We start from the raw sequence: 41,122 nt of genomic DNA, 5'->3' as shown, positions 1-41,122 counted from the left end.
AGCGGCAGGATATCCAGCCAACGGCGCGCGGCAAATGCGATTGCGATCAGCACCGCCGCGACGATGACTTCCACTTGGGCCGTAGTGCCATTGACCAGATAAGTCGAACCGCTCATCCAGCGCATGAGCAGGACGGCTCTCGGATCTCCGGTTGAACTGAGAACGCCGACGGCCGCGTCAACCATGGCGCTCAGTGCGATGCCGGCCAGCAGCACCCGTTCCGGGGCGAAGGTAGAACGACGTGCAGTCAGAAGTATGACGCCGAGAACCGCAACAGCGCCAGCGACGGCGAAGACAAACTGCCCTGAAAGACCGGGGCTGACGGCAAAAAGCGCGATCGCAACGCCAAAAGTTGCGCCAGCGCTGATACCCAAGACCTCGGGGCTCGCCATCTCGTTGCCGGTCAGTTTTTGGAGAATGAGGCCAGCAACGCCAAGCATTGCCCCGGATGCAAAAGCCGCAAATACCTTCGGCGCCCGGATGGCGAGAATGTCGCCGAGGAACTCTCCGGAGACAACAACCCAGGCGCTGCCGGGACCGCGACCCACAAAGAGGCTGATGGCGAGAATCATCAGGATACCGACGACAGCAACGATGACGGGGACTTTCGAATTCCACCGGCGCAACCTTTGACGCGCCGCTGCCTGATCAACCCTGTGGCGGATCTTCAATCGCGGCAGAAGCGCCAGAAGCAATGGCGAGCCGAAGATGGCGGTGACAGCACCCGTTGGCAGGAAGTCTCCTAGACTGCCTGCAACGTTTTGCAGCACGGAGTCGGCGAGAAAGAGAAGTCCAGCACCAATCACCGGGGACCAGACGATTAGTTGCACCGGCCGGCGGGCCCCGCAAAGGCGCGCAAGCGTCGGTGCGACCAGCCCGATGAAGCCGATGACGCCAACCGCGCTGGTGACGAAGGCGGCCAGTGCGACCGCGCAGGCGACGACCACGATGCGAAGCCGAGCAAGCTTGACGCCGAGCGCTACCGAACTGCTCTCACCAAGATCCAGCAGTGAGAGTGGCCTGATCACCAGCGCCGAGATGACGGCAACGCATCCCAGCTTCCAGAGAAGCGAAAGGGGAATGACCCAGCTCTGCTGCGCCAGAGAGCCAGCACCCCAGATGAACAAGCTCGCCAGGTATCGCTGGTTCAGATAGGTCAGAATGGCAGCCAGACCGCCGCACCAGAGGCTCAATACAAGGCCCGAGAGAACCAAGGCGAATGGGGAAAACCCACGCCTGGCCCCGAGACCAATGACGATTGCAGCAGCAACGGTGCTCCCCAGCAAGGCGACCATGTCGCGCCCGACGCCAAGAAGGCCGGGCAAGAAAAGCGACACTATGACCAGTGCGAGATTGGCGCCCGCCGAAACACCGAGCGTCGTCGGATCGGCCAGCGGGTTTCGCAGAACCTGCTGGAACAGGGCACCCGACAGGGCAAGTGCTGCCCCGGCGATGAGCGCGGTGGCGAGCCGGGGTAATGTCGAATGGTAGAGCACCATACGCCCGATGTCGTAGCCCGGTGTGATCGCTTGCGAAAGCGCCGGCTCCACGAGAAACCAGGACGCGAGGCATCCGCCGCAAAGCAGCAGAAGAGAGAGCAGCGCGGGCCCGAGATTATCACGGCTAAGGACACTCATGCGTCTTGTTCCAGAAGGTCGGTCACCAGGCCTGCGAACCGCACGGCCTCGTTGACCATGCCAAACATCAGCGCCGGCGGGATAACGGACACATGGCCGGGCCGGGAGAATGGCAATGATTGCCATAACCGGCTTTCGACCAGTTTCGGCAGAACATCCGAAGGCACGGGCTCAAGCGCGATCAGCCGCGCGTCCGGGTCACTCACGGTGGAGAGATCCTCGATCCCAATCGTCTCAAAGCCCCAATAATTCGATTGCCGTGTCCAGGCGTTCCGCAGCCCAATGCGCTCGAGCGCGTTGTGAAACAGACCAGGGGCCGAGTAGATGCGCGCATGGCGGGCATCCATGAAGCTCACCAGGGCCAGTGAAGGAATGGACCGGCCGGCGAGCCGCGCGCGGCATCCGTCGAAAAATGCGTCTGACCGCTCAAGGAAAAGCTCCGCCTCGCGTTCGCGGCCAAGCTCTGCTGCCAGCTTGCGCGTGGCTGCGATCGATGACGGCAGGATGGGGCCTCCGTCGGGCGTGAAGATTTCAAGCCGCAAAACTTTCGCGATCGGTTCGAGCCTGGGCAGCAGTTCGTCCAGGTAAGGCGTCGTCAGAATGATGTCCGGCTTCAATTGGAGAAGGACCTCGAAATCGACCTCATATGAGCTGCCGATGTCGACAACCGAGTCTGGCATGCGCGGCTCGACCACCCATCGCCCCCAGTCTGCAAGATCGGATATTCCAACCGGAGGCAGGCCGATCGACAGGAGTGTCGATGCCAGCCCGTAGTCGAGGCTGACGATCCGTTTCCCGTCAACACCCGCAAATAGCGGTGTCGGAATCGTTGCGGCTGTAGCTGCAGCTGCGGCACAGTTCAGGAATGAGCGTCGTGAAATCCCCATCACGTGTTCGACCTCAGCAGGCATAGGCAAGCGGATGAGGGAGATGCGGAACGGAAATCACATCCATGTCGATCCCGTAAATGGCATTGAGTGTGTCCGGACGCAGGATTTCGCCCGGCTTGCCGCTGGCAACCACGCGCCCGCCTTTCAGGGCATGGATCCGATCGCAGAAGCGTGCGGCCATGTTGATGTCGTGGAGGACGATGACGACACTCCGGCCGGCTTCATGCGCTAGTCTCCGCACCAGAGACAGCACTTCGATCTGATGCGCGATATCCAATGCCGCGGTCGGTTCATCGAGCAGCAGACAGCGGGCATCCTGTGCAATCAGCATTGCAATCCAAGCGCGCTGGCGCTCGCCGCCGGATAGCGTTCCGACCACACGATCGGCATATCTTTCGATATGAGTTGCTGATATCGCGGCGTCGACCATACTCCTGTCGGTATCGGAGAAACGTCCGAGGGCGCCATGCCAGGGATAGCGGCCACATGCGACGAGTTCACGGATCGTCATCTCAGCACCCGTTCCCAGATCCTGGGGCAGATAGGCGACCGAACGTGCGAATTCACGGCTGTGATATAGATCCAGATCGCGACCGCCGTAATTGACCGATCCGACAGTCGGCATGAGCTGCCGCGCCAAGATTTTCAAAAGGCTGGATTTCCCCGAGCCATTGTGGCCTACAAGAGCCACCACTTCGCCGGCTGGAAAATCGAGGCTGACGTCCGAGAGAATGGCATTGCCTTCGATAGAGAGCCCGATGTTCTCGACCACGAATGTTTGCGTCAATTTGGGGGTTCCACCGGTGTTTTGCGCCGAGGTCATGCCGCCTCCTTTTCTTGCCGTGGCGGGGAAAGGGCGAGCCCGGGACCTGTTACGCCTTGCGCCTCACTGAGCATTTGCATGCGATTCTTCGATCTCCTGCGCAACGGCGAAGGCGATGCTCACGGCCCGATTGACCGCCGGCCCGAGCACGGACATGTGGGTCTGTCCGGTAAACAGCTCGAACTGGGTTCGAATTCCGTCATCGGAACCATCAAGGCGCTCTGCCATCTCTAACGCCAATGCAACCGTCCGTTCGATCTTCTTCTTTTCGAGGCGAGCGGCGGCATCTTCATTGCTATGCTGGAAGGGGGCCAGATGATCGCCTTCGAACTCGCCGGCTGACAAATGCAGGAATGCCGTGTTGCCCGGGACACGTTGGCGAGCCGTCTCATTGTTCAGGATTTCACTGCCCTCCCAGTAGATGGTCGGGCTTGCAGCAATCCAGTTGGCAAACAGTCCAGGCCGCTCAAAAAGGGCGTACAGCGTGAAGAGACCACCGAACGAGTGCCCGAAAAGCGACCGCCGCCTGATGTCGAGCTTCACCATTTGGGCAAGCCGCGGCAAGAGTTGCATCTCTATGAATGCAAGCAGTTCTCCCGTCCCGCCAATGCGGACCGGAGGGCCACCTTCGAAATAGGGGGGATAGGACTTGATCGGCGGGGGGCCCAGGTCCCATGCCCGTCGTTGGGCATTGTAGGGCTCATCACCAGGATATCCGATAGCGGCGACGACACCCCAGTCGATCCCGGTTCCGCTCGGGTAGGGCGCTTGCGTCACAAGGCTGGACACGGCGAAGGGAAAGGTCGCGTTGCCATCTGTCGTCAGCAGCAGCGGCCAACCTTCGGCAGGTGGTTCTCCTTTTGGCACAAACAGGAGGATCCGGTAAGGCTCGCCGCCCGAAACTGGTGCCAGATCGAATTGGACAGTTCCGGGCAGAACGAAGGCGTTTTCAGTCATGGTCGCTCCACAGAAATGTTCAGGCGACGACGTCGTTCATTTCTTCATCCTCAGCTGCGCCTCTGTAAGCGCGGCGGGACGATTGCGAGGAGACGACCGCCCAGGCCGATGATTACCACTGGTACTTCAGCGAGCCGAGAACTGTGCGGTTCCTGCCGGTATAGCAATAACCGTCAGTGCAGACCTGTTCGAGCCGGTTGGCAAGGTTGCTGGCGCTGATGGACAGCGACAAGCCTTTGAGTTCCGGTGACGTGACGCCGAAATCATAGGATAGGGCCGCATCGAAATAGGCGGAGCCAGAGTTCTTGCTGGTATTTGCGTCGCTGGTGAAGGAATCGCTCATGGCGCGTATGCCGGCGCCGATGCTGAGACCGGCCAGGGCCGTATCATCCGGAAGCGCGTAGTTCACCCACAGGGACGCGACATGGCGCGGAACCGTGGACGGCGTGTTGCCGATAAGTGTTTGGTCGATGTTGCTGGTGATTTCGGCATGCGCGTAGGTGTAGGCGGCGATTAGGCTGATGCCGTTCTCGAACTCGGTGCGGCCTTCGAGTTCAAATCCGGTGTAAGTGTTTTCGCCCGAGTTGTGGGAGAACAAGTAGCTAGAATCGTACTGCGGTTTGCCGGTTTCGACCAGCCGATAGACGGCGCCGCTCAACGAGTAGCTTTCGCCCTCGGGCTGGTACTTCACGCCCGCTTCGATCTGGCGGCCTTCGGTTGGATCGAGAACTGAGCCGTCTGCTGAAAGCGCGGTCGAAGGCACGAAGGATGTGCCGTAGCTGAGATAGGGGGCAAGACCGTTGTCGAAGAGGTAGAGGAGACCGAGTTGACCGGAGAGGACGCCATCGTCTTTCTCGCTTGTCGAGCCACCGGGGCCCTTTACGACGGATTCCTGATGCGCCCAGTCATAGCGCAAACCGGCCACGGCACGCCAGTTTCCGAGTTCCATTTGGTCCTGGGCGTATATTCCGGTTTGGCTGAGGTCGCTGCCGGTGAAGTAGTTGAGCGCAGGGACCGGGATAGCAGAGGCGGCCGTACCGGGAGCTACGCTGTCGCTGCCCATGGCAAAGTCCGATGTGACATAGGTGTAGTCGAGGCCTGCGAGCAGCGTGTGTGAGATGCTGCCGGTATCGAACTGACCTTCAACCTGGTTGTCGATCTGGTAGGTGCGCATGTCGTCCGTCACCGCGGTCGTCGGCCAGTCGCCATTGGTGTCGAGGTTTACACGATCGAGATAATGCGCCTTCAGCTCGACATCCCCAGCTCTGGCGTTCTGGCGGAAGGTCAGGCCGTTTTCGAATTCATGCTCCAGCTGGTAGCCGAGCTGGTATTGGTCGACCTTCTGGCTGTTGAATTCCGGGTCGGTATAGAGGAAGACGTCATCCCCCTGCAGATAGCTCCAAGCGCTGGCGCCTGTCTCGCCCTTCTGTGCCAAACCGTAGACGGTGAACGTCGTACTGTCGCTCGGCTTCCAGGTGAACGACGGCTGCAGGAGATAGCGATCATCTGCGATATCGTAGCTTCCTTCACCCTCGCGGGTGAGGCCAACCACACGGTAGAACATCTCGTCATTGATGGGACCGCCAAAGTCGAAGGCGGCCTGCTTACGGCCGACGGTGCCATATTGCAGCTCGACCTCGTGATGGGCTTCCTCGAGCGGCAGCTTGGAAATACGGTTGACAATGCCGGCTGCACTCGCGGCGCCGTACATAACAGAGACCGGCCCCTTCAACACCTCGATGCGATCCAGTGTATAGACCTCGGTCGCGAAAGAGCCATAGGTCATGATCGGCTGGCGCAGTCCGTCTCGGAAGTCACCCGCAGTCGTGGTTTCTATTCCGCGGATGTAGATCTGGTCGAAACGCGGGTCGTAGCCAAAGGCACCGGTGGTAACGCCGGAACTGTAGCGGGTCGCCTGGATCATGTCGGTTGCTGCGCGTTGCTCCAGTTCCTCACGGGTAACGACAGAAATCGCACGGGGTGTCTCGACGAGTGGCGTGTCAGTCTTCAGGGCAGAAACCGAGCGTTCTGGGACGAGGGTGTCATTGTCCTCGCTGATTTTCTCGGCACCGGCTCCATTGACTATGATCGGCGCCAGCTCTGTGACGCCACTGGTGGCATCCTGCGCAAATACCGTGGTCGGCATCAATGAAACAATTATCACACCAATAAGTGCGGTAGATCCGAGCAAATGGTAGCGCAAGCTCAACTCGCGATTTGAAAAAATCATTGCCCGGTCCTTTTTGGCAAGCAGAAAACTTTGGTGAAACATCCGCGAAATCACGGATCTGGAGCAGCGAGGGAGGGGCGCTGGGCGACAAGTCTCGCCGGGCCCATCTATAGAAACTGAATTTCTGGTGATCAATATAATATGAATGACATTATCAACTTTTTTCGCGGATGCGCCCTTAAGGTTGATCTGCTTCGCCAACCATCTTCAGTCGCCGCTTCTCTTGGCTCTCTACACACGCGATTGCCAAAGGAGTGCGTATGTGGCTTGTGCCGTAGATAACTGATGGTGACGTTCAGAAATGAAATTCGATCTTTGCTGCGCTGAGCCTTCAGCTTCACGTATGTTCCATAATATATGTTACGCGACATTCAGTAAATTATTGCAAAACAAAGATAAAAGGTCGTATGTATGATCGTGCTCAGCGGCTCAGTTCACTGAGCTGTCCGGATGTGCCGGTACCGAATGCTTAGGCTTCCACTTCGCTAAAGGGAAGCTCGATATCCTTGGCGAACCCTCCTGGTCCCCGCTCCTATTGATGCCCGTAGAACGCTTTCCCAAGGCCGCAAGCGGTGCGGAAACACCGGTCTCAAACACTATCGTTTCGTCTGACCAAGACGGTGCTCTGCGACTGCTTTGGCGAGACGTTTACGGATTTCGAGGAAGAATTCCTCAGGTATCATTCCGTAGTCCACTCGTGATGGATCATCAGGGCGGGGGCGTATTTCTGGGCTAGGCCATTCGAATTCATTCACTTCTGAAACGCGCACCCAGTTCCTGTCTTTATCCAAGCCGATCGCGGCACAAATTTCCGCAGGAATTTCAAGTGAATCATTTTCTTCTCCTACCTCTGGGTAGGAGTGTGAAATGGGCACCACCAAAGTCTTGTTGGTTTTCTTTGTGTATAGAACGATAGCACAAGGCCTCTCTTTGTTGCTGCTAAAGAGGCCTTTTTGATTGTCAACGTCCCAGAGATAATCGAAGCGGATCACCAGACCCGGTATCGGCTCGGGATAATTCACTCTGATGCTTTACCGTATTCTGCGCTCATGATTGCTGCCAGCATCTCGTCATCCATGTCTCTGGCATGGATCGCTCGCCGCTCCTTACTTTTCAGCCGCTCGTAGTTTTCGAGTTCCTTCAAGCTGATATATGCGCCAATCGGACGGCCATGAGATGTGACCTCGACGCCACCCGAAGCCGTCGCCTCGTGGCTGTATTTGCCAAACTCTTTAGCGAAGGTCGTTGCTGCAACCTGAATTGCGTAACCCATGGGCTAACTCCTCATTTCGCCCTAAAATACGGAAATTCCGTATTTTGTCAATTCGAAGACCAACCGTTTGGTTCCCAAGCCCTCCTGAGCAGACGTTTGAGCGCCTGAGCTTGCTGTCGTTACAGAAGTCAGTGCCATAGCACCTGCCGCTGACGCCTTCCAGTTCGACGGATGCGCATGTGGTTTTGCTACATATCCGGGTTTACGTCGCCACGATGCGCTGGCGTGCTCATTGCCTGGCCCTGGACACATAGCCCAACCGCCGACCATGGCGCCCTCCCCGAAGCGTCGGCACAGTCGAATCCAGCAAGGCCGGTGAGAATGCCTGGTTACTCTCCGTGATCCGGCAGAGGATTCTGATCACCTGGCTCTCACACAAGTCACGTTAATCCCTCCAACCGCTCATACGCGCAGTGGCCAGCGCACCAGAAATCCGTGCATCAGGCATAGGCGACCTGTTCCGACCGAGTGGCACATCTGGGCACCAGCCGGAAGCAGATCAATCCCGCTCTCATTCGATGGCTTCCTGGCCCGGTTCCGGATCTTCCACGATCAACCCGCAAGGGGTCCGCTAGCAAGCTGCGGCCGCTTTCGGCTGCGCCTTCACGGTGATCGCGCCCGTTCCCGGGCCTTTGAGGGAGCCATCGAGCGGGAATTGACCCGCTCCCGGATGGAGCCTCTGAAATGTCACACGATCTCGCTCTCGCACAATCCCATGCCTTCCAGCTTTCCCGCGACCTGATGGTCCCGGTGACCGTCTTCGAAGTCGACGGCGAATACGGCGTGCTTCCTTCTGACGAGATCGACTGCGACGATGACCTGGAGATCCTCCATGAGTTCTTCCCGTGGCCGGCCCATTGAGCCGGCCTGCGCCGCTTTGGCGGCGAGCGTTCCTGCCACTTGCGAGGCAAGGGCCGCAAGGGAGGCTCTGCCGCGGCTGTGCTTTGACACCTACCACTTCTGGCAGTTGTCAGCCGCGCCCTTGCGGCCTTTGCTCTTCGTGGCTGGCCGGAACTGACCCGCAAACTGCGGGAGATTAGATGTGAGAGGACCGATCGGAAGGCGCTCGGCTGAATGAGGAATAGAAGAGAAATAGAAGAACTGCGAAACCGGGTTCCATGCTCAACGGTGCTCGAGGCATCCGGCTTTGCAATCGACGTCAAGGAAAGCACGCGCCGGGCGGTCAAATTCCGGCGAGCTGCCGAAATCATCATCGTGACCCATGAAGGTCGGGGATGGTTCGATCCGTTGAGCGACGCAAAAGGCGATGTATTCTCGCTTGTGACGGCTCTTGAGAGTGTTGGATTCGTTGAAGGAGTGAGCCGTGTCGCTGCTCTCTCCGGATATTCTCCGTCCTCCCCTGCGTGGCGCGATACTGAAGGAAAAACGCCGCAAGCGTCCGTGCTCGATAGGTGGGAGCAGCGCAAGCGCCCGAAGCCTGGGTCCGATACCTGGTGCTATATCTGCTGGACCCGTGCCCTTCCGGATGCCGTCGTTCGCCAGGCGGTCCAGGCGGGCGTCCTTCGCGAGGGACCATTCGGAAGCATGTGGGCTGCGCATACGGACAAGGATGGCGTTGTCTCCGGTTGGGAGGAACGAGGCCCGGATTGGCGTGGTTTCGCGTCCGGAGGGATGAAAATCCTGTTCCGGTTCGGCGCGGTCGCTCCCATCCGGCTCTGCGTCACCGAGGCTGCCATTGATGCGATGAGCCTTGCGGCGATCGAGGGCGTTCGGGATGGCACGCTCTACGTCAGCACCGGCGGAGGCTGGTCGCCGGCAACTGAAGCCGCCTTAAGACTGCTCCTATCCGACACTGGCGCACAACTCGTTGCCGCCACCGACGCCAACCCTCAAGGGGAAAGCTTTGCCGACCGTCTCCGGGCCTTAAGCGATGAGATGTCGAGCGACTGGTTACGCCTGCGGCCGCCGGCGGACGACTGGAATGCGGTCCTGCAGGAAAGAAAGAAGGAGAATGCGAATATGGAGAGTGGAAAACGACGTGCCGCATCTCCATCGACCGCATCAAGGGAGGCTGCGCCCGGCTGACGCCGGCCCTTGACCCGGCCAAGCGGAATGGCGGCGGCCCGGAAGGTATCACGAGGGACAGAAGAGGAAGATGATCAAGTGGTCATCGCTTCGGTCCGGATATCTTGAAGGAGCCGACAATGAATGCTGCAAACTCAGTCCGGAAAGTCTTCGAAGGGGTCGCCACTCGATCGCAGATGTTCAAGTTGTTTGACCGACACTACCAGAGGCCTGACAGATGGGAGGCAGACCCTACTCCCCTTTACAGCGGTGAGTGGTTCGAGATCGACGAGACGCTCTATGACTACATGCTCGAAATCCTGCCTCCGCTCTGGATGCGCGGACCGATTTTCGCCCTGCGCGAATTCTTGACCGGCTCGATCACCAGCGTCTTTTTCGGGCTGCGTATCGATGACAGAACCCGCTATTTCCACGGCTACTGCGATTTGTCCGATGGGACTACCGTCGAGACGATGCGCAAGGCAATCGTTGAGCGAGAGACCCGGCCTGTTCGCGCCATGACGCGCCAGGAGCGGCTTGAGCATATCTGGAGCAGTACAGCCGACGCCTATCGCGGCTATGCCGGCGATGGATTTCCGCAGGCGGTGCGAGGAAGGCGAACCGTGATGTTCTGGAGTGCCGGACAAGGCACCCTCCTGAAACTGCTCGACCATCTGACAGACGAAGAGATCGCCGCGAAGCTGCCGGTTCACATGCGGCACTTGCCTGCGATCGCCGCCTAAGCCCCCACCAATCGAACACTTCCCGCGCCCGTGAACCGCCAATTCCAGACGGGCGATGGATGGCGCTCGCCCATGAAGGAGAATAACGATGAGCAACGATCCCTTTTCGATTGGTCAGCCTGGCACTTTCGACATGTTTGGCAGTTCGGCCCTTTCATCCGGGCTCGGGCTTGGCCTCAACGGTCTTGGGGGCTTCGGTCCCATCGCTGCCAATGACGACGATCCGGATCCCACCCCACCCTCGCCTGCACCATCAAGTGTGCTTCCAGATGAACGACGACCCATGGTCCGCAAGCAGAGCGCGCGCGCCAATTTCTACCTTGATGACGGGGATCGTTCTCTCGCCTCAAGCTGGAAGGAGCGAGGGCGGATCAACATTGCAGCCATCCTCACGGCGAACGAGATCGAGCGGCACCATGTGCCGGTCACGCGCGAGCATCAGGAACGGCTGATCCGCTTCACCGGCTTCGGTGCGTCAGATCTGGCGAACGGAATGTTTCGGCGCCCGGGCGAGGCCGAATTTCGCGATGGTTGGGAGGATCTTGGTGCTTCGCTTGAAACCGCGGTCAGTGAGGCGGACTACGCGTCGCTTGCTCGTTGCACCCAATATGCGCATTTCACGCCGGAGTTCATCATCAGGGCGATCTGGACAGGTCTTCAGCGCCTTGGCTGGCGGGGTGGTCGGGTTCTCGAACCGGGTATCGGCACGGGACTGTTTCCTGCGCTGATGCCGACCGAGTACCGCGACTGCGCCTATGTCACCGGTATCGAGCTCGATCCCGTCACGGCCAGGATTGCAAGGCTCCTGCAGCCCCGAGCGCGGATCATCAACGGCGATTTCGCCCGCGCCGATCTGACCGCGATCTATGATCTTGCTGTCGGCAATCCACCCTTTTCCGATCGTACGGTCCGTTCGGACCGATCTTATCGTTCGCTTGGCCTGCGGCTGCACGACTACTTCATTGCACGGTCGATCGATCTCCTGAAGCCGGGCGCGCTGGCGGCCTTCGTCACCAGTGCCGGCACGATGGACAAGGCGGATACGACCGCGCGGGAGCATATCGCCAGGTCCGCTGACATGATTGCAGCGGTCCGCCTACCCGAGGGCAGTTTTCGTCGCGATGCCGGCACTGACACAGTGGTCGATCTCCTTTTCTTCCGAAAGCGCAAGATCGGTGAGCCTGAGGGCGATGCTCTGTGGCTCGACGTCGAAGAAATAAGGTCAGCATCTGATGATGAAGCTGTGATCCGCGTGAATCGCTGGTTTTCCCGTCATCCTGAATTTGTGCTCGGAACCCACGCGCTGACCTCAGGTCCCTTCGGCGAAACCTACACCTGCCGGCCGCGTGCCGGTGGTGATCTTGTAACGCATCTGCACGCCGCAATCGCGCTTCTTCCCGAGGGGATCTATGACGGCGAGCCGACGCCAATCGATCTCGACCTTGAGGATGAGTTGGGCGCTATCGTCGATTTCCGGCCCGCGACCTCCCAGGTTCGCGAGGGTAGCTATATGGTCGATCAGCGGCATGGCCTGATGCAGATCGTCGACGGTGCGCCTGTGGCGGTCACCGTTCGCACTAGCCGCACCGGCGACGGCATCCCGGAAAAGCACATCCGTATCATCAAGAAGCTGATCCCGATCCGGGATGCCGTGCGCGACCTTCTCAAGGCACAGGAAACTGATCATCCCTGGCGTCACGCACAGGTGCGGTTGCGGATTGCCTGGTCGAGCTTTGTGCGCGAGTTCGGCCCCATCAACCACACAACTGTCTCGATCCAGGAGAACCCCGAGACAGACGAGGTTCGAGAATCCCACCGTCAGCCCAACCTGCATCCGTTCCGGGACGATCCCGATTGTTGGCTGGTGGCCTCGATCGAGGACTATGATATCGACACTGATACAGCCAAGCCGGGTCCGATCTTCTCCGACCGGGTCATCGCTCCCCCTGCCCCACCCGTCGTCACCAGCGCCACAGATGCACTGGCCGTCGTGCTCAATGAAGCAGGCCGGGTCGATCTCGATCACATCGCCGAGCTTTTGCACTGCGATCGCGATACCGTGCTCGATCAACTGGGTGAGGCGATCTTCCAGGATCCGGCTGACGGCGTCTGGCAGACAGCCGATGCTTATCTTGCGGGCCAGGTCCGCACAAAGCTTGCAGTCGCTGAGGCCGCCGCCGCACTCAACCCCGCCTTCCAGCGGAATGTCCGAGCGCTGCAGGACGTGCAGCCGGCTGACCTGCGTCCGTCCGATATCACAGCGCGCCTTGGCGCACCCTGGATCCCGGCTGCCGATGTCGCCGCCTATGTGAAAGAGATGATGGAGGCCGATATCCGGATCCACCATATGCCAGAACTTGGCTCCTGGACTGTCGACGGACGGCAGCTTGGATACTCCGCCGCTGGCACATCGGAATGGGGCACGAGCCGTCGCCATGCGGGCGAGCTTCTGTCGGACACCTTGAACAGCCGCGTGCCGCAGATCTTCGACCTCATCAAGGACGTGAATGGCCAGAGGCGGGTGCTCAATGTGATCGATACCGAGGCCGCCCGCGAAAAGCTGCAGAAGATCCGTAGTGAGTTCGAACGCTGGGTCTGGACCGATCCGGATCGCACCGACCGGCTGGTGCGGGATTACAACGACCGCTTCAACAACATTGCGCCGCGCAAGTTCGACGGCTCGCATCTCAAGCTTCCCGGCGCCTCTGGCGCCTTCGTTCTTTATGGACACCAGAAGCGCGGCATCTGGCGGATCATCGCTGACGGCTCGACTTATCTCGCCCATGCCGTTGGCGCTGGCAAGACGATGACCATGGCGGCTGCGATCATGGAACAGCGGCGGCTCGGTCTGATTGCCAAAGCAATGCTGGTCGTTCCCGGCCATTGCCTGGCCCAGGCCGCCCGCGAATTCCTGGGCCTCTATCCAGGCGCACGCATCCTGGTGGCCGACGAAACCAACTTCTCCAAGGACAAGCGGGCCCGGTTCCTCAGTCGTGCCGCAACGGCAACCTGGGATGCGATCATCATCACCCATTCGGCCTTCAAGTTCATCAGCGTCCCCTCCTCCTTCGAACAGCAGATGATCCAGGATGAGTTGCAGCTTTACGAGGATCTACTGGTCAAGGTCGACAGCGAGGACCGCGTATCGCTCAAGCGCCTTGAGCGATTGAAGGAAGGTCTGGAGGAGCGGCTGCAAGCACTCATCACGAGGAAGGACGATCTGCTGACCATCTCGGAGGTCGGAGTGGACCAGATTGTCGTCGACGAGGCGCAAGAGTTCCGCAAGCTTTCATTTGCGACGAACATGTCGACGCTGAAGGGTATCGATCCGAACGGCTCGCAACGTGCCTGGGACCTCTATGTTAAGTCGCGCTTCATAGAAACGAAGAACCCAGGCCGGGCGCTGGTGCTGGCCTCCGGTACGCCGATCACCAACACACTCGGTGAGATGTTCTCGATCCAGCGCCTGCTCGGCCATGCCGATCTTCAGGAGCGCGGGTTGCATGAATTTGACGCCTGGGCATCGTGCTTTGGAGATACGGTGACCGAGCTCGAGATCCAGCCATCGGGTAAATACAAGCCGGTCAGTCGCTTTGCTTCGTTCGTCAATGTCCCGGAGCTGATTGCGATGTTCCGCCGCTTTGCGGATGTGGTCATGCCGTCTGACCTCAGGGGCCATGTTCGGGTCCCGGATGTTTCGACCGGCCGCCGGCAGATCGTGACCGCCTCACCGACGCCGATGTTCCAGACCTATCAGCAGCTCCTCGCAACGCGGATCAAAGCGATCGAAGAGCGTGAGGGTCCGGCAAAGCCGGGTGACGATATCCTGCTTTCCGTGATCACGGACGGACGGCACGCCGCGATAGATCTCCGCCTGGTCATGCCGGCGAGCGGTGACGAGCCGGAAAACAAGCTCAATCTCCTGATCGGGAATGCGTTTCGCATCTGGCAGGAAACATCTGAGAACACCTACCAGCGCCCCGATGGTAAGCCATATGACTTGCCCGGTGCGGCGCAAATGATCTTCTCCGATCTGGGTACGATCAATGTCGAGAAGTCCAGAGGCTTCTCCGCCTACCGCTGGATCCGTGACGAACTGATCCGGCTTGGTGTACCGCCGTCAGAAATCGCCTATATGCAGGACTTCAAGAAGATAGACGCCAAGCAGCGGCTGTTCGGCGATGTCCGCGCCGGCCGCGTTCGCTTCCTGATCGGCAGTTCCGAGACCATGGGTACCGGCGTCAATGCTCAACTTCGGCTGAAGGCGCTCCACCATCTCGATGTGCCGTGGCTGCCCTCTCAAATCGAGCAGCGTGAGGGCCGCATAGTTCGCCAGGGCAATCAGCACGACGTCGTCGATATCTTCGCCTATGCGACGCAAGGATCTCTTGATGCCTCGATGTGGCAGAACAACGAACGCAAGGCCCGCTTCATCGCGGCCGCCCTTTCCGGCGACACCTCGATCCGGCGTCTTGAAGATCTGGGCGAAGGTCAGGCAAACCAGTTCGCCATGGCCAAGGCGATCGCGTCTGGCGACGAACGCCTGATGAAGAAGGCGGGGCTCGAAGCCGATATCGCACGCCTTGAACGTCTGCGCGCCGCCCATGAGGACGACCTCTGTGCGGTGCGACGTCAGATCAAAGATGCGGAGCGGGATATCCAGCATTCAACGCAGCGCATCGAAGAGATAGGGCAAGATATCTGCCGTCTCGTTCCGACAGAGGGGGACGCCTTCACAATGACCGCACTCAGCAAGGCCTATACCGAGCGCAAGGAGGCGGGCCGAGCAATTATGAAAGAAATTCTGACCCTGGTGCAGCTCCAGCAGGAGGGTGAGGTCCACCTTGCGACGATCGGCGGTTTCGATCTCGTCTTCGATGGAGAGCGGATCGGCAAGGACGGTTTCCTGTACCAGACCCTTCTCAAGCGCACGGGCACCGACCATGAAATCGATCTCGCCGTCACGGTCACGGCTCTAGGAGCGATATTGAGGCTGGAACATGCACTCGGCGGGTTTGACGAAGAACAACGCCGATATCGCCATCAGCTCGATTGCGCTGAACAGCGCCTGAAATCCTATCTGTCTCGTGATGGTGGCGTGTTTGCCTTCGCCGACGAACTCGCTGAGAAACGCCGGCAGCTGCGGGAAAACGAAGCGCTGCTTGCAGCGGATTTCGACACTGATACAGACCAAGCGTCCGCCGGATAGCTGCACTGCGCAAAATTTAGGTGCAATGCGATGAGAAATTCATCATAGTGCACGCAGCTGATGCACATGGCGGCTTCCTCCCAGTTCCGCCGCAGCAGCTGTTCCCCTCTGGAGGTTTATGATCTCCACACTTTATGGGCCGCGGCTTATGCCGGTGGCCCTTTTTTTTGGCCATCGTTTGACTAGACCCCCGGTCCAGGACCGGGCCTGCGAAAGCAGAGAGCAGACGCTTGCATCATTGCGCGGTCATGCGTTCGCCGTCCGCGCTTGAAACAATGAAGCCTCCTGCAAAGGTATGGCGGAACCCCTCTTCGTGACTTGGCGCGACACCTGATAACCGTCCGTCCGATCCGGAAGCTGGCACTGTCTGCAACAGGGACGATGGTGAGTCAGAAGGAATGAGAGGGAAGGAGGAAGAGAGGACAACCGCTCGCAGATCGGTCCTCCGGCCGTCGCTGTCGCTCAACCGCCGCCTGCGCAATCCCGGTCGGTTATCCATCGCAGGGCAGATGCCCCGCTTGTCCCTCCCGACAGGGATGCTCGACCGCAGTTGCGTTCGTCCTTCCGCCCCGCGGTCCGGGAGATGTCTTCGGAAGGAATGAAGACAGGAAGGGCTGGCAAGGCGCCGGCTCGCATATCTCCTGAAAGGACCGTCCCATGCAGATCATGAAAGTGGATCCCCGCGCGCTGAAGGAAAATCCCGACCGCATGCGCCAGACGAAATCGTCACCGCAGGCAGACGCCCTGATGCTGGCCACGATCAAGGCCGTTGGCATCGTGCAGCCGCCAGTTGTTGCGCCGGAATCGGGTGGTGGCAACGGCTACATTATCGATGCTGGCCATCGCCGCGTCCGGCTTGCGATCGCAGCTGGCCTGGACGAAATCGAAATCCTGGTCGTGGATGCCGCAAACGATAACGGTGCCATGCGCTCGATGGTCGAAAACAGCGTGCGCGAAGCCTTGAACCCCGTCGACCAGTGGCGCGGTATCGAACGGCTTGTTGCTCTCGGCTGGACAGAAGAGGCAATCGCGGTTGCGCTAGCACTTCCCGCCCGCCAGATCCGCAAGCTACGCCTGCTTGCGAACGTCCTGCCGGCCATGCTTGAGCAGATGGCACTGGGCGACATGCCCTGCGAACAGCACCTGAAGATCATCGCGGCAGCCACCGAGGTCGAGCAGGGCGAAGTCTGGAAGGCGCACAAGCCGAAGAAGGGAGACACCGCGGCCTGGTGGTCGATTGCGAATGCGCTGACGAAAAAGCGGATGTATGCCAAGGATGCAAGCTTCGGCGACGATCTGCGTGAAGCCTATGGCATTGCATGGGTCGAGGACCTCTTCGCTCCCGCCGATCAGGACGGCCGCTACACCACCAATGTCGAGGGCTTTTTAGGCGCCCAGCACGAGTGGATGACGTCCAACCTGCCGAAGCGCGGCGCGCTCGTCGAGGTGAACAGCTGGGGGCAGCCGGAACTGCCGAAGAAAGCCACCCAGGTTTATGGCAAGCCATCAAAGTCCGATCACGCTGCGCTCTATCTGGACCGCGAGGGCAAGGTCCAGACTGTCCATTACCGGATGCCGGAGGCTTCAAAGCCGAAAGGTGGAGTTGCAACGGATGCCGATGGCGCCATTGATGATGCACGCGACCTTGCGCCGAAAGCACGCCCCGATGTCACGCAGAAGGGCCACGACATGATCGGCGATTTCCGCACCGATGCCCTCCATGATGCGCTCGGCCGCGCGCCGATCGATGACGACACGCTGATGGCTTTGCTGGTGCTGGCTTTTGCAGGGCAGAATGTCCGGGTCGATTCCGGCGCTGAAGGCGGCTTTCATGCCGGCAAGCGCTTTACTCGCCACGCGGTGACCCTGTTCGATGAAGACGGGAAACTGACCGCCGACCGGGATACACTGCGAATTGCTGCCCGCTCGGTGCTGATCGATGCCCTGTCGTGCCGCCGCGGCATGTCCAACAGCGGGTTGGTCGCGCGTCTGGCGGGTGAAGCGATCGGCGCGGATGCATATCTACCCAACATGGGATCTGAGGAGTTCATCCTATGCCTGTCGCGCCAGGCAATGGAGGCATCCTGCGCAGAGGCCGGCGTGCAGCTGCGGCCGAAGGTGCGCGAGACCCGTGCATCGCTAATCGAACATTTCGCGACGGAGCACTTCGTCCATCCGTCTGCCCGCTTTGCACCGGGGGTCGACGAAACCCTCGAATGGCTCCGGGCCGGCGCGAGCCCCGGCGATACTGCAGCAGATGCGGATGCAGAGAACGATGGCTTAGCCGCTGAGCATGGTGTGGACGCTGTGCACGATCACAGTCGTGAGGATACCGCAGACGATGAAACGGGTGGTCAGGATCCGGTCGATGATCACGGTGATAAGCATCGCGACTTCGAAGAGAGGGCTGCGGCATGAGCGCCTCCCCCGATGCCAATGTTTCCGCCTCCGCTCCCGATCTCTCGGGGGTGGAGTTTGCGAGGAGCGCCGACGGCCTGGCTGTTGCTCGTATCAATGATCTTGTCATAGCAATGGTGCCCGGGCCGGACGGCTTCTTCCATCTCGCGAGTGGATTTACCCGGAGCCGTCCACTGGAGACGCTGACACGCGCCGATTTTCTCGGTCATGACGGCCGGATCGGCGATGAAGCGGCGTTCCGGGCCCGGGTTCTGGAAACCGCGGATCACAGCCGCGAGCTTGCCGAGCTGAAGCGTGTCCAGGCCCGGATGTCCGCCAGCACGCCCTGGGGTGGATCGCAAATGGCGATCCAGTACGGTGAAGGGGTGGTTGCGCATACGACCGCCAGCCATGGCGGGTTCCATCTGTCGCCCGACCGCAATGCAAGGACTCACCCCGCTCTGAGGAAAGAGGTCCGCTGGTACGAGGAAGATGTCGAATGGGCGGCTGTGGCGATCAGTTTCCCGGCACTGTTCACGCGCTTTGAGCGACAGATCGCGGACAAGGTCGTCCGAAATACCTGGCCCGAGGCCTGGGAAGAGATCCACGGTCGGGCACTGACTGAAGGCGAAAGCCGGGCAAAGGATCGCGCGGCCTTCGATATGGCACACGCGGCCGACCTCGTCGTCACCTCAGCAATCCGGTCAGACGTTCACTTGGGAATGACCGAGGTGGTAGCGACAATAGGCGGAGACCGGAGCTGCGAGTGCGAGGAGCGCCGTTTCCTGGTGCCCTGCGACGAATATGCGCTTCGAGGCCAGTTCGGCTTCGTGATCGATCCCACGCGTCATTGGCCCTATGATGGGCCGTCCTCGTTCCTCGGTTGGCGTGAGCCGGAGGGGCGGACATGACTCTGAAACCAGATCCGTCATCGTTGTCACGTGCACTCGGCGCTCGCCGGCAGACGCAACCGCACTTCGACCGCCTCAATCGCCAGATCGCAGCACGGGCCGGGCGTCAGGCGCAGACGGTGCGGGCGGCGAGACGGTTGCCGCTAGGTCATTGTTCGCGGCTGGTCCCGTCGGATAAGCTGCTGTGGCTGGAGCGTGTCGAATGCCTGACCTTTGAACGGTGGAACGAGTTCGACGCACTCGCAGTCAGGCTGCTCCGGCATGATCAGATGATCGAGTTGCTGCGGCAGGGCGACCTTGGCGGCAAGGGGCATCTAGCAGGAGTTGGCGGACACTCACTTGCCAGGCCGATGGATGGCGACGGGGATGAAGTCTAGGGCATCCTGGATGCGGGCTCGGTCAAGGCGATGCCTTCGGGCTGAGGTTCGAGCTCGGTCCCGTGCCGATCTGTCCTTCTTCTGGTCCGCGGTTTGAACCGGCGACCGGTCGTTTCAAGGCCGCTTTGCGCCGCGGGGCGGCCGGCTCAACCTCTCTGCGCAGGGCAATCCCGCGGGCTCTGCGGTGCTTCACCCCGCTCGCCCGCAAGCCTGCCCTGCTGGCTCAGTCGATCCGGACCTGTGAAGCCGTCCGTCCTTTGCCGGTTCTGGTCAACCGCATCGAAGGACAGACCGGCACGGGGCCGGAACCGCTTCGGCAGCCTGAAAGGAAGTCATCATGGCCAAGCCCGCAACCTCCAGAACCGCAACCGCCCGCCAGACGCAGTTGCGCCGCGGCGCAACCCTCGAAATGGTTCGCCTCACCTGCCCCGATGCGGCCCAGGCGATCAAGATCGCTGAAAGCTTCGGCACTGCGATCATCGACAGTGACGGCATCCGCAGCCTGCATGAACGGCAGATCGTCGAAGCCGCCGACAGCCTGTCCGAAGGACTGGGCGAAAAGGCCATGCAAATCCATCTCCAGCGCATTGTCGGAGCTTTCATCGGATCGGCACATGGCGCCGGCCAATTCTACTCCCGCGCCGTCTCCGAGGCTCGCGACGCAACCGCCAAAGCGTCGAATGACGCCCGCGACGAGGATCTCGACGGTCCGGTCGGCTATGACAGCGGCGCACAGCGCAAGCGCGAGTTCGCAGCGGATATGGGGGTTCAGTCCCATGCCCTGCGCATGGCAGCCGAAGGTGCGGTCGCCGCCTACGAGCATATCGTTGGCGAGCCTTGGAAGCCCTTCGACCGTCCGGTTGAAAATCCCGGCGCTTCACTGGACCGCAAGGCGGCCGAGACGCAAATGGCGGCCTTCGGTTGATGCACAACGGCGGGGCTTCGGCTCCGCCTTCCCGCTTGTCGCAAGGCTGGCGCCGATCGGCGCCGCGTTTTGTGTGTTGTGATGAATGAGAAAGAGCAGGGCACGGCCGCCCAATCGCAGCTCGTCCCGGTCGGTGGTCCTGCAGGAACCAGGCTGTCCCCGCAACGGCTTCGCCGTCCTCCACTTTGTTGCGGCCGTTCCGGTGCAGGGACAGCCGGCGGCTCCTGGCATCGGACCTCCGTGACGGACTGCGATCGGCGCGGTCCTGAAATTGGAGTCTGAAGATATGAGCGCAAAAGCAGAGGAAAATCGCGTGGACATCTATACCCGGATCACTGATCGGATCGTCTCTGATCTTGAGAATGGCGTCAAACCATGGACCAAACCCTGGAGTGCCGCCAATACGGACGGCCGGATCACTCGGCCGCTCCGCCACAACGGACAGCCCTATTCGGGCATGAACATCCTCCTGCTCTGGTCGGAGCAGATGGCGCGTGGGTTCAGCTCGTCAATGTGGATGACCTTCAAGCAGGCGCTCGAGCTAGGTGCTTCCGTGCGAAAAGGCGAGACCGGCTCCACTGTGGTGTTCGCCAGCCGCTTCACCAAGTCGAAAATCGATGGACACGGAAACGAGGTCGACCGGGAAATACCGTTTCTGAAGGCCTACACCGTCTTCAACATCGAGCAGATCGACGGCTTGCCGGATCACTATCATCAGAGTTCCGAGCCTGTCATTGATCCGGTTGCGCGCATCGAAACGGCGGATCGCTTTTTCCGGAATACGGGCTCAGTGGTTCGCCATGGCGGCAATCAGGCTTTCTATGCGCCGGGTCCCGATCTGATCCAGATGCCGGCGTTCGAGACCTTCAAGGATCCGGCCAGCTATTATGCTGTCCTCGGACATGAGCATGTGCATTGGACCGCGGAGAAGAGCCGTGTCGGCCGGGACCTCTCACGCTACGCTAAAGACCGCACTGAGCGCGCGCGGGAAGAGTTGATAGCCGAGCTCGGCAGTTGTTTCCTCTGCGCCGATATTGGCATCGTACCCGAGCTGGAGCCCCGGCCCGATCACGCATCATATCTGCAATCCTGGCTTTCGATCTTCGAAGGCGACAAACGCGCAATCTTCCAGGCCGCTGCCCACGCGCAGCGGGCAGTCGCCTATCTCCACAATATGCAGATGAAGGGAGAAATTGAGAGGCAGGCTGCTTGAACATGCCGGTTACCAGGCTGGCGAACCATCGCCGGCTTGGCGATCGATCAGGACCGACCGATCTTGATGGTGGCTGAGGATGCCGGTGCTTCGGACAGAGCATCAGAAGCCGGATCCGGTTTCAAATCCAGCGATCCCCATATCGAGGGCTTTCTGGTATCCGGTTTCGGTTTCCTCGACGGCTTGATCTCGACGATGAACGGCTTTGTCTGCTTTGCCATTGTTCCTCCGGCTGGCGAATCGCAGGCGCCACGATATAGCGCCCACTGGCCGCGACAAGCTGTCCATGAGGCGGGATGTCCTCCAGGAGATGGCCAGGGCCAAGGTTGATGTGACCGGACACGGCCGCCGAGCCTTTTCCAACTGATCCGGTTGGGAGCGGTTTCCATATGCCGGTTCTCCAATTGGCTATTGCCGGCGACCCATCTGCGGGCTCGATGAGGCATGTCTGACCGAAGACCGGCTTCGCCTCGATCGTAGTCCCGCAACGGCGCTGCAACACTTTCATCCCCTGTCGGCTGCGCCGCCATTCCTCGCGCATCAAGAAAGTGTCTTCGTGCCGCCCTTCACGGTGTTTCGGCCCTCCAGGTGCGGTCTGATCGTCCCCGGTCTTTGCGACTGCCATCGAGGCCGCGATGGGCGGCCCGAAAGCAAAAAGGAACCTGAACATGGCAACCATCGGCACCTTCACCTCGAACGAAAATGGCTTCACCGGCTCGATCCGCACCCTCGCTCTCAACGTCAAGGCTCGCATCTCCAGGATCGACAATCCCACCGACGACGGCCCGCACTTCCGGATCTACGCAGGCAATGTCGAACTGGGCGCCGCTTGGCAGCGGGTCTCGGAGCAGAAGGGCCGCGACTACCTCTCAGTCAAGCTGGACGATCCGAGCTTCCCCTCCCCGATTTACGCGAGCCTCGTGGAGATCGAAGGCGAGAAGGAACTTCAGCTGATCTGGTCTCGCCGCAAGGACTGAGGCGATCGAAGGCCCCGCCATCAAGCGGGGCCAGCCAATCGGATGAAACGCCAATGCCGGATCGGGCATCGAGCCCGAACCGGCTTTCTTGGTGCCACACGATAGGTGTGGTGAGCGGCTCAGATCCTGTCGAGGATACCGGTCGGCAATGACGGCCCCAAGGATGAGCGGTTCCCCCAATTTACTCCAGCTGCCGAGGGCGGCCTGCGCAAATCGGCTCCCCCACTCCCCGGCTCCGCCGGTCGCGTTCGCGATCCTTGACCCCGCCATCACCTCGCTGGTGCCCGTCATTGTCTTTCACGAACTCAAGGAGATGAGACGATGACGTTTTCCCTGGAACAGCACATTGAAGAACTGTGTGCAGAGCTGAAGAACGCCTTCAACACTGGTGAGCGCCGCGTGATTGCGGCCGAACTCGAACTAGCCCAGGCTGAGATGATCGTTACCATGGCCGAGCAGGACGGCTTTCTCGACGCGGAGCCGCCGTTCTGAGGGCGGTAGACCACACAGATCAGGCTGCGTTTCAGGTGTCTGGGAAAACGGTGACCATCGCTCGCAGGCCAGTCAGCCATTCGACATCCGGGTCCCTTTGTAAAATGGGTGAGACCTCATATTCGGCATTTACAGCAATGCTGTATTTGCTGTATTTCTGTTCCCGTCCTATCATGTTGCTACTGACGGCAATTTCATCTCGCGGAGACTTTCAAATGGCCAGCAGCACCGGTTCCTACACTACGAGTGACCTGTCGCGGAAGTCAGGCGATATAATCGCCGAAGCGCTGCGCCATCCGGTTACAATCACTCAGCGCAACAAGCCGCGACTGGTGCTGCTCAACATCGAAGACTACGAGCGTCTGATGCGTCAGTCCGAATTGCGCGCCACTGGCACGCTTCAGACCATGCCCGATGAATTGTTCGCCGAGTTTGAGGGGGCTGTCGACGCCTACGCCGATAGTGATGAGACGAGCCGATGAGTGGGTATGACGAGATCCAGACAGCGGCAGTTATCCGCTATCCGTATCTCTGGAGCCGTGAAGCCGGTAAGGGCGAAACAGAAGGGCGCAAAGACCGACCGGTAGCCGTCGGTGTCCGGATCTCTCGAGCGGGTGGCGACCTCGTGTTGTTCTTCCCCATCACGACGAAGGAGCCGGAGCGAAGCCGGTTCGCGGCGGAGATACCAGCGATCGAAAAACGCCGCGCCGGTCTCGATGTAGATTTGCGGCTTTGGATCATCCTTGATGAGTTCAATAGCGACATTATTGGACAGTCGTTCTACCTCGAGCCTGAACCGCCCATCGGTCGCTTCAGCAAGGCATTCTTCCTGCCGCTTCTCAGGGAGTTCATCGCACGCCGCAGGTCATTTACCGAGGTCAGGCGATCCAGGTAGTACGGCAGAATTGTCAGCGGCTTGAGTGTTGCAGCGAGTGAGGAATGGGATTGCTGAACGAAAGGGTTCTGTATCCTCGGCTTTGCTTCTGGCGGGTAAGATCGAGGAACAGCACCACGGCGTCCCGTTCCCGCTCAAAGTGATGGATCATGGTCTGGCCCTTTGCACCGATCCGCCCCCATCTCCGTATCAGGCAGGCTTCGCCAAAAAGGTTTGGCTCGATCGACAGCGCATAGAACCGGAACATATTTTTCGTCCGGTCCCTTCGTTCCACATAGAGTTGGTAGGGTTGTGCGATCATGGTGACAGAATCGCGCTTTCAGCGATGAGCGTCCAACGAGAGTTTTGAATCGGTCAGCGACCATTGATTCATTTCCGTGAAGTGGCAGATAACATGGCGGTCCGCCCACGGCGTACGGCTCTATTCGCTAGACGCGAACGAAGCCCGCATGCGGTCTTCGGCCATACGGGTGATGATCCTCCCGCGAAGGCGTCTCTCGACGCAATCACGGCTTGCCTGGTGGGCTGAACCGGCTCTCCGTCACGCAGGCCTTCATATCTTCCCGTCTAAACCACATTGCGCGTCCGCAACGAAGCGGTGGATTGCCAGCGGTGAAAACGATCTGCTCATCGGTCCGCATTCGTAGCACCTCATGAGGCTGGATCAATGGTCTTGCCGCAAGCTGCTTTGAGCGCGTGCGCGACGAGCCGCGTGACTGAAAACTGCGGCTGACCTGGTCTATCTCGACCGTCGTCATGCCGCAGCGGCGCGAGATATAGTCCGCCGTTTCGGGATCATTGATCGCGGCAAAGGATATCCAACTCGCGCTTTCGAACCACTTGCTCGACGCGTCGCGTCCTCCATAGGTTTCCCGCAACTGTCCGAGGGACTGATAGATCATTGTCAGCGTGATGCCATACTTCCGGCCTGCGTCTCGCGCGGTTTCCAGGACCCGCATGTAGCCAAGCCGGGCGACCTCATCGAGGAGGAAAAGCGTTCTGCCCTTCATGGCTCCATTTCGGTTGTAGATGGCGTTCAAGAATGAACCGATGATGACCCGCGCCAGGCCCGCATGTGTCTCCAGCGTCTTCAAATCGACATTGATGAAGACGTCCGTATCGCCGTCGCCAAGGGCATCGGTTTCAAAGTCCGAGCCAGAGACCAAAGCCGCGTAGTTGGGGTAGCTGAGCCAATGGGTTTCCTTGATGGCGTTTGCATAGACGCCCGAGAATGTTTCCGGCGTCATGTTGACGAAGGCGGCTACATTTTCCCTGACGAAGTCCGATTGAGAATTGTCGTAGATCTCTTGCAGCCTGCCACGAAGTTTTGGTTCGGGCTCGGACAGGTTCGTCCGCACCTGGCGCAGCGTCTGGTTCTGTTTGTCGGTGTGACCAGACAAACAGACATCGGCGATCATCGCAGTCAAAAGCTGAAGGCCCGACGCGCGGAAGAAGTCATCCCTGACGCCGGGTGCCCGACCCGTATCGCTCATGATCCAGGATGCGACTGCGGCAACATCCTCTTCCTTTGTGCCGCCGTGGCTGCCAATCCAGTCTAGCGCATTGAAGCCTGTAAGGGAGCTCTTCGGATCCAGCACGATAAACTGGCGATTGGCTTGCTTCCGGTGCTCCATCACCATGGGTGCAATTTCGTTTGACGGGTCCAGCACAATAAGCGAACCGCCCCATTTGAGTGCGGTCGGCACGGTCACCGAGGTCGTCTTGAAGCCACCCGATCCTGCAAACACGATCCCATGCGATGATCCGAACGAGCCATCGAAACACAGAAGCGGAGCCTTGCCGCCCTGCCCCCAGCTCGTTTGATTATCGGCCCGGAATGCGGTCATGGAAGTGCCGTCACGATCGACCCGATAGCGCTCGCCAACCACGATGCCTCCGGTGGCTGGAAACAGCTTGCTTGCGTCTGTCATCGTCATCCAGTCGGAGTCCCCATGCAGTGCGCGCCGTCCGTGAACGCGCTTCGGCCCACTCGCAGCAAATGCGCTATTACCGAGCCTGCCTACACGCAAGCCGAACGTCATGGTCAGGAGTGCCAGAGTGGCGCCGACCACCGTCGGCGGGTCCAGATAGGAGACCACGCTCTCAATGGCTGGGATTTGATGTGCCAAGCCCATCAGGCGTGATCCTTCCCGAGCCACTGCGATAAGGATGGTTGAAAGCCCGCCTAACGCAACGCCGTGTCCGACCATCTTGATCTCGATCGATCCCTGGATCGCGAAGAGAAGCCCTATGCCGCTGATCGAGGCCAGAGCATAAGGCAGGCAAAGGCCAATTCGCCCAAACGCCATTCTTGCTCCGGGTGTCGTGCCGAACTCGGCAAGCCATTGCTCAATGCCCGATGTGCCAAGCGTGATTGCAACCATCAGCACGGCTGGGATCAGGGCAAAAACCAGATGTTTAGGCATCGTCACCAAACGCGCTGGCGCCCAGATCAAGTAGACGTTGGCGTTCTCCATCGTCGCCTTTGATCCGCCCGGCAGCATCGAGCAGAAGACCATATAGCAGAGCGCGTTTTTCATAACGCAGGCCTGCCTTCACGATCAGTCCTCCAAGCTCGATCTTATCTCTGGCATCTTTCTTTCTCGCGTCAGCAGCCGTCATCTTGATCATGCGTTCAGCTTTCTGCAACCTGCCCCTGAGCTTCGCCAGGGCTGAGCGTCGTGGCCTTCGCGCCCTTGCCGCTATCTGCTCGTTTTCCAGCGGTTCCTCGAAACCGCGCAGCAAGCTCCTCGAATGATGCAAGGAGCTGGGTTTCTTCGAGGTCTATCTCACCAAGCCCCGCGCGTAGGGCAAGGCGACCGATGCGCTCGGCATCGCGGGTTTCTGCCTGCTTGAGCTGTTCCTGCAGGCGCGCGATCTCTTCCCTGATCTTTGAGGTAGGCTTCTTCATCCCTTGTCTTTCCGCGATCTCGTTGATGCTGTCCTGGATCGGATTGGACGCAGAGTCCTCCAATTTTTTTCCGGTTGGAAGGTGCAGATCTGCACCTCGCCAAAGCGTCAGCATTTGGCCAATGATCCCGCCGGTTCGAAGAAGCGGAGCTAAGGGCGCAATTATACGTCGCTAACGCGACGTCCTGATTTCAGTGATTGCGCCTGCCTTCATTGCTCGACGAACCGCCTGGATTGTTTCGTTCGAAGGAGGTGTGCCGCCGTGGCTGTCCCGCATTTCTCGGTCAGCATCGTTGCTCGCGGCTCCGGTCGCAGCGCCTTGCTGTCGGCGGCCTACCGGCATTGCGCCAAGATGGATTTCGAGCGGGAAGCGAGGACCATCGACTATTCCCGAAAGCAGGGCCTGCTTCACGAAGAATTTGTCATCCCAAAGAACGCGCCAGAGTGGCTGCGGCTGATGATTGCCGATCGATCGGTATCAGGCGCATCGGAAGCCTTCTGGAACAAGATCGAGGCTTTCGAGAAGCGCGCCGATGCCCAGCTCGCCAAGGATGTCACCATCGCCCTGCCGATCGAGCTTTCGCCTGAGCAAAACATCGATCTTGTGCGCGACTTCGTCGCAAGGCACATCACGGACAGGGGCATAGTAGCCGACTGGGTCTTTCATGATGCTCCCGGCAACCCGCACATCCACCTGATGACGACATTGCGGCCGCTTTCTGAAGACGGATTCGGGGCCAAGAAGGTCGCGGTTCTGGGACCAGGCGGCAGTCCTCTGCGCAATGATGCCGGCAAGATCGTCTATGAGCTTTGGGCCGGCGGCACCGATGACTTCAACGCGTTTCGTGATGGCTGGTTTGCCTGCCAGAACCGGCATCTTGCGATGGCCGGTCTCGATGTTCGCGTCGACGGTCGATCTTTTGAAAGGCAGGGCGTAGCGCTTGAGCCGACAATTCACCTCGGCGTTGGGACGAAAGCGATCGAGCGCAAGACGGATGGTAAGCGAGAGGCGGCCGCGCTCGAGCGGTTGGTGCTGCAGGAGGAGCGACGCGCGGAGAATGCACAGCGCATCGAACGGAATCCGGAGATCGTCCTTGATCTGATCACCCGCGAAAAGAGCGTCTTCGACGAGCGCGATGTCGCCAAAATCCTGGCTCGCTACATCGATGATGCGGCTGTCTTCCAAAGCGTGATGGCGAAGATCCTGCAGCACCCGCAGACGCTGCGCCTCGACCGCGAGCGGATTGGTTTCTCGACCGGGATGAGGCAGCTCGCGAAATTTACGACCCGGGAACTCATCAGGATCGAAACCATGATGGCCAACCAGGCGGCCTGGCTGTCTCGGTGCTCGTCACATGGGGTCAGTGGCACCGCCCTTTCGGTCGTCTTCGGACGCCACAGACATTTGTCGGATGAGCAGAAGGTCGCGATCGAACATGTCTCCGGCCCGCAGCGCATCGCCGCCGTTATCGGTCGCGCCGGCGCCGGCAAGACGACTATGATGAAGGCTGCCCGTGAGGCTTGGGAGGCAGAAGGCTATCGCGTTGTTGGTGGCGCTCTTGCGGGCAAGGCGGCGGAAGGGTTGGAAAAGGAAGCTGGCATTGTCTCCCGCACATTGTCGTCCTGGGCGCTACGCTGGAGCCAGGGTAAAGACCAGCTTGATGACAAGACTGTTCTGGTGTTGGACGAGGCCGGCATGGTCTCCTCCCGGCAGATGGCACTGTTCGTTGAAGCCGTGACCTCGTCCGGTGCCAAGCTCGTTCTGGTCGGCGATCCCGAACAGCTTCAGCCGATTGAAGCAGGTGCTGCTTTCCGCGCCATTGCAGACCGGATCGGTTATGCGGAGCTTGAGACAATCTATCGTCAGCGCGAACAGTGGATGCGCGATGCATCCCTCGATCTGGCGCGCGGAAACGTCTCGGCAGCACTCGACGCTTATGCAGAGCGTGACAGCGTGCGGACCGGCTGGACCCGGCACGAGGCTGTCGCTGCATTGATTGCCGACTGGGACAACGAATACGATCCGACCAAGGCTGCACTGATACTAGCCCATCGCCGCGTTGACGTCCGCCAACTGAACGAATTGGCACGTGGCAAACTGATCGAGCGAGGCCTGATCGAGGCTGGCCATGCCTTCAAGACAGAAGACGGGATACGGCATTTTGCGGCCGGTGATCAGATCGTGTTCCTGAAGAATGAAGGATCGCTTGGGGTCAAGAATGGCATGCTGGCGCGTGTCGTCGAGGCGGAGCCCGGCCGGATTGTTGTCGAGATTGCCAAAGGTGAAGATCGGCACCAGATCGTGGTCGAACAGCGGTTCTACGCAAATGTAGATTACGGTTATGCCACCACCGTACACAAGAGCCAGGGTGCCACAGTTGATTGCGTCAAGGTGCTGGCGTCGCGCACGTTGGACCGGCACCTGACCTATGTCGCCATGACACGCCACCGCGACACAGCGGCGCTCTATGTCGGGCTGGAAGAGTTCGCGCAACAGCGCGGCGGCGGTGTTCTCATCGCCCATGGCAAGGCGCCATACGAACACCAGTCGGGCGACCGGGAAAGCTACTATGTGACGCTCGGCTTTGCCGATGGTCGGGAGCGAACTGTCTGGGGTGTCGATCTCGCCCGGGCGATGGAAGCGTCGAACGCCAGGATTGGTGATCGCATCGGCCTTAGGCAGGTTGGCTCTGAGCGCGTGATGCTCCCCAACGGTACTGAAGTCGAACGCAATACTTGGAACGTTGTGCCTGTCGAGACGCTGGCGATGGCCGGGCTGCATGAACGCCTTTCGCGTGCCGGCTCAAAGGAAACGACGCTCGACTATCAGGACGCCTCGCATTACCGCGCAGCACTTCGTTTTGCCGAGGCACGTGGCCTCCATCTGTTGAATGTCGCCCGCACGATCGCACACGACCGACTCCAATGGACCATCCGTCAATCGACAAAGCTAGCCGCGCTCAGCGCGCGCCTCGTCGCTGTCGGCGCAAGGCTCGGCTTGGGCAAAGCGACATCGGCTGTATCGACACCATCTGCAAAGAAGGAGATAAAACCCATGGTCTCAGGCACCACGATCTTCCCCCGATCGATTGGTCAGACTGTCGAAGACAAGCTCTCGGCCGATCCGCGCCTCAAGGACAGTTGGCAAGAGGTTTCGTCTCGCTTCCATCTCGTCTTTGCGGACCCGCAGGCGGCCTTCAAGATGGTGAATGTCGATGCCATGCTGGCTAACGCGACAGTGGCAGCAACGACCATCGCACAGATCGCCGAACAGCCTGAGAGCTTCGGTTCGTTGAAGGGGAAGACCGGGCTGTTTGCGGCTCGCGCGGACAAGCAGGCCCGCGACATAGCTCTGGCCAACGTGATCGCGTTGGCCCGCGATCTCAAGCGGTTCATTGCGAAACGTGCGGAGGCGGTCAGTCGCTTTGAAGGTGAAGAACGCGCGGTCCGCGCGAGGCTGTCGCTCGATATTCCCGCTCTGTCGCCATCGGCAAAGCGGGTGCTTGAGCGAGCGCGAGATGCGATCGATCGAAACGACCTGGCCGCCTGCCTCGCATACGCCTTCGAGAACAGAGATGTGAAGGCCGAGCTTGAGGATTTTGCCAAGGCCGTAGCGGAGCGATTTGGGGAGCGAACCTTTCTTCCGCTTGCGGCCAAGACCGCGGACGGAAAGGCATTTGAGAAAGCCTCCGCAGGGATGCAGCCCGCCCAGAAAAATGAGCTGCGCTCCGCCTGGGACACGATCCGGACCGTGCAGCAACTGACAGCCCATGAACGAACGACAGTGGCGCTCAAACAGGCCGAGGCGCTGCGGCAGACGCAGTCAAAGGGAGTGACCTTGAAATGACGACCTTGGATCTGGCGCCAAGGCGACAAGGTCGCCCTGCATCAAAGCTACTTGGCGTGGTGACAGCCCTCCTTGCGGCTTTTGCTGCGTTTGGTTTTTTCGGCAATCTTCGCATCAACACTACACCAAGTGAGCCGCTAGGGCTCTGGCGGATCATGCCGCTGAAACGACCAGTCAAAAACGGTGATCTCGTATTCATTTGTCTGCCGGATACAAGGATGGTGCAAGATGCGAGGAGGCGGGGATATCTTCGATCAGGTTTATGCCCTGGAGGCATTGGACCCCTGATCAAGACGGTAGTTGCAACATCAGGACAAAGGGTAGAAATCGGCGCGGCCGTATCGGTCGACGGACATGAAATCGCCAGTTCGGTCGTGCTTCATCGAGACGGGAAAGGACGACTGCTCGTTGCCGACCAAGGCGGCGATGTACCAGTCGGCCACGTCTTTCTTCATTCCGAGTTCACAGCATCCTGGGATTCTCGGTACCTTGGATCAGTCCCTGCCGAAGGTGTCCTTGGTCTAGCGCAGCCGGTGCTCACCTATGCGCCGTGAGTGGATGTTTGTCCCCGCGCTCGTGATTGCCTCAGCGCTTACAGGCTTCATTGCCTGGAGTGGGACGGCGCTTGCCCTGCCCGTTTCCATCGCAATGCCCGCGCTATGGTCGATGGCACGTCACCGATCGACGGCGGCACTGGTCGCCGCCACCTATTTCTTGGCTGCGTCCCACGGGTTGCCGCAAGGGGTGGCGACGTATTTCCAGGCGGATCTGTGGTTGGGAATTATCCTGTGGCTGTCCGCATCACTTGCGTTTGTGTTTGTACATTGGTGGCTTTGGACGGAGCGCGACGATTGGTCGGCGGCATTCCGATATGGCCTGATAATGTTGCTCCTTGCCGTGCCGCCCTTCGGCATACTGGGCTGGGCGCATCCGATCACAGCGTCTGGTGTCGTGTTTCCTGGCTGGGCTTGGTTAGGACTTGCCGCAATGGCAGCCGGCCTCGCGTTGATGACAACGCGATACTGGCCGGCTGCAGCCGTGACCCTTTCGGGCTTTTGGCTGTGGTCCGCCGCGTTCTGGTCTCCTTTGCAAGTAGGAGAAGCGTGGCAAGGTGTCGACTTCGCAAAAGGAGAAGATCTCGGCCGGGAGATGACCCTCAAGCGACACCGTGATCTCCTAGCCTCTGTCGTCACCGGCAGATTGCCGGAAAGGCGTGTGCTGGTTTTGCCTGAGAGCGTCATGGGTTTCTGGACACCGACCGTTTCTCAATTCTGGCAGGAGAAGCTTCGTGGGGCTGAGGTGACCATCATAGCTGGCGCGACCATCGTTGCGCGTGATGGTTACGACAATGTCATGGTATCGGTGACGGCCGATGAGGCCGCGGTCCTTTATCGTCAACGGATGCCAGTGCCAGTGGCGATGTGGCGCCCCTGGTTGCCCTGGACAGGTGAAGGCGGTGGTGCCCAAGCTCATCTGTTCGGCCCTGCAGTCGCCGATATCGCTGGTAGCCGCGTCGCCATCCTGATCTGCTACGAGCAATTGATCGTCTGGCCGATCCTCCAATCCATGCTTCACGCACCTGATCGCATCGTCCTTGTCGGCAATGGCTGGTGGACGGCTGGCACCAACATTGTCGACATTCAGCGCGCGAGTGCCGAGGCTTGGTCCAAGCTATTTGCGGTTCCGCTCGTCCTGTCGTTCAACACCGAAACTTCGGAGCCTTGACCATGGATCTCGCATTCATACAGTCATGCAGTGATCCGGCATTGAAGCCAGCCATTATTCAGCGGTTTCTCGACGAGGTGGGCTCCCCCAAGCCGCTGGCCGTAACGGTGAACATGAGTGGGAAGGCTGTTCTTCTCCCGGAGCCTCGATCTGTCGACGAGGCCATGGCAACAATCCAACACTATGCGGGTCAAGCCATTGTCCGCGTTGGGGTCACGCAAATGCCAGCTGGCATTGGCGTCAAAGAGATCGGCGATTTAGATCCGGCCCTCCTTGACCCTTGCGAAAACCTCCGCATCGGGACCGGGCTATTTGCCAAGATCATTCGGATCGTCACGAAGTGGTATGGCAATCCGCAGGGCGAAGAGGGGTTGCCACAAGTATTCGACGATGCCGTCTATGCATGGAGGACCGGGGAGTTCGAAGGTGTCTCCGTGTTTCAGGCGCAGGATCCGGTGCCTGTCAACGAGGTCCCTATGAAGGAGAAAAACCTCGACATGTTGGAAGGAAGCGGGGCGGCGCCTCAAGAGGTTACGTCGGACACGGAACCAGTGTCGTCAGAAGACGCGGGGATGCGGATCAATCTGAGCAGGCTTGGGGGCAACGTACAGGAGCAGTGACGTGTCATGCTGTCTGAGCAGACAGGCCTTCCATCAATGTGACGCCGCCATGCTGCTGGCCATTTAGGTCATAGATGCAGCAATCGATCAGAAGCACTCTGTCGTTGCGAGCCTTCTCGACTCAACTTGTACTTCGTCACTCTGCGTTATTTGTCAGTCACTTATCCATATCTGAGAGGGGCTCGTTTCCCAAAAAGGACAAATTAACGGGCGGTAGCTTGGATCGGCGGACATTAAGCTCTTGTCCAGAATGACGGTCTCCCACGCGTCATTCCTGGGCCGGATCCAATCCAACCTTCACGAAGATAGAATGCGAATACATATGGATGACATGATCGCCACTCCTGCCAGTACCTCGCGAGGCGGGCCTGGATTCCTCGAGCGAGTCCCATCGGGTCTCGGTAAATCGTCGATGGCTGTAAGCCGAGCTCACGGTCACGGGACCACGAAGGGGGTGAACACGGTCATCGGCTACATGCCGAGATGGGAGTTGGTCAATGGATGAGTGCCTCGAACGCATACTAGATCTGACCGCGATTGCCCGCGATGAGATGACGCTGAAGACAGCGCTAACAGAAATTGCGGAACGTTACGATTTTACGGGCTATGCCTTCGTCAGCCTAAGGCCTGGCCATTCCTATGCGGCGTCGGATTACGACACCACCTGGCAGGAACGCTATCACAAGGACGAATTGCGGTTTGTCGACCCCGTGATCCGACAGGCGCAACGATACCGTCGTGCGTTTGCGTGGTCCGGCGAAAATGAGAAGTCATCGCTCTCTGTTGAAGAGCGCCGCTTTTTCTCAGATGCCGCTGACTACAACATCCGCTCGGGCATAACGATGCCAATCGCCACGCCGAATGGCGCCGTGTCCATGCTGACTCTGGCATCGTCAAAGCCTCAGTTGACCCCGGAAAGGCACATCGATGCCATCGCCGCTGCATCAGCGGTCGGGCAGCTTCACGCTCTCATGGAGCAGCTGCAGGTGACGCCAACCATTGAGGAGAAGATTTATCTCAGCCCAAAGGAGGCGACGTTTGTCCGCTGGATCACACTCGGCAAGTCGATGGAGGACATCGCGCTACTTGAAGGCGTGAAATACAACACAGTCCGTATCGCACTAAGTGATGTCCGACATCGCTATGGTCTATGCAACAACTACGAGCTGATTGGGCTTGCACTCCGCCGGGGTCTAGTTTGATCGAGGGGGCTCACACCTCCGGTGTATGGCCCGAAATAGCGATGAGGCTCGACAATGCGGCCATTTGCGCATGCATCTCGATGGTTGCTTTCAAATAAGCAAGGTGCTCGGTGCTGCCGGCCACCTTGCCTGTCTTTACGTCCGCAGGGAGTGCTTGAAACAGGCTTTCAGCCTTGTCGACCAAGTCGCGGTGAATCCTGATTGCGTCTTCCGCTAGATAACGGATCAGTTCTGGAGGCACGTCCGCCAAAAGCCCCACGAGAGGCCTTAGCTCGACCCGAATTTTATTGCTGCCTGAACCTGTTGCCACGTAAGCTCCTCCCTATAACCTGTGATGTGCACAGGTTGACCGTTCTCGTTCAGTCTGCGGCGATCCGGAGAATGGTGTGGAAGTGTTTATCTTGTCGGAATTGAGTCGACCATCACAGATCTGACGGGTGCGAAGCCGGACCGCAGGTTCACTCTCTGGTAGCCGCACATGGCAAATCACTATTCCAGGAAGCACACTATGACTGCTTCGGGTAGAATACTATTAGTGGCATTATCTTGTTTGATGTCCCTTAGCGCTCAAAGAATCAAACATTGGACGCTCCTTTCGGGCTCTATTGCCGTCGCGGAGTAGACTGCATCAACCGGCCTGTGCGCAAATTGGACCCCCACCCGGGGCTGTGTTCAGTCTTCGCCAATCCGGCAGGGTGTAGGATCCCGCAAGGTTCAGCTCCATGCCGACAGCCAAGAGCTCACTGACAACAAGGAGGGCAAGCTGGTGGAGCATGGTGTTTGCGCCTTACGAGCACCGGCAGGGCAACCGCGACAGCTACTTCGTGACGCTGGAAAACGCCAAAGGCGAGCGGCAGACGACATGGGGCGTCGGGCTGGAACAGGCGATGAAGGAGGCTGCGCCGGAGATCGGAGCAACAATCGGCCTTCGCCATGAGGGATCAGTCCCCGTCACCCTTCCGGATGGCACGCAGACGCATCGCAATGCCTGGAAAGTCCAGGATGCCGGCGAACTGGCTTATGAACGGCTGGAAAGCCGCCTGTCGCGATCCGGGGCGAAGGAAACGACGCTGGATTACACCCGCGCGTTTGCCGAGCGGCGCGGTATTGTCGAGGCGATCGGCATTCGCAGTGAGATCGAGATCCCGACGGGGCGGCAGGTGTTTAAACGCGGGTCCTCACCGAACATGGGTGCTGATCTTGCCGCCGATCGCCACGGGCAGCACCAGGCCGACAAACCTGCCCCTCTCGTGCTGGCAATTACGCGCCATGACAGGACCATTGATAACGTGGCCCGCGAAAACGCCATGCTGGCGTTCGAGCATGGATTTGAAGCCGTGGAATCTGTTGCGCGGTCTGTCTTCCGTGACCCCGCAGAGGTTGCCGGTCGGCTTCGGGCTGCGATCACCGAGAAGGAGGGCAATGGTGCACTTCTGGCGAAGACCATGGCTGAGCAGCCTGAACGGTTCGGTGCGTTGCGTGGCAAGTCCGGCGTGTTCGGTGACAACAAAGAGCGGAAAGCGGCCCTGCATTATGCAAAAGCGGTTGCCTCCCAGATTGGATATTCTTCCGAGAGGTGGGTGCGCCGCATTAGTGAGGAACGCAAGTCAGAGCAATGGCAGCGCGACAAGCGTGATGTCGTTGAAGTCCCCGGCCTCACGCCACGCAGCGCCGAGATCATCGCCCAGGTAGAGAAGACGCCGACAGACAAACGCGGGCAGTTCATCGAGGATCTGCGATCGACCCCGGATGGCCAGGCCGCGCTTGAGGAGGTCAAGCGTGTTGCCAATGCGCTGACACGCCGGTTCGGATCTTCCGATCCTCGCGAGTTTGGCAAGGAGCTTGAAAGGCGTCCGGAGCTGGCGAAACAGGCCGAGCAGATCAAGACGGTCGGCCGAATGGTCGAACGCACCCGCATGGCCGAATTGAGCCACGACCATACCCTGAAACAGCAGCGCAGCCTCTCGCAGGGGCTTGGATTAAGCCGATAGGAAAGACATGAACAGGAACACTCCCAAAAGGCTGGCTCTTGCCCGGATTTATGCGTTGGCGGCAGAGCACGGCATTGTTTCCGAGCGGCTCGCGATCGACGATTGGGCCGACCAGATGACAGAGCGTTCAGGCGATGCTGTCGTGCATGACCCTATAGAGGATCTGCTTGTGACCTTGCAGCGAAAGGGGTTCGATCACAGATCGCGAGGCGACCGACCTGTACGCTGATTACCTGCAGGAGGTTCAGCCAGAAAGTTTTATCGGTGCCAGGGCCACTTAGAATGGAACCGATGGCACTCTACATTGATGATGCCGAGGTTGAGCAGCTAGCCGAGGAGGTTGTGGCGCTCATGGAGACCACCGTCGAGGTCGCCATACGGACGGCGATCGTTGAAAAGATCGAACGTCGTAAGACTGAGTACGCGGAAGAGATCGACAGCACAGGTCGGCAGGGCTAGCAGTGACGTGCCTTAGGTCTCTTGAGAGAAGCGAGTGCAGATTGTACGGCTGGGATCGATATATGGAGCGCTCATGAAACGTAATCTCGCATTCGCCGGGGTGCTGCTGGTTCTTGGCAGCTGCCAGGCCGACAATTCCAAGAGTAAGCTGTCTGCAAGTCCGAGCTCAGTCGTTCCCACTTCGCCAGCTGTGACACAGCAGATTGTGCGGATGACCGGGCCATTTTTTGGCAATACCGATCTCCAGAACGCGCAGATATCCTCGACGCTCACATTGGCGTCGTCCCGGTCAAGCGAGATCGTTTGCACCCGCTTCATCGCCTTGGATGGCTACGGCAAACATAACGGTTTCACGTATAGCGCATTCGAGGTCACCAACAATCGTGTATCCGGTCTCCGCAAGACCGGTACACCGTGCGAGGATCCGCGACTCCAATGGCAAAGACTGCCGCTCTGAGAAGATTGCCGCTCGTCCCCTCACCCGCCGAGTTTGCTCAGTCAGTCAGCCCGTAACGTGATGCGGTGCTGCGCAGCCAGAATGGCTCCGCACCGCAACACGTCCCTACCGCCCACAATGCAGCAACCCAAAACCGCCGGAGCGAACTCAAAGCGAGACAAAGCTTGGGGGCAAAAGTCATTGACTCGCGCGTTTGTCGAAGAGAAACTCCGAGAGGGTTTCAGTCCTGCTGAGATCGACGCCCTGTATCCGGTTGACCTGCCGGTCCTGTTCGGATACCCGTCGACGGTACCAGTATCCGGCCACACTATGATGCGCAGATCGTAGAGCGTCAGGGCTGATGCCATGTCCTAGCCGAAAGATAGGCCGCCTCCGGGCGGCTTTTCATATTGTGATCCGTGGTCTATCAATCGCTTGGGTTAAACTGCGGGGATAAAAATGAAATCTTGGATTGTGGCTGCAGCGTTGACTGCTTGGGGAGCCCCCAGCGCCCATGCGCAGGCCTTCGATTGGCCGGCGCAACTCACAGTCAGCACAGCAGTATTCGAAGCGTCGCTCGGATCCAGTGCAAAATGCACTCGAGGCGGCTTTTCTGTACCAGTGAAGTTTGTCGATGCGACGACATCTCTTGCTCCAGACCTCTTCGACCCCGTCAAGAATACGAGTTTTAAGCAGTATCGGCCGATCAACTCGGATCCAGACCTCACGATCGATGAGGATGATGAGCGCCGCTATGTTGTCGAACAAATCACGACCATCCACTGCACCATAGGCAGAGAAGCGAGTGCCACAGCCTATGCTTTTCAGGACCATATTTTCCGTATCACGCTGGTGTTCGATCGGTGTAATACCCGGGAGGAGCGCAAGGACAGGTTCCTAAGCACAGCCACCAGCCCATTTGTCTACCTAGCCTGTGATGGCATAGACATGACCGAGAAGGATTTCGACACCTCTCTGTTCCAGGCGATCAAAGTGCGGAATACCTACGGCTATACCAAGCAAGGTAAACCCGGTCTAATGGACTTCGAATGGTCGAAAACCATACGCGGAGAGTTCGAAAGCGCAGAACGCGAGATCATCATAGGTTTCGGTTGTTCTGGGCGAAATGAGTTCGATAGCCAAGTCTCACGTCGTTCCGAAGAAGAAGCATTTCGCTGCCTGATTGATGTCGACAATGCGGATCCGAGGCGTTGGTCGGCGACAGCTATGTACGAGTTATTTCGGCCAGGTCTCCTGTCCAACGACGTGACGACGCGACTGACCGCTCGCCGTCTGTTCGTTGACATGCCCTCTGAACGTGCAGCGGCTCAGGCTATGCTGCCTGGGCTACAGAACATGGTCAATGACATCAAGGCTCAGATTGAGAACCGGGTTGCGACGAAAGTATTAGACGAGAAGGCGGTCTCCAACATCTTGGGGGCCGGAAACTGATGCTCACAAAAGACGAACTTGAGTTCTTAGGGACGCAAGGTTTGTCGACCGCCGATGTCTATGACGGACGCGGTCAGTCCTCTGCAGCTTGGAAGGCGGGCGTCCGCTGAGTAGGAAAGACGGTTGTTCTCGGATCGCCGTGCTCCTCGAAAGGCTATCGGCTGCGCACGCGATCGGGACATTGCGCCCAGTGCGACACCGCAAAGCTGTCCTACCAGAAGCGATATAACACCGAGGGCTGCATTTATATCGCCGGATCAAAGGCAGCGAGGCTCCTGGAAGTCGGCACCTGTGTCGACATCGAGCAGCGGCGCCGTAATCTGCGCAATCTGATCAACAAGTGGCTAGGTTTTGTGGTTGGTGCGGTAATTTTCTATCAGGCCTTTAGATGGGCTGAAAAATTGAAAGATCGCTCGTCACCAAACGCTGATCAATGACCGCTTCTGGCGCGAAGCGGAAAACGGCGCACTGTGCGTATCAGTCATTCGTCGCGCCTCCAGATGTATGACCACCCATCGCTCCTTACCCCGGTCGGCCTCATCTGCAAGGCCGCTGGGATGAATTGATTTCGCTGGAGGCCAATCTTTTCCAAAACGCGGCAACTTGCATCGTGATCAGCGGCGCAAATTGTACGAACCTCAGACAAATTTGATTGCTCCGCAATCCAGCGCATGACGGCCGAGCCAGCCTCGGTGGCTAATCCATGCCCCCAGAAGGCGGGTCCCAATCCATAGTGTATCTCCGCCGCTTCATCATTCTGATTGAAGAGAAGAAAAAGTCCTATGGGCCTGTCGGTTCGTCGCTCAATGATGGTCCAGACGAAACGGTTGCTAACATTCCAGTTGGTCTCGCCCCATGCGCTGATAACGGCCTCAGTTGCCGACTGCGAAAGATGCGGTCCCCTTGGCAGAAATTCCGCCGCCTTGATGTCTCCGGTATAGTCCTCGAACACGACCGCCGCATCCTCGGCGCGCGCGGCGCGCAGCACGAGACGGTTTGTCAGAATTCGAGATGGTGGCGGTTTCACTATAAGAGCTCACGTTCGCCGGACCGACACGGACCAACTTCCGAGCTAACGCTACTCAAGACGACTGGATATGTCAGGTGCCGGCATGACTGCAAATGGCGCGAAGCTGCGTCATGTCTGGCAATCGACCGTTTTCCTTACAAGTTCCCCTGCCCCACATTCAGCCCGCCCTTTCGGCGGGCTTTTTGTAAGGAAAATATGTCTGGAAATCATTTGACAGGAAAACGCTGTAAATTTACTATCCTAACATGAAGATCGGATATGCGCGTCTTTCCACCGTCGACCAGAATCTTGACATGCAGCGAGATGCGCTGACCCGTGCCGGATGCGAGAAGATCTTCGAGGAGAAGAAGTCGGGCAAGGCTGGCAGCAAGCGGCCTGAGCTCGAAGCGGCTCTCGCCTATCTTCGTCCCGAGGATGTGCTCGTCGTGTGGAAGCTGGACCGGCTTGGTCGCTCCCTGGTCGAGATGATGCGCACGATCGACAAGCTCCGCGGCGATGGCATCAAGTTCCGCAGCCTGACCGAGGAACTGGACAGCGAAAGTGCGCAGGGTCGGTTCTTTCTGCAGATCCATGGGGCGATGGCCGAGTACTTTCTCGACCTCAATCGAGAGCGGACTATGGAGGGCCTGAAGGCCGCGCTCGCCCGTGGCCGCAAGGGTGGCCGCCTGCCCAAGCTCAACGAAGACGACAAGAAGGCGGCGCGCGCGATGCTGGCAGCCGGCGATATCTCCGTCGCCGAAATCGCACGCCGGCTCGGGGTGAGCCGTGTGACGTTCTACGATTATTTCCCTCAGGCGCGGGCCAAGGCGCAAGCCGGCAGCCGCACTCCTTCTATTGAATAGACCAAAGCGTTGCCCAAGAAAATTGCCACCTCAAAAGGAAAAACTAGGCCCATCCGCCCAATTAATTCGGCGGATGGGGGTGATGATAGCGAGCCCCCCGTTCAGAACCTTTGGACTCAACCGTCACGGACGAGCACAGTAAGATTGTCAAAAATTACACAAATCCAAAGTTTGCCGATGTCAGGCCAGGTACAGTTTGCTGAAACCGGACGACACTGGTGGCGGCTTGACTACCCGCACCGTCTGAATCCCATGTCACTCCGTTCTGACTAACCAAGAAGTAGCCATGGGTAGCATCTGGTGCGGAAGAAGTGAACGCGAGATAATCAGCGACAGACGAGTGTCGATCTAACCCGAAGGATCCTGCGTCAAACACGACTCTCTCTCCCAACGATATGGCGAAATCCTGTATGAGGTCTGCTGAGCCATCGAGAGCGATCACGAAAGTATCCGAACCTGACCCGCCAATAAGCGTGTCTGGCCCTCCGGAACCAAACAAGGTGTCGTTGCCATTCGTGCCAGATACAGCATTGGTCGCCGTGGTTCCGCGGATCCATGCGTTTGCAGTCATTTCAACGGAGGTCCAGACGGTATTGTCCGCGAAGACAATTTGTTCAACTGCTGTTGCTGCGCC

37 protein-coding genes and 2 pseudogenes are annotated in these 41,122 nt (G+C 59.1%); 25 read left to right on the top strand and 14 right to left on the bottom strand.

Annotation, left to right across the window (positions count from 1 at the left end):
- The 7 genes from fhuB to IP76_RS16535 form a co-directional block, all read right to left on the bottom strand.
- On the bottom strand, positions 1-1,637 hold a 1,637-nt coding region (gene fhuB, locus IP76_RS16565), incomplete at its 3' end, for a Fe(3+)-hydroxamate ABC transporter permease FhuB (RefSeq protein ID WP_054159344.1).
- On the bottom strand, positions 1,634-2,524 hold the full coding sequence (locus IP76_RS16560) for an iron-siderophore ABC transporter substrate-binding protein (protein ID WP_054159343.1): 891 nt from the start codon (positions 2,522-2,524) through the stop codon (positions 1,634-1,636). The genes fhuB and IP76_RS16560, both read right to left, overlap by 4 nt.
- A gap of 13 nt (positions 2,525-2,537) precedes the next feature.
- On the bottom strand, positions 2,538-3,350 hold the full coding sequence (locus tag IP76_RS16555) for an ABC transporter ATP-binding protein (protein WP_054159342.1): 813 nt from the start codon (positions 3,348-3,350) through the stop codon (positions 2,538-2,540).
- A 63-nt stretch (positions 3,351-3,413) separates the two neighbouring features.
- Entirely contained in the window at positions 3,414-4,307 is an 894-nt protein-coding gene (locus IP76_RS16550; protein ID WP_054159341.1) for an alpha/beta hydrolase, read from the bottom strand.
- Between the two features lie 112 nt (positions 4,308-4,419).
- Positions 4,420-6,453, bottom strand: a complete 2,034-nt coding sequence (locus IP76_RS16545) for a TonB-dependent siderophore receptor (RefSeq protein WP_054159340.1) — start codon at positions 6,451-6,453, stop codon at positions 4,420-4,422.
- A gap of 680 nt (positions 6,454-7,133) precedes the next feature.
- Entirely contained in the window at positions 7,134-7,559 is a 426-nt protein-coding gene (locus IP76_RS16540; RefSeq protein WP_054159339.1) for a hypothetical protein, read from the bottom strand.
- Positions 7,556-7,810 carry a hypothetical protein gene (locus IP76_RS16535; RefSeq protein ID WP_054159338.1) on the bottom strand — a complete coding sequence of 85 codons (255 nt, stop codon included), beginning with the start codon at positions 7,808-7,810 and terminating at the stop codon, positions 7,556-7,558. Before IP76_RS16535 ends, IP76_RS16540 begins: the two co-directional genes overlap by 4 nt.
- A 684-nt stretch (positions 7,811-8,494) precedes the next feature.
- Between IP76_RS16535 and IP76_RS23335 the strand changes: the two genes are divergently transcribed.
- From IP76_RS23335 to IP76_RS16470, 13 genes are all read left to right on the top strand, one after another.
- Entirely contained in the window at positions 8,495-8,671 is a 177-nt protein-coding gene (locus IP76_RS23335; protein ID WP_054159337.1) for a hypothetical protein, read from the top strand.
- A gap of 213 nt (positions 8,672-8,884) precedes the next feature.
- Positions 8,885-9,856: a DUF3991 and toprim domain-containing protein gene (locus IP76_RS16525; RefSeq protein ID WP_054159336.1), complete on the top strand. Its 972-nt coding sequence runs from the start codon at positions 8,885-8,887 to the stop codon at positions 9,854-9,856.
- Between the two features lie 119 nt (positions 9,857-9,975).
- Positions 9,976-10,578 (top strand): DUF1419 domain-containing protein, encoded by a 603-nt coding sequence (locus tag IP76_RS16520; RefSeq protein ID WP_054159335.1) that lies wholly within the window; start codon positions 9,976-9,978, stop codon positions 10,576-10,578.
- Positions 10,579-10,666: 88 nt separating this feature from the next.
- Positions 10,667-15,787 (top strand): DEAD/DEAH box helicase family protein, encoded by a 5,121-nt coding sequence (locus IP76_RS16515; RefSeq protein ID WP_054159334.1) that lies wholly within the window; start codon positions 10,667-10,669, stop codon positions 15,785-15,787.
- Between the two features lie 657 nt (positions 15,788-16,444).
- Entirely contained in the window at positions 16,445-18,205 is a 1,761-nt protein-coding gene (locus IP76_RS16510; RefSeq protein WP_054159333.1) for a ParB/RepB/Spo0J family partition protein, read from the top strand.
- Entirely contained in the window at positions 18,202-19,095 is an 894-nt protein-coding gene (locus IP76_RS16505; RefSeq protein WP_054159332.1) for a hypothetical protein, read from the top strand. The genes IP76_RS16510 and IP76_RS16505 overlap by 4 nt, the downstream gene beginning before the upstream one ends.
- Positions 19,092-19,472, top strand: a complete 381-nt coding sequence (locus IP76_RS16500) for a hypothetical protein (RefSeq protein WP_054159331.1) — start codon at positions 19,092-19,094, stop codon at positions 19,470-19,472. The genes IP76_RS16505 and IP76_RS16500 overlap by 4 nt, the downstream gene beginning before the upstream one ends.
- A 337-nt stretch (positions 19,473-19,809) precedes the next feature.
- Positions 19,810-20,397: a hypothetical protein gene (locus IP76_RS16495; protein ID WP_054159330.1), complete on the top strand. Its 588-nt coding sequence runs from the start codon at positions 19,810-19,812 to the stop codon at positions 20,395-20,397.
- A gap of 286 nt (positions 20,398-20,683) precedes the next feature.
- Positions 20,684-21,610 (top strand): ArdC family protein, encoded by a 927-nt coding sequence (locus IP76_RS16490; RefSeq protein ID WP_054159329.1) that lies wholly within the window; start codon positions 20,684-20,686, stop codon positions 21,608-21,610.
- Between the two features lie 668 nt (positions 21,611-22,278).
- Positions 22,279-22,587: a DUF736 domain-containing protein gene (locus IP76_RS16480; protein ID WP_054159347.1), complete on the top strand. Its 309-nt coding sequence runs from the start codon at positions 22,279-22,281 to the stop codon at positions 22,585-22,587.
- 321 nt (positions 22,588-22,908) lie between these two features.
- Positions 22,909-23,079 (top strand): hypothetical protein, encoded by a 171-nt coding sequence (locus IP76_RS23330; RefSeq protein ID WP_197278365.1) that lies wholly within the window; start codon positions 22,909-22,911, stop codon positions 23,077-23,079.
- Positions 23,080-23,294: 215 nt separating this feature from the next.
- Positions 23,295-23,561 carry a type II toxin-antitoxin system prevent-host-death family antitoxin gene (locus tag IP76_RS16475; RefSeq protein ID WP_054159327.1) on the top strand — a complete coding sequence of 89 codons (267 nt, stop codon included), beginning with the start codon at positions 23,295-23,297 and terminating at the stop codon, positions 23,559-23,561.
- On the top strand, positions 23,558-23,974 hold the full coding sequence (locus tag IP76_RS16470; protein ID WP_054159326.1) for a hypothetical protein: 417 nt from the start codon (positions 23,558-23,560) through the stop codon (positions 23,972-23,974). Before IP76_RS16475 ends, IP76_RS16470 begins: the two co-directional genes overlap by 4 nt.
- 13 nt (positions 23,975-23,987) lie before the next feature.
- Here the strand turns inward: IP76_RS16470 and IP76_RS16465 are convergent, their stop codons facing one another.
- From IP76_RS16465 to traC, 4 genes are all read right to left on the bottom strand, one after another.
- A complete protein-coding gene (locus IP76_RS16465) occupies positions 23,988-24,275 on the bottom strand; it encodes a WGR domain-containing protein (RefSeq protein ID WP_054159325.1) in 288 nt (95 codons plus the stop codon).
- 205 nt (positions 24,276-24,480) lie between these two features.
- A complete protein-coding gene (traG, locus tag IP76_RS16460) occupies positions 24,481-26,400 on the bottom strand; it encodes a Ti-type conjugative transfer system protein TraG (protein ID WP_054159346.1) in 1,920 nt (639 codons plus the stop codon).
- On the bottom strand, positions 26,393-26,605 hold the full coding sequence (gene traD, locus IP76_RS16455; protein ID WP_054159324.1) for a conjugal transfer protein TraD: 213 nt from the start codon (positions 26,603-26,605) through the stop codon (positions 26,393-26,395). Before traD ends, traG begins: the two co-directional genes overlap by 8 nt.
- A 4-nt stretch (positions 26,606-26,609) precedes the next feature.
- Entirely contained in the window at positions 26,610-26,885 is a 276-nt protein-coding gene (gene traC / locus IP76_RS16450) for a conjugal transfer protein TraC (protein ID WP_054159345.1), read from the bottom strand.
- A gap of 261 nt (positions 26,886-27,146) precedes the next feature.
- Between traC and traA the strand changes: the two genes are divergently transcribed.
- The 5 genes from traA (at position 27,147) to traR (ending at position 34,278) form a co-directional block, all read left to right on the top strand.
- Positions 27,147-30,731 carry a Ti-type conjugative transfer relaxase TraA gene (gene traA / locus IP76_RS16445; protein ID WP_054159323.1) on the top strand — a complete coding sequence of 1,195 codons (3,585 nt, stop codon included), beginning with the start codon at positions 27,147-27,149 and terminating at the stop codon, positions 30,729-30,731.
- Positions 30,728-31,285, top strand: a complete 558-nt coding sequence (traF, locus tag IP76_RS22870; RefSeq protein WP_082352574.1) for a conjugative transfer signal peptidase TraF — start codon at positions 30,728-30,730, stop codon at positions 31,283-31,285. The genes traA and traF overlap by 4 nt, the downstream gene beginning before the upstream one ends.
- Positions 31,275-32,456, top strand: a complete 1,182-nt coding sequence (locus tag IP76_RS16440) for a conjugal transfer protein TraB (protein WP_054159322.1) — start codon at positions 31,275-31,277, stop codon at positions 32,454-32,456. Before traF ends, IP76_RS16440 begins: the two co-directional genes overlap by 11 nt.
- 2 nt (positions 32,457-32,458) lie before the next feature.
- Complete coding sequence (locus IP76_RS16435; protein WP_054159321.1) at positions 32,459-33,076, top strand: TraH family protein; 618 nt, start codon at positions 32,459-32,461, stop codon at positions 33,074-33,076.
- A gap of 497 nt (positions 33,077-33,573) precedes the next feature.
- The gene (traR, locus tag IP76_RS16430) at positions 33,574-34,278 is read left to right on the top strand and encodes a transcriptional regulator TraR (protein ID WP_054159320.1); all 705 of its coding nucleotides are present in this window, start codon (positions 33,574-33,576) and stop codon (positions 34,276-34,278) included.
- 10 nt (positions 34,279-34,288) lie between these two features.
- On the opposite strand, the gene IP76_RS16425 is transcribed toward traR, so the two are convergent.
- A complete protein-coding gene (locus IP76_RS16425; RefSeq protein WP_054159319.1) occupies positions 34,289-34,588 on the bottom strand; it encodes a transcriptional repressor TraM in 300 nt (99 codons plus the stop codon).
- A gap of 402 nt (positions 34,589-34,990) precedes the next feature.
- Between IP76_RS16425 and IP76_RS16420 the strand changes: the two are divergent.
- From IP76_RS16420 to IP76_RS16405, 6 genes and pseudogenes are all read left to right on the top strand, one after another.
- Positions 34,991-36,269 (top strand): annotated as a pseudogene (locus tag IP76_RS16420) (BID domain-containing protein); the annotation flags it as partial.
- 7 nt (positions 36,270-36,276) lie between these two features.
- On the top strand, positions 36,277-36,498 hold the full coding sequence (locus IP76_RS16415; RefSeq protein WP_054159317.1) for a hypothetical protein: 222 nt from the start codon (positions 36,277-36,279) through the stop codon (positions 36,496-36,498).
- 62 nt (positions 36,499-36,560) lie between these two features.
- Complete coding sequence (locus tag IP76_RS22865) at positions 36,561-36,728, top strand: type II toxin-antitoxin system VapB family antitoxin (protein WP_197278364.1); 168 nt, start codon at positions 36,561-36,563, stop codon at positions 36,726-36,728.
- 73 nt (positions 36,729-36,801) lie between these two features.
- A complete protein-coding gene (locus IP76_RS16410) occupies positions 36,802-37,185 on the top strand; it encodes a hypothetical protein (RefSeq protein WP_054159316.1) in 384 nt (127 codons plus the stop codon).
- A 20-nt stretch (positions 37,186-37,205) separates the two neighbouring features.
- Positions 37,206-37,337 (top strand): annotated as a pseudogene (locus IP76_RS23525) (IS3 family transposase); the annotation flags it as partial.
- 286 nt (positions 37,338-37,623) lie between these two features.
- Positions 37,624-38,616 carry a hypothetical protein gene (locus IP76_RS16405; RefSeq protein ID WP_156318613.1) on the top strand — a complete coding sequence of 331 codons (993 nt, stop codon included), beginning with the start codon at positions 37,624-37,626 and terminating at the stop codon, positions 38,614-38,616.
- Positions 38,617-39,097: 481 nt separating this feature from the next.
- Here the strand turns inward: IP76_RS16405 and IP76_RS16400 are convergent, their stop codons facing one another.
- Positions 39,098-39,643 (bottom strand): GNAT family N-acetyltransferase, encoded by a 546-nt coding sequence (locus IP76_RS16400; protein ID WP_245281484.1) that lies wholly within the window; start codon positions 39,641-39,643, stop codon positions 39,098-39,100.
- A 248-nt stretch (positions 39,644-39,891) separates the two neighbouring features.
- On the opposite strand from IP76_RS16400, the gene IP76_RS16395 reads away from it, so the two are divergent.
- Positions 39,892-40,488 carry a recombinase family protein gene (locus IP76_RS16395; protein ID WP_054159313.1) on the top strand — a complete coding sequence of 199 codons (597 nt, stop codon included), beginning with the start codon at positions 39,892-39,894 and terminating at the stop codon, positions 40,486-40,488.
- Between the two features lie 154 nt (positions 40,489-40,642).
- Here the strand turns inward: IP76_RS16395 and IP76_RS16390 are convergent.
- Positions 40,643-41,122, bottom strand: a 480-nt coding sequence (locus IP76_RS16390) for a calcium-binding protein (protein WP_306765489.1), incomplete at its 5' end; no start/stop codon positions are given.

It is taken from the genome of Rhizobium sp. AAP43 (assembly GCF_001296045.1).
Taxonomy (GTDB): domain Bacteria; phylum Pseudomonadota; class Alphaproteobacteria; order Rhizobiales; family Rhizobiaceae; genus Allorhizobium.
This window is presented reverse-complemented; position numbering and strand designations above follow the sequence as displayed.

Bases quoted from the DNA above. Each gene is read 5' to 3' on its own strand.
- IP76_RS16560 (WP_054159343.1), bottom strand. From the start codon at position 2,524: ATGGGGATTTCACGACGCTCATTCCTGAACTGTGCCGCAGCTGCAGCT.
- IP76_RS16555 (WP_054159342.1), bottom strand. From the start codon at position 3,350: ATGACCTCGGCGCAAAACACCGGTGGAACCCCCAAATTGACGCAAACA.
- IP76_RS16550 (WP_054159341.1), bottom strand. From the start codon at position 4,307: ATGACTGAAAACGCCTTCGTTCTGCCCGGAACTGTCCAATTCGATCTG.
- IP76_RS16545 (WP_054159340.1), bottom strand. From the start codon at position 6,453: ATGCCGACCACGGTATTTGCGCAGGATGCCACCAGTGGCGTCACAGAG.
- IP76_RS16535 (WP_054159338.1), bottom strand. From the start codon at position 7,810: ATGGGTTACGCAATTCAGGTTGCAGCAACGACCTTCGCTAAAGAGTTT.
- IP76_RS23335 (WP_054159337.1), top strand. From the start codon at position 8,495: ATGTCACACGATCTCGCTCTCGCACAATCCCATGCCTTCCAGCTTTCC.
- IP76_RS16525 (WP_054159336.1), top strand. From the start codon at position 8,885: ATGAGGAATAGAAGAGAAATAGAAGAACTGCGAAACCGGGTTCCATGC.
- IP76_RS16520 (WP_054159335.1), top strand. From the start codon at position 9,976: ATGAATGCTGCAAACTCAGTCCGGAAAGTCTTCGAAGGGGTCGCCACT.
- IP76_RS16515 (WP_054159334.1), top strand. From the start codon at position 10,667: ATGAGCAACGATCCCTTTTCGATTGGTCAGCCTGGCACTTTCGACATG.
- IP76_RS16510 (WP_054159333.1), top strand. From the start codon at position 16,445: ATGCAGATCATGAAAGTGGATCCCCGCGCGCTGAAGGAAAATCCCGAC.
- IP76_RS16505 (WP_054159332.1), top strand. From the start codon at position 18,202: ATGAGCGCCTCCCCCGATGCCAATGTTTCCGCCTCCGCTCCCGATCTC.
- IP76_RS16500 (WP_054159331.1), top strand. From the start codon at position 19,092: ATGACTCTGAAACCAGATCCGTCATCGTTGTCACGTGCACTCGGCGCT.
- IP76_RS16495 (WP_054159330.1), top strand. From the start codon at position 19,810: ATGGCCAAGCCCGCAACCTCCAGAACCGCAACCGCCCGCCAGACGCAG.
- IP76_RS16490 (WP_054159329.1), top strand. From the start codon at position 20,684: ATGAGCGCAAAAGCAGAGGAAAATCGCGTGGACATCTATACCCGGATC.
- IP76_RS16480 (WP_054159347.1), top strand. From the start codon at position 22,279: ATGGCAACCATCGGCACCTTCACCTCGAACGAAAATGGCTTCACCGGC.
- IP76_RS23330 (WP_197278365.1), top strand. From the start codon at position 22,909: ATGACGTTTTCCCTGGAACAGCACATTGAAGAACTGTGTGCAGAGCTG.
- IP76_RS16475 (WP_054159327.1), top strand. From the start codon at position 23,295: ATGGCCAGCAGCACCGGTTCCTACACTACGAGTGACCTGTCGCGGAAG.
- IP76_RS16470 (WP_054159326.1), top strand. From the start codon at position 23,558: ATGAGTGGGTATGACGAGATCCAGACAGCGGCAGTTATCCGCTATCCG.
- IP76_RS16465 (WP_054159325.1), bottom strand. From the start codon at position 24,275: ATGATCGCACAACCCTACCAACTCTATGTGGAACGAAGGGACCGGACG.
- traG (WP_054159346.1), bottom strand. From the start codon at position 26,400: ATGCCTAAACATCTGGTTTTTGCCCTGATCCCAGCCGTGCTGATGGTT.
- traD (WP_054159324.1), bottom strand. From the start codon at position 26,605: ATGATCAAGATGACGGCTGCTGACGCGAGAAAGAAAGATGCCAGAGAT.
- traC (WP_054159345.1), bottom strand. From the start codon at position 26,885: ATGAAGAAGCCTACCTCAAAGATCAGGGAAGAGATCGCGCGCCTGCAG.
- traF (WP_082352574.1), top strand. From the start codon at position 30,728: ATGACGACCTTGGATCTGGCGCCAAGGCGACAAGGTCGCCCTGCATCA.
- IP76_RS16440 (WP_054159322.1), top strand. From the start codon at position 31,275: ATGCGCCGTGAGTGGATGTTTGTCCCCGCGCTCGTGATTGCCTCAGCG.
- IP76_RS16435 (WP_054159321.1), top strand. From the start codon at position 32,459: ATGGATCTCGCATTCATACAGTCATGCAGTGATCCGGCATTGAAGCCA.
- traR (WP_054159320.1), top strand. From the start codon at position 33,574: ATGGATGAGTGCCTCGAACGCATACTAGATCTGACCGCGATTGCCCGC.
- IP76_RS16415 (WP_054159317.1), top strand. From the start codon at position 36,277: ATGAACAGGAACACTCCCAAAAGGCTGGCTCTTGCCCGGATTTATGCG.
- IP76_RS22865 (WP_197278364.1), top strand. From the start codon at position 36,561: ATGGCACTCTACATTGATGATGCCGAGGTTGAGCAGCTAGCCGAGGAG.
- IP76_RS16410 (WP_054159316.1), top strand. From the start codon at position 36,802: ATGAAACGTAATCTCGCATTCGCCGGGGTGCTGCTGGTTCTTGGCAGC.
- IP76_RS16405 (WP_156318613.1), top strand. From the start codon at position 37,624: ATGAAATCTTGGATTGTGGCTGCAGCGTTGACTGCTTGGGGAGCCCCC.
- IP76_RS16395 (WP_054159313.1), top strand. From the start codon at position 39,892: ATGAAGATCGGATATGCGCGTCTTTCCACCGTCGACCAGAATCTTGAC.